The following is a 57,671-nucleotide window of genomic DNA, read 5'->3' on the forward strand; positions in this document are numbered from 1 at the left end:
AATACACTGACCTTACTCATCCACCACCCCTTTAAAAATCCCGGCAGGCATCGCGCTTCGCTGACGGCACACTGCCAGAAACCTTCAGTCACGCCGGGACTTTTCGTTCGCGGGGCGCTGCTTCAAATAGATACACCACAAACAAAAACGCCCGGCCAAAGGGCCGGGCGCTTTTCTCGGGTCATCTTACTTATCGTCAGCTTTGCCCGGAACATTAGCGGTTTCGCCACTGATACCTTCAACTTCTTCTTTCATGCGCTTGAGGCCCAGGTGACGCACGTCGGTGCCGCGCACCAGGTAAATCACCAGTTCCGAGATGTTGCGCGCATGGTCGCCGATCCGCTCCAGCGAACGCAGCACCCAGATAATGCTCAAGACCCGCGAGATAGAACGTGGGTCTTCCATCATGTAGGTGGCGAGCTCGCGCAATGCCGTCTTGTATTCGCGGTCGATGATTTTGTCGTACTGCGCCACCGACAACGCCAGGTCGGCGTCGAAACGGGCAAACGCGTCCAGTGCGTCGCGAACCATGTTGCGCACCTGGTCGCCGATGTGGCGCACTTCGACGTAACCGCGTGGCGCTTCGCCTTCTTCGCACAATTGAATGGCGCGACGGGCGATCTTGGTCGCTTCGTCACCGATGCGCTCGAGGTCGATCACCGATTTGGAGATGCTGATGATCAGGCGCAAATCCGACGCCGCCGGCTGACGACGGGCCAGGATGCGCAGGCATTCTTCGTCGATGTTGCGTTCCATCTGGTTGATCTGGTCGTCGATCTCGCGAACTTGCTGGGCCAGGCCGGAGTCGGCCTCGATCAGCGCGGTGACCGCGTCGTTGACCTGCTTTTCCACCAGCCCGCCCATGGCCAGGAGGTGGCTGCGCACTTCCTCGAGCTCGGCGTTGAACTGCGCAGAGATGTGATGGGTAAGGCCTTCTTTACTAATCATCTGTTTCGCTCCGCGAAAGTTGCAAGCTTCAAGCTGCAAGCTTCAAGCAGTTATGTATAAGTCCTGGTATCGCACACTTCTTTTCTTGCCGCTTGCAGCTTGATGCGTGCGGCTGCCCTGCTAGCCATAGCGACCGGTAATGTAGTCCTCGGTCTGCTTCTTCGCCGGATTGGTGAACAGGGTGTCGGTGTCGCCGAATTCCACCAGTTTGCCCATGTACATGAACGCCGTGTAGTCGGAAACCCGCGCGGCCTGCTGCATGTTGTGGGTCACGATAACAATGGTGAACTTCGATTTCAGTTCGTAGATCAGCTCTTCGACTTTGAGCGTGGAGATCGGGTCGAGTGCCGAGCACGGTTCGTCGAGCAGCAGCACTTCCGGTTCCACGGCGATGGTGCGCGCGATCACCAGACGTTGCTGCTGACCACCGGACAGGCCGAGTGCCGATTCGTGCAGGCGGTCTTTGACTTCGTCCCACAACGCCGCGCCTTTCAATGCCCATTCAACGGCTTCGTCGAGCACGCGTTTCTTGTTGATGCCCTGAATGCGCAACCCGTAAACCACGTTTTCATAGATGGTTTTCGGAAACGGGTTCGGCTTCTGGAACACCATGCCGACGCGACGACGCAGTTCGGCCACGTCTTCGCCCTTACGGTAGATGTTGTTGCCGTACAGGTTGATGGCGCCTTCTACCCGGCAGCCGTCGACCAGGTCGTTCATGCGGTTGAAGGTGCGCAGCAGCGTGGACTTGCCGCAACCGGACGGGCCGATGAAGGCGGTCACGCGCTGTTTCGGAATATTCATGCTGACGTCGTACAGCGCTTGTTTGTCGCCGTAGAACAGGCTCAGGCCCGGCACTTCGATGGCTACGGTTTCCTGCTCGAGGCTCAGGCTCTGCTTGTCGCGGCCCAGGGCGGACATGTTGATGCCGTGGGTATGTGCTTCGTGCTGCATGGGAGGCTCCCTGTGCTGACAAATTCGGTTCGGTTGGTCGCTGGCCTGGTGACCGGGCCGGCGGATTACCCAAAATCTGTGTCTGACGCCGGTCCCTGTGGGAACTGGCTTGCCTGCGATGGCATCACTGCGGTGTTACTGATAGACCGCGTCGTCTGCATCGCAGGCAAGCCAGCTCCCACAAGGGGCCGCGCCGACTTATAAATTTAACTATCCAATGCTTTGTATTTTTCGCGCAGGTGGTTACGGATGTAGACGGCCGACAGGTTCAACGTGGCGATCACCAGCACCAGCAGCAGCGCTGTGGCGTACACCAGCGGCCGTGCGGCTTCGACGTTCGGGCTCTGGAAGCCGACGTCATAAATATGGAAGCCCAGGTGCATGATCTTCTGATCCAGGTGCAAGTACGGGTAGTTGCCGTCCAGCGGCAGCGACGGCGCCAGTTTCACCACACCCACCAGCATCAGCGGCGCCACTTCACCCGCGGCGCGCGCCACGGCGAGGATCATGCCGGTCATCATCGCCGGGCTGGCCATCGGCAGCACGATCTTCCACAAGGTTTCGGCCTTGGTCGCACCGAGGGCCAACGAGCCTTCACGCACGGTGCGAGGAATCCGCGCAAGGCCTTCTTCGGTGGCCACGATCACCACCGGCACCGCCAGCAGTGCCAGGGTCAGCGAAGCCCAGAGCAGGCCCGGCGTACCGAAGGTCGGCGCCGGCAGTGCTTCAGGGAAGAACAACCGGTCGACCGAGCCGCCCAGCACATAAACGAAGAAGCCCAGACCGAACACACCGTAAACGATGGCCGGAACACCCGCCAGGTTGTTCACCGCGATGCGGATAATCCGGGTCAAGGCGTTCTGCTTGGCATATTCACGCAAGTAAACCGCCGCCAGCACGCCGAACGGCGTCACGATCATCGCCATGATCAGGGTCATCATCACGGTGCCGAAAATCGCCGGGAAGATCCCGCCTTCGGTGTTCGCTTCACGCGGGTCGTCGCTGAGGAATTCCCAGACCTTGCTGAAATAGAAGCCAATCTTGGTGAAGGTACCCATGGCGTTCGGCTGATAGGCATGGACCACTTTGCCGATGCCGATTTCGAGCTCTTTGCCGTTGGCATCGCGAGCCGTCAGGCTGTCGCGGTTGAACTGGGCGTGCAAGTCGGCAAGACGCGCTTCGATGTCCTGATAACGCGCGTTCAGCTCGGCGCGCTCCGACTCCATGTCCGCTTGTGCGGTGGCGTCGAGCTGGCCAGCCAGTTCCAGTTTGCGACCGTGCAGGCGGATACGTTCGAGGCCGGCGTTGATCGCGCCGATATCGGACTTCTCCAGGGTCTTGAGTTGTGCCGCGAGCTGGTTGACGCGAGCGACACGGGCCTGCAACTCAGGCCACGCGGCCTCGCCTTCCGCGATGACCTTGCCGTCCTGTTTGACGTTGACCAGGTAGCCGTAGAAGTTGCCCCACTCGCGACGTTCAACGGCCATCAGCTCCGGCGGCGTCTTCTGGTTCGTCAGCCACTCGCCGACGATCCAGGTAAAGTCGTTGCCGTTCAAGTCACGGTTGCCGACCTTGATCAGCTCGCGGGTCATGAACTCCGGGCCCTGATCGGGCACCGGCAGGCCGGCGCTTTTGAGGCGCTCACGCGGGACTTGTTCTTTCTGTACCACTTCGCCGATGACGAGGTGATTAGCCTGACCGGGCACGTCGTAACTGGCGTGGATCAGGTCCGCCGGCCAGAAGTGACCCAGGCCGCGTACGGCAATCACCGCGAGCAGGCCTATGGTCATGATGACCGCGATGGACACCGCGCCACCGCTGATCCAGACGCCAGGGGCGCCGCTCTTGAACCATCCATTCAGGGAGTTCTGTTTCACAGACTTCTACCTTTCTTAAAGCGACGAGTATTTCTTGCGCAGACGCTGACGAATCAGCTCCGCGAGGGTGTTCATGACGAAGGTGAACAGCAGCAACACCAGCGCCGAGAGGAACAGCACACGGTAGTGGCTGCCGCCGACTTCCGACTCCGGCATTTCCACTGCGACGTTGGCGGCCAGGGTGCGCAGGCCTTCGAACAGGTTCATTTCCATGACCGGGGTGTTCCCGGTGGCCATCAGCACGATCATGGTTTCACCGACCGCACGGCCCATGCCGATCATCAGCGCCGAGAAGATGCCCGGGCTGGCGGTGAGGATCACCACGCGAGTCATGGTCTGCCACGGCGTGGCGCCAAGGGCCAGGGAACCGAGGGTCAGGCCGCGAGGCACGCTGAATACGGCGTCTTCGGCGATGGAGTAGATGTTCGGGATCACCGCGAAGCCCATGGCCAGACCGACCACCAGTGCGTTGCGCTGGTCGTAGGTGATGCCCAGGTCGTGGGAGATCCACATGCGCATGTCGCCGCCGAAGAACCAGGTTTCCATGTACGGGCTCATGTACAGCGACAACCAGCCAACGAACAGGATCACCGGGATCAGAATCGCGCTTTCCCAACCGTCCGGCACTTTCAGGCGGATGGATTCAGGCAGGCGACTGAAGACGAAACCCGCCACCAGAATGCCGATCGGCAACAGCATCAGCAGGCTGAAGATGCCCGGCAGGTGCCCTTCCACATAGGGTGCGAGGAACAGGCCAGCGAAGAAACCGAGGATCACCGTCGGCATGGCTTCCATCAGCTCGATCACCGGCTTGACCTTGCGGCGCATACCCGGGGCCATGAAATACGCGGTGTAGATTGCAGCGGCAACAGCCAGTGGCGCGGCCAGCAGCATGGCGTAGAACGCTGCCTTCAATGTACCGAAGGTCAGGGGCGCCAGGCTCAACTTTGGTTCGAAATCGGTGTTCGCGGCGGTCGATTGCCAGACGTATTTAGGCTCGTCGTAGTTCTCGTACCAGACCTTGCTCCACAGCGCGCTCCAGGAAACCTCCGGGTGCGGATTCTCCAGCAGCAACGGTTGAATCTTGCCGCCTGCTTCCACGATCACCCGGTTGGCCCGTGGCGAAAGACCAAAGATCCCTTGGCCTTCGACCACCTGATCCACCAGCAACGTGCGGTGCGCAGTACTGTGGAATACCCCGAGCTTGCCGGAGGCGTCGAGGGCGATGAAGCCTTTGCGACGTTCTTCGGCGGTGATTTCAACGATCGGCGTGGTGCCCATCTGGAAGGTACGGATCTGCTTCAGACGCGATTCGCCATCAGGATCGCGCGCCATGAACCATTGGGCCAGACCGCCCTTGGAGTCACCGAGTATCAGCGAAATACCGCCCACCAGTTGGGTGCTGGCGGTGATTTCGGCATCGCCGTTTTCAAGCAGCTTGTAACGACCGTTGAGGCTCTTGTCGCGCAGGCTGAACACATCGGCTTGCGCACGACCGTTAATCACGTACAACCACTGCTGGCGCGGGTCAACGAAGATGTTCTTCACCGGCTCGGTCATCTGCGGCAGATCGATGCGCTTCTGCTCGCTGGTGATTTCGCCGGTCATCATGTTTTCTTCGCTGGTCAGCGACAACACATTGAGTTGCGAACCGCTGGAACCGACCAGCATCAAGGTCGTATCGGTGGCGTTGAGGCTGACGTGCTCCAGCGCACCGCCGGCCTCGTTCAGCGTAATCGGGGCTTCGCCATACGGGTACTCGATGGCCGGCGAGATGGTCTTCTTGCCGTCCGGGTAGCTGACTTTATAGGTGTGACGGAACACTAAAGCCTGGCCGTTGGAAAAGCCCACGGCTACCAGCGGCTGACCGGGCTGGTCTTCACCGATACTCGTCACGCTGGTACCAGCCGGGACCGGCAGCTCGACGCGCTTGAGTTCGGCGCCACTGTCGATGTCGAAGAACAGTGCCTGCCCTTTGTCGGAAACCCGCATGGCGACCTGGTTCTGTTCTTCCAGGGAGATCATCAATGGCTTGCCGGCGTCTTGCATCCAGGCAGGGGTGATGGTGTCTTTGGCGGTCAGGTCGGCGCCCTGGAACAGGGGTAGGACGACATAGCCGAGGAAGAAGAAGATCAGCGTGATCGCGCCCAGGACAGCGAGGCCGCCAACAAGGACGTACCAGCGGGTCAGGCGATCTTTGAGCGCACGAATACGGCGCTTGCGTTGCAACTCAGGCGTATTGAAGTCAATTCGCTTGGGGGGATTTGTAGTCATGGGGGAAGTGGCCAGATCATTCATTCGCACACCCTAGCGATCCTGTATGACAGAAAGATGACAGTGCAGTGACGCAACAAATCCGCCGCCTGTGGGAACCGGCAGCGGACAGAAAATTGGGGGGCGTAGGAGCTGTCGAGGGAACCGAGGCTGCGATCTTTTGATCTTGCGGTTGGAAGCCAGATCAAAAGATCGCAGCCTCAGTTCCCTCGACAGCTCCTACGCAGGCCCGGGGTTGACCCCGGACCTAGGGTTTTACTTTTTTACTACGTTGTTACCTTCCTGCAGGCCCAGGTCAGCCAGTGCTTTTGCAGCAACCTTGGCTGGCAGCGGGATGTAGCCGTCTTTCACCACAACTTCCTGACCCTGCTTGGACAGAATCAGTTTCACGAACTCGGCTTCCAGCGGGGCCAGAGGCTTGTTCGGTGCTTTGTTGACGTAAACGTAGAGGAAGCGCGACAGCGGGTATTTGCCGTTCAGGGCGTTTTCTTCGGTGTCTTCGATGAACTCAGTGCTGCCTTTCTTGGCCAGGGCCACGGTCTTCACGCTGGCGGTCTTGTAGCCGATGCCCGAGTAACCGACGCCGTTCAGCGAGGAGCTGATCGACTGCACGACCGAAGCCGAGCCTGGTTGTTCGTTAACGTTTGGCTTGTAGTCGCCTTTGCACAGGGCTTCTTCTTTGAAGTACCCGTAGGTACCGGATACCGAGTTACGACCGAACAGTTGAACCGGCTTGTTGGCCAGGTCGCCGGTCACGCCCAGGTCGCCCCAGGTTTTGACGTCGGCTTTAGCACCGCACAGACGAGTGGACGAGAAGATCGCGTCAACTTGTTCCATGGTCAGGTGCTGGATCGGGTTGTCCTTGTGCACAAACACAGCCAGGGCATCCACTGCGACCGGGATAGCGGTTGGCTTGTAGCCGTATTTGGTTTCGAAGGCTTGCAGCTCGTTGTCCTTCATTTTGCGACTCATCGGGCCCAGGTTAGCGGTGCCTTCAGTCAGCGCAGGTGGTGCGGTAGAAGAACCGGCAGCCTGAATCTGGATGTTTACGTTCGGGTATTCTTTTTTGTAGTTCTCAGCCCACAGGGTCATGAGGTTGGCCAGGGTATCGGAGCCGACGCTGGACAGGTTGCCCGATACACCAGTGGTCTTGGTGTAGCTCGGGATCGCAGGGTCAACAGCGGCGAACGCGTTGGCAGTCGCAACGCCAGCAGCGACAAAAGTCATTGCCGCCATCAAACGCTTCAGTTTCATGCCTTACTCCTAGCAGATAGGGTGTGTTAAGTCGGGGCCAAGTATCAGCAGGCCGTGTGAACACTCTATGGCTGAAATATGACAATTGGATGAAAGGCCAGCATGTAACGACAGATCATTCCCACGCTCCGCGTGGGAATGCCGCCATGGACGCTCTGCGTCCGCTTTGGGATGTGACGCGGAGCGTCACGGGATGCATTCCCACGCAGAGCGTGGGAATGATCGGTACAAAAAGTCGGCTTAGCGCCCCTTCTTCCAGAGATACCCACCCACCACAATCCCCACACCGCAAAGTACCGCCACGTAATAGGCCGGCCCCATCGGGCTTTCCTTGAGCAGCAGACTGACGATCATCGGCGTCAGGCCACCAAAGATTGCATAGGCGACGTTGTAGGAAAACGACAGGCCACTGAAGCGCACCACCGGTGGGAAGGCTTTGACCATGACGTAGGGCACGGCGCCGATGGTGCCGACCAGCAGGCCGGTCAGGGCGTACAGCGGGAACAGCCAGTCGGGATGCGCGGCCAGGCTGTGGTAGAAGGTCCAGGAACTGATCAATAGCGCCGTACAGCCGAACACGAAGACCCGGCCTGCGCCGAACCGATCCGACAGTGCGCCGGCGATGATGCAGCCGAAGCTCAGAAACACGATCGCCAGGCTATTGGCTTGCAGCGCCGTGGTCGCAGAGAAGTGGTAGACAGTCTGCAACACGGTTGGCGTCATCAGAATCAACACCACGATGGCGGCGGACAACAGCCAGGTCAGCAGCATGGAAATCAGGATCGCACCGCGATGGTCGCGCAACACCGCGCGCAGCGGCACTTCTTCAGCCAGCGCCTTGCGCAGTTGCAGCTCGGCAAACACAGGGGTCTCGTGGAGCCAGCGACGCAGATAAACCGAGAACAGGCCGAACACACCGCCCAGCAGGAACGGAATCCGCCAGGCATAATCCGCGACCTCCACCGGGGTATAAAGGCTGTTAATCGCCGTGGCGACCAATGAGCCCAGCAGAATACCCGCCGTCAGACCGCTGGTCAGCGTGCCGCAAGCGTAACCGATGTGCCGCTGGGGAACGTGTTCGGAGACGAATACCCAGGCGCCCGGCACTTCACCGCCAATCGCGGCGCCCTGAATCACCCGCATCAGCAGCAACAGGATCGGCGCCCACATGCCGATCTGCGCATAAGTGGGCAGCAAACCCATGATCAGGGTCGGCACCGCCATCATGAAAATGCTCAACGTGAACATCTTCTTGCGACCCAGCAGGTCGCCGAAGTGCGCCATGACGATGCCACCCAGCGGCCGCGCCAGGTAACCGGCGGCAAAAATGCCGAACGTCTGCATCAGGCGCAGCCATTCGGGCATGTCGGCAGGGAAAAACAGCTTGCCCACCACCGTGGCGAAGAACACGAAGATGATGAAGTCGTAGAACTCCAGCGCGCCGCCCAGGGCCGAAAGCGATAACGTCTTGTAGTCGCTGCGGGTCAACGGACGTGCCGATTGTGTGGGCTGCGCGATGTTCGAAGGCGCTGTGGTCATGGCAAGGGCTTCTCTTACTAGTCGGATCTGCAACCCCAACAACGCTGGCGGAGGCTTGGGCAGGTCCGGCACGATAGCAAATTGGTCGAAAAAGCATATAGATGTGCGTATTTGACGGTCAAAATGAGAACCAGACGGTCGTCTCGGAGTCTACCGATCGATATACTCGCAATCCTGCGACAACCTGCAAGGGTTGCTGTGCGAAAACGCCTGCCGGGGTTCATAGGCGATTTCGCAGAGTTTCCCTTTAGGCGCCTTACGAAAAACGTGACGAACGTAGTATGTTCGGGGCTGAATCGTTTTTCCTTGAGACGGCTATTCACCTTGAAGTACCAATGAGAGTTACGGGTCAGAGGCACCCCCGGCATGATAGAGCTCGAACAAGAAGATCCAATCCCGCAAGGCGACCTGGCCCTGCAAATCACCGCACTCCCCCGTGAAACCAACGGCTTTGGCGACATTTTCGGCGGCTGGCTGGTGGCGCAGATGGATTTGGCCGGCACCGCAATGGCCAGCAAGGTTGCAGGTGGTCGCGTGGCCACCGTGGCGATCGACCGCATGGCGTTTCTGGTGCCGGTAGCGGTGGGCGCTCAGCTCTCCTTCTATACCCAGGCGCTGGAAATCGGCCGCAGCTCGATCCAGATGATGGTCGAGGTCTGGAGCGACGATCCGTTGTCCAGTGAATGGCGTAAAGTGACCGAAGCGGTATTCGTGTTCGTCGCCATCGATGGCAGCGGCCGCACGCGCTCGGTTCCGCCCAGAGCTCGTTAAACAAGGCCCTGGTAAAACAGGAACCGTTAAACGCGGCGACCGTTTTGCGGTCCATAGCAGTCATTGTTCCTGATCGAGAGCCGTTCCATGACAACGCCCAACGTTGAAGCCGTGAAACTGGATGAACTGAACTGCTGGCGCATCCGCCACGGGCAGGCCGAATTGCTGGTGGCCCAGCAAGGTGCGCACATCCTCAGTTACCAATTGGCCGGCGAGCCGCCGCTGATCTGGCTCAACGACGAGGCTGTGTTCAAGACCGGCAAAAGTATCCGCGCTGGCGTGCCGGTGTGCTGGCCGTGGTTCGGTAATTTTTCGCGCAACCCGCAGAGTGTCCAGGCGATGCGCGTCAGTAGCGAACCACCGACCGCCCATGGGCTGGTCCGGGCGATGGACTGGGAGCTGGGGGGCATCGAAGCTGAAGGCGAGAGCCTGAAAGTGGAATTTCTCCTGCCCTGGCCCGAGGGTGGCTTGCCAGGCTGGCCGCACCAGGTTGATTTGAAGCTGAGCATTCGTCTGGACGAGCAACTGCACATCAGCTTGACCAGCCATAACCAAGGCACCGACAAAGTCACCATCAGCCAGGCGCTGCACAGCTATTTCGCGGTCAGCGATGTGCGCAACGTGCATGTCGAAGGCCTGGATGGCTTGAGTTATATCGAGACGCTGGACGACTGGAAAACCGTGCGTCAGACCGGTGATTTGCGTTTTGCTGGCGAGACCGATCGCATCTATCTCAATACTCCAGCGAAGCTGAGCATTGTCGATCCGGCCTGGGAACGACGCATCGAGCTGACCAGCAGCGGTTCGCGCTCCTCGGTGATCTGGAACCCGTGGATCGATCGTGCCGCGGCGTTCAGCGACATGGCCGACGATGGCTGGCAGCGCATGCTGTGCATTGAGACGGCGAATGTGATGGATGATGTGGTGACGTTGATGCCAGGGGCGAGTCATACCCTTGGTGTCAGCATCGGCAGCAAATCTCTGTAACACCGCAAAACCAAAATGTGGGAGCGAGACCGGCTTGCCGGCGAAGAGGCCATAACATCCAACATCAATGTTGACTGTTACACCGCTTTCGCCGGCAAGCCGGTCTCGCTCCCACAGTTGATCACCTACAAGTCCGATTCCTCCACCACTCTGACCTTCGCCGCATCCAGCGCATACGCCGCGTCAGCCAGGTCGTTGTTGACCTTTTCGATCTTCAGCGTGCCCGTCACCCACAACGGCGTGTAGATATCATCCAGCTTCAAGCCTTTCGGATAACGCACCAGCACCAACTGGTTAGGCGGCGGTGGTGGCACGTGGATGCAGGCGCCCGGATACGGCACCAGGAAGAACAGCGTGCTGTGACCCTTGGCGTCGGACTCCAGCGGCACCGGATAACCGCCGAGGCGGATGTTCTTGTCGTTCATCGACGGCACGGTTTTGGTCGAGTACATCACCGCCGGCAAGCCTTTGCTCTGCTTCATGCCACCCTTTTCGGTGAAGGTGCCATTGGCTTCGGGGGAGTCGTGGTCGATTTCGGGCATGGCCTCGAGGGCTTTCTGGTCCGACTTGGGCATCAGGTCGAGCCAGTCGGTTTCCGGCAGTTCGCCGGCATGGGCAAGGCCCGCACCCAGTAATAGGAAAGTCAGTAAAAGACGGCGCATGAAGGTGCTCGGCAATGGAGAGAACGGTGCAACGCCGAGCATTCTAGCCCTCCCCGCGCGTTTGGCAGAGAGGGCTTTGTCGCTTCAATCAGTTCTTTTTGATCATGCCGTAGATCACCAGCAATATCACGGCACCGACCAGCGCGCCAAGGAAGCCTGCGCCTTCACCGGCCTGGTAGAAGCCCAGGGCCTGGCCGCCATAAGTGGCCGCCAGCGAACCGCCGATACCGAGCAGGATGGTCATGATCCAGCCCATGCTGTCATCGCCCGGTTTCAGGAACCGCGCCAGCAGGCCGACAATCAAGCCGATAAAGATGGTTCCGATAATTCCCATGGCATTTCCCTCTGATTTGAATGGCTTGTGTCCTGTCTCACCAATAATGTTCCGTTTTTGACGAGTGGCTGTTGTCGTCAGGCAAGGCGCCGCGACGAGTCATAGCCAGCTATGGCGAGGAGCGGCAACGCAGCATGACGGCAACAGACGCCGTCAAAAAGGAACAGTATTGGTGAGACAGGACACCCTGCGATAGCCTAGTAAGACTTTGGCATCCTGCCATGAGAGAACGGCGGCCCCTGAATGGTTCCGCCGCTGCCACATGAAACTACTCGGCGATGAGCGCTTCGACCTTGAGGATCTGCGCAGCCAGGGTCTCGCGGTCAGCACACCGCAGGTTGGCGTGACCGACCTTGCGACCGACCTTGAACGCCTTGCCATAGTGATGCAGATGGCAATCGGCGATGGCCAGGACTTTCTCGGTGTCCGGCACTTTGCCGATGAAGTTGAGCATCGCGCTCTCGCCGACCTTGGCCGTCGAACCCAGCGGCAGCCCGGCAACGGCCCGCAGGTGGTTTTCGAACTGGCTGCACTCGGCGCCTTCGGTGGTCCAGTGCCCGGAGTTGTGCACGCGCGGGGCGATTTCGTTGGCCTTCAGGCCACCGTCGACTTCAAAGAACTCGAACGCCATCACGCCGACATAATTCAGCTGCTTGAGCACACGGCTGGAATAGTCTTCTGCCAGCGCTTGCAACGGGTGCTCGGTGCTGGCCACGGACAGTTTGAGAATGCCGCTGTCGTGAGTGTTGTGCACCAACGGATAGAACCGGGTCTCGCCATCGCGAGCACGCACGGCGATCAGCGAGACTTCACCAGTGAATGGCACGAAGCCCTCCAGCAAGCAGGCCACGCTGCCCAGTTCCGCGAAAGTGCCGACGACATCTTCAGGCTTGCGCAGGACTTTCTGGCCCTTGCCGTCGTAACCCAGGGTGCGGGTTTTCAACACGGCCGGCAAACCGATGGCAGCCACGGCGGCGTCCAGGTCCGCTTGCGACTGAATGTCGGCGAACGCCGGGGTTGGAATCCCCAGGTCCTTGAACATGCTCTTCTCGAACCAGCGATCACGCGCGATGCGCAGGGCTTCGGCGCTCGGGTAGACCGGAACGAATTGCGACAGGAAGGCCACGGTTTCGGCCGGGACGCTTTCAAATTCGAAGGTCACCAGATCGACTTCATCGGCCAGCTGACGCAGATGGTCCCGATCGCCGTAATCGGCCCGCAGGTGTTCGCCCAGCGCGGCTGCGCAGGCATCCGGCGCCGGGTCCAGGAAAGCGAAGTTCATGCCCAGCGGGGTGCCCGCCAGCGCCAACATGCGACCCAACTGGCCGCCACCGATTACACCGATCTTCATCGTCAACAACCTCAGGCGATGCGTGGGTCTGGATTTTCCAGGACGCTGTCTGTCTGCTCAGCACGGAAAGTTTTCAGCACCGCGTGAAACTGCGGGTGCTTGGCGCCCAGGATGCTCGCCGAGAGCAGGGCTGCGTTAATCGCGCCGGCCTTGCCGATGGCCAGGGTCGCGACCGGAATGCCCGCAGGCATCTGCACGATCGACAGCAGCGAGTCGACGCCCGACAGCATTGACGACTGTACCGGCACACCCAGCACCGGCAGGTGGGTCTTGGCCGCACACATGCCTGGCAAGTGGGCCGCGCCGCCAGCACCGGCAATAATCACCTCGATGCCCCGTGCCTCGGCCTCTTCGGCATACTGGAACAGCAGGTCCGGGGTGCGGTGGGCAGAGACCACTTTCACCTCGTAGGGGATGCCGAGCTTTTCCAGCATATCGGCGGTGTGGCTAAGGGTGGACCAATCGGACTTGGAGCCCATGATCACGCCAACCAGTGCGCTCATCGTCGTGCCTCTTCTCTCTGGGCGCCCGCAGGCGCGTCAAAAAACAACAAGCCACGCGGGAGATCCGGCGTGGCTTGAGTGTACGAATTAGGGCCGGGCGAACCGGCCGAAGGCCGCGCAGTATACCGTAATGAGGCAGATAAACAGCCCCCGTTGCGACCATCTGTCATTGTGCCGCAATCCGGGGATTTATTGACTCAAAGGTCAGCCGACGTGGGCGACCCAGGGAGAGCAATCCGGTTACCGAATGCACGTTCATTCACCCTTCCAAAAACCCGGAAAGTCTAAATATGTACGGTTTCCAGCGTGACGAAACAGGCTGAAATATACGTCCACTCGCCAAATCAAAACATACTGGTTAATTTAACTTTCGCCGCTTTACTTTTATTATTATCACGGCCACCAACAACATATCTCTCAAATTTAACTGGATTTTGACAACCCATTGGCAAGGATTCAAGGATGACTTTGAACAATGAAAACAAACGAAAAGAGCCTATTGATGTTATTGCCGTCATTCACAACGACTTACCAGAATCGACGAGCAAGACGATTTACGCTGATCATTTCCAACCTCTCGTAAGCGAACTGGAAAGCTTCACCGAGCGAAAAGTTAATGTCATCTTCGCGGGCGGCGAGCCCTATAGCAACTTTGATTACAAAGGCAACGACACACTAAAAACCCTGCAAAGATGGCAAGCCTTGTGCTTTAAACTCCTTGAGGAAATGAAGAATGAAGCCTTAGATATAAAGATCAATAGTGATTTGACCAAAGTCATTTTGGTCACGCGCGATATGTTGAACGATGACGCGGCAGGTGCTGCACTTATTTGGCCGCCCGCCAGGCCCGGGAAAGTCGCAATCGCATCAGTGAAAAGCTATCAAATTGTCGGACATGAAATTGGTCACTTGCTTGGGGCCAAACATGAAGACTCGGAAGTTCAGTTCACCCCCTGGTTCGCCGACACCTACATGACACCCAAGCAGGATATGTTCGCAGCCAACACGTACACCTTCAGTCCCGTCAACCGGCAAAACATCAAGAACTATCTGGCCGACAAAGATTGACGTTTCAACCTGATTATCGACAGAGGCGCGCAATAAACGCCTCTGTCTTCTTCGGTTTAAAGGTTGGCACTCGCCGCTCCACCTTCAAGTTTGCGCCACAACAACCGCACATTCGCCTTGCGCACCAGCGCGCAGCGATACAAACGAATCTCCAGCGGCACATGCCATTGCGGGCCGCCGCAGACCACCAGCTCACCGCGCGCCAGTTCGGCGCGCACGCTGAGCTGCGGCACCCAGGCGATGCCCAGCCCCTCCAGCGCCATGCTTTTCAGGCTATCGGCCATGGCCGTCTCGTAGATGGTGGTGAAACGCAACGCACGCTGACGCAGCAGCAAGTTCACTGAACGCCCGAGAAATGCCCCGGCACTGTAGGCGAGCAGCGGCACACTGCCTTCGCCTTCCAGATCAAACAGCGGTTTACCCTCCGCATCGGCCGCGCAAACCGGTAACATTTCGGTATTCCCCAAATGCAGCGACGGGAAAATTTCCGGATCCATCTGCATTGCAGCGTCCGGGTCATAGAACGCCAACATCAGGTCACATCCTCCTTCACGCAGGGCATGCACAGCGTCACCCACGTTGGTCGCCACCAGCCGCGTGGCAATGTTCAGGCCCTCGTTACGCAACTGCGCAATCCACCGCGGAAAAAATCCCAGGGCCAACGAGTGAGCGGCAGCGACTTGCATCACCTCGCCCTGCCCGCCTTCCAGATGATGCAGATGGCGTAGTACTTCGCCGAGCTGCTCGACCACGGTCCGCGCGGTCACCAGAAATAGTTGCCCCGCCGCGGTCAGCTCGATCGGCGTGCGCGAGCGATTGACCAACGTCAGTCCGAGCGCGGCTTCCAGGCTGCGGATTCGCCGACTAAAAGCGGGCTGGGTCACGAAGCGCCGTTCGGCAGCCTGGGAGAAGCTGCGGGTGGCGGCCAAGGCACTGAAGTCCTCGAGCCATTTACTTTCCAGATTCATCACGTCCTCCCGGACACGCACCAAAATAGGTCACACGCTCGCCGCATACACGGCGTCACACCGGTATTATGCCGAATATGCATAGGCCAGTGTTTAACAGCATTGGCCCAAAATGCTTCACAAGCCTAGCATTTGCAGTGTTCCGGCACAGACCGGGTCCTTATCGAGATGATTTCTATCATGTCCTCCGCTGCATCTTTCCGCACAGAAAAAGACCTGCTTGGCGTACTCGAAGTACCTGCTCAAGCGTACTACGGCATCCAGACCCTGCGAGCGGTGAATAACTTCCGTCTCTCCGGCGTTCCGATTTCGCATTACCCTAAGCTGGTTGTCGGCCTGGCAATGGTCAAACAGGCCGCCGCTGACGCCAACCGCGAGCTGGGCCATCTGAGCGAAGCCAAGCACGCTGCCATCAGCGAAGCCTGTGCCCGTTTGATCCGCGGCGATTTCCACGAAGAGTTCGTGGTGGACATGATTCAAGGCGGCGCTGGCACTTCGACCAACATGAATGCCAACGAAGTGATCGCCAACATTGCCCTGGAGGCCATGGGTCACCAGAAAGGCGAATACCAGTACCTGCACCCGAACAACGACGTGAACATGGCGCAGTCGACCAACGACGCCTACCCGACGGCAATCCGTCTGGGTCTGCTGTTGGGCCACGACGCGCTGCTGGCCAGCCTCGACAGCCTGATCCAGGCGTTCGCCGCCAAGGGTCAAGAATTCAGCCATGTTCTGAAGATGGGCCGTACCCAGCTGCAAGACGCCGTGCCGATGACCCTGGGTCAGGAATTCCGTGCCTTCGCCACCACGTTGAGCGAAGATCTGGCCCGCCTGAAGACCCTGGCACCGGAACTGCTGACCGAAGTGAACCTCGGTGGCACCGCGATCGGCACCGGCATCAACGCCGACCCGCGTTACCAGCTCCTGGCCGTTCAACGCCTGGCACTGATCAGCGGTCAACCGCTGGTGCCGGCCGCCGATTTGATCGAAGCCACTTCCGACATGGGTGCCTTCGTACTGTTTTCCGGCATGCTCAAGCGCACCGCGGTCAAGCTGTCGAAGATCTGCAACGACCTGCGCCTGCTGTCCAGCGGCCCACGCACCGGCATCAATGAGATCAACTTGCCGGCACGTCAGCCAGGCAGCTCGATCATGCCAGGCAAGGTCAACCCGGTAATCCCGGAAGCCGTGAACCAGGTGGCGTTCCAGATCATTGGCAACGACCTCGCGCTGACCATCGCGGCCGAAGGCGGCCAGCTGCAACTGAACGTGATGGAACCGCTGATCGCGTTCAAGATCTTCGACTCGATCCGCCTGTTGCAACGCGCCATGGACATGCTGCGCGAGCACTGCATCGTCGGCATCACCGCCAACGAAGAGCGTTGCCGCGAGCTGGTCGAACATTCGATCGGCCTGGTCACCGCACTGAACCCGTACATCGGCTATGAAAACGCCACCCGCATTGCCCGCATCGCCCTGGAAAGCGGCCGCGGCGTGCTGGAACTGGTGCGCGAAGAAGGCTTGCTCGACGACGCAATGCTCGCCGACATCCTGCGCCCGGAAAACATGATCGCTCCGCGTCTGGTGCCTTTGAAGGCTTGACCAAACGCCCGGCTCTCTTCTCTTTTAACGAAGAGTACGAAGGGCCACGCTCACCAGGTCGAGGGACTAGACACCTCTCACCTTTTGAGGGCTTGGGGATTTATTCCCCAGGCCCTTTTTTTTAAAAGCAAAAAGATCTTCTGATGTTGCACCACAACCGGGCAGACGGGCGCCGCACTCATCGGTATAGTGCCGCCCCTCTTCGCATGAGCGGTCGTCGGTAACGAGGCCTAAACCCATGCGAACCCCGAACTAATAACAAACCCGCAATTTGGAACCGGGACGAAATCTTCGCCTCGCCTGTTTTGCAGTGCGCAAACCGGTGTAACGCGATGTTTCCGCCCCGCCCAGCTTTTGCTCTACATAAAAAACAGCGAGGAATACTCCATGCTCGAAGTCATTAACGACTTCCTCTCAGGGAAAGTACTGATCGTGCTCATTGTCGGGCTCGGTAGCTACTTCACGATCCGCTCGCGTTTCGTACAACTGCGCCACTTCTTCCACATGTTCGCGGTGTTCCGCGACAGCCTCAAAAGCAGCGCCGGTCAACTCAGCTCCTTCCAGGCCTTAATGCTGAGCCTTGCAGGCCGCGTCGGTGCGGGCAACATTGCCGGTGTCGGCATCGCCGTGACCCTGGGCGGTCCAGGTGCAGTGTTCTGGATGTGGGTGACCGCGCTGGTCGGCATGTCCAGCAGCTTCTTCGAATGCTCCCTCGGCCAGCTCTACAAGCGCTGCGACTCCGACGGCACCTACCGTGGCGGCCCGTCCTATTACATCCAGCACGGCCTGCAGAAACGCTGGCTAGGCATGATCATGGCGTTCCTGCTGCTGATCACGTTCGGCTTCGCCTTCAACGGTCTGCAATCCCACGCTGTAACGCACTCGCTGAACAACGCCTTCGGCCTCGACACCACTTACACCGGCATCGGTCTGGCTGTGTTGCTGGGCCTGGTGTTCATTGGCGGCATCAAGCGTATCGCCAAAGTCGCCGACCTGCTGGTACCGGTGAAAACCCTGGTGTACATCGGCGTGACCATCTACGTGATCGTGCTGCAGTTCGATCAGGTGCCAGGCATGTTGATGACCATCGTCAAAAGCGCCTTCGGTCTTGACCAGGCTTTCGGTGGCCTGATCGGCAGCGCGATCGTGATGGGCGTGAAGCGCGGCGTGTTCGCCAACGAGGCAGGCCTGGGCAGTGCGCCTAACGTGGCCGCTGTGGCGTCGGTCGAGCACCCGGTGGCACAAGGCGTGGTTCAGGCGTTCAGCGTGTTCCTCGACACCTTCGTGATCTGCACCTGCACTGCCTTGCTGATCCTGCTCTCGGGCTTCTATACCCCGGGCTTCGAAGGCGACGGCATTGCCCTGACCCAGAACTCCCTGGCCGCAGTGGTCGGTGACTGGGGCCGGATGTTCATCTCGGTAGCGCTGGCGTTGTTCGTGTTCACCTCGATCCTCTACAACTACTACCTGGGCGAAAGTAACCTGCGCTTCCTGATCGGAGAAAACCGCAAAGCGTTGATCGGCTACCGCGCACTGGTACTGGTGTTGATTTTCTGGGGCGCTATCGAGAACCTCGGAACGGTGTTCGCGTTCGCTGACATCACCATGACCATGCTCGCCTTCGTGAACCTGATCGCGCTGTTCCTGCTGTTCAAAGTCGGTATGCGCATCCTGCGTGACTACGATGACCAGCGCGCTGCCGGCATCAAGACGCCGGTGTTTGACTCGAGCAAGTTCCCGGACCTGGACCTTGATCTGAAAGCCTGGCCAGCGAACCCGCCGGCTGCCGCCACTAAGGCTGAAGCCGAGCCGCAAGGCGTACCCGCAGCGCAACGCTGATCGGTTAAAGTGCGAAATCCCATGTGGGAGCGAGCCTGCTCGCGAAAGCGGTTGCCCAGTCAACATTGATGTTGAATGTGCCGGCCCTTTCGCGAGCAAGCTTGCTCCTGCACTGGAAGTCATCGTTCTCGGAGAGTCCCCATGAATTCCTCGACCTACCCTGCCGCCCAGCACGTCATGGTGCTCTACACCGGCGGCACCATCGGTATGCAAGCCAGTGCCCACGGCCTGGCCCCGGCGTCCGGTTTCGAAGCGCGGATGCGCGAATACCTGCACAGCCAGCCTGAGCTAGTGGTGCCGCAGTGGCGCTTTCGCGAGATGTCGCCGCTGATCGACAGCGCCAACATGAGCCCGGCGTACTGGCAGCAACTGCGTGAAGCGGTGGTCGACGCTGTTGATGTACAAGGCTGCGACAGCGTACTGATCCTGCATGGCACCGACACGTTGGCCTACAGCGCTGCGGCCATGAGTTTTCAGTTGCTCGGACTGCATGCCCGCGTAGTCTTCACCGGCTCGATGCTGCCGGCCGGCGTGACCGACAGCGATGCCTGGGAAAACCTCAGCGGGGCACTGGTTGCTTTGGGCCAGGGCTTGGCACCGGGTGTTCATCTGTACTTCCACGGCGAACTACTGGACCCGACCCGTTGCGCGAAGGTTCGCAGTTTCGGTCGTCACCCCTTCAAGCGACTTGAGCGTCAGGGCGGCGGTCTGAAGGCCACTCCGCTGCCAGGTGAACTGAATTACCGTCAGAACACGCAACTGGCGAAAGTCGGCGTGCTGCCGTTGGTTCCCGGTATCGGTGCCGAGCAACTTGATGGTGTGCTCAATAGCGGTATTCAAGCCCTGATATTGGAGTGTTACGGCAGCGGCACGGGGCCGAGCGACAATCCGGAGTTTCTCGCCGCCCTTTCGCGAGCACGAGACAACGGCGTGGTGGTGGTTGCAGTTACGCAGTGTCATGAAGGTGGCGTCGAGCTGGATGTGTACGAAGCCGGGAGCCGCTTGCGTGGCGTTGGCGTGCTGTCGGGAGGCGGCATGACCCGTGAGGCGGCGTTTGGCAAGTTGCATGGGTTGCTGGGCGCCGGGCTGGACACTGCTGAAGTGCGGCGACTGGTCGAGCTCGACCTCTGCGGCGAACTGAGCTGACCTTCAAACCTGACACAAAACCCTGTGGGAGCGGCGGTGCGGCGATCCGACTTGCCCGCGAAGACGGCGGCACATGCAACATTGATGTGGCTGACACACCGCTATCGCGAGCAAGCTCGCTCCTACAGGTTCCTCGCTCGGCATGTAACTTGCTGCGTTCCTGCCATCCCAAGGCTGGAACCTCCCATGCTCCATTCCCACCTCACCACCCTCAACGCCGTTTCTCTGGTGCTCAACACTTTCAACGCCGAAGGTCTGTCCAGCGAAGCACTGCTCGCGGGAAGCGGCATCAGTGCGGCGGATCTGAACCGCGCGGACACGCGCATCACCACCAACCAGGAGATGCAGGTTTGCGCCAACGCCGTCGCGCTCAAGCGTGACATCGGCCTGGAACTGGGCCGGCGGATGCACGTTTCCTCCTACGGCATGCTCGGCTATGCCCTGCTCACCAGTGCCACCTTCGGTGACGCGTTACGTCTGGCGATGCGTTATCCAGCGCTGTTGGGAACACTTTTCGAGCTGGGCCTTGAGGACGATGGCCAGCGTATCTGGTTCGTGGCCGCCGATTACCGCGAAAATCCGGCGCTGGCCGTATTCAACGCCGAGTTCTGTCTGGTGTCGTTGAAAACCATCTGCGACGACCTGCTCGGCCATCCACTGCCGTTGCTGGCTGCCCGTTTCGAACATGTCGCGCCCGACTATGAAGCCACGTATGCGGAACACTTCAACTGCCCGCTGCACTTCGAGGCCCGGGACAACGCCTTCGCTTTCGACAAAAACTGGCTTGACCGCCCCCTGCCGCTTGCCGATGTCATCACCCATCAGGCCATGGCCGAACGCTGCCGCAAACAGAACACCGAATTCACTGGCCGTCAGGCCTGGCTGGGACGGATTCGGCAGTTACTCCGGGCGCAACTGAATGCGGCGCCGGGGCTGGAGGGGTTGGCCGAGCAGATGAATTGTTCGGCGCGCACGTTGCGCCGGCATCTGAAGGACCTTGGGTGCAGTTATCAGGAATTGCTCGACGAATTACGCTTCGAACAGGCCAAGCTCATGCTTTGTGAGGACCAGGTGCCGATCTACCAGATTGCCGAGGCGCTGGGCTTCAGCGAGACCGCGAGCTTTCGTCATGCGTTTATGCGATGGAGCGGTGTGGCGCCGAGTCAGTTCAGGCCACATCGATAACTTGTGGGAGCTGGCTTGTCGGATCGCCGCATCGCTGCGATAGCGGAGTGTCAGGCGACGTTGATGTCTGCTGTGCCGACGCCTTCGCGGGCAAGTCGGATCGCCGTACCGCCGCTCCCACAGGGTTAGCATTCCAAGCCTCATAGGGGAGCACTCCCGCACAAATGTAAGGGGCGAATTTCGGTCAACTATTTTGGCCATATCGATCCCTTTTTGGCCTTTTCTGCCATTCTCTGAAACGCCCCGCACCGCAAGACTGTGTTCAACCGAATCAGCCTGCGGAGAACAAGAAATGCTGACGATCTACTCGGATGATCACCACCTGCACCATGGCCGTTGCGAATTGATCGACGGGCAACTCAAGCCGTGCTTCGAAATGCCTTCGCGTGCAGATCATGTGCTGGCACGGGTGCAAAAGCAGAACCTCGGCCCCATAGAACCGCCGAAGGATTTCGGCCTCGACCCAATCGCGCGCATCCACAGCCGCGACTATCTCGATTTCTTCAAAGGTGCCTGGGCGCGCTGGACCGAGTTCAATACCGATGGCGACTTGCTGCCCTATACCTGGCCAGCCCGCACCCTGCGCCCGATCATCCCCACCAGCCTGCACGGCCAGCTCGGCTATTACAGCTTCGACGGCGGCGCGCCGATCACTGCAGGTACCTGGCAAGCGGCGTACAGCGCAGCGCAAGTGGCCCTCACTGCCCAGGGTGAAATCCAGCGCGGCGCCCGCAGTGCCTTCGCCCTGTGCCGTCCACCTGGTCATCATGCCGCCAGTGATTTGATGGGGGGTTATTGCTACCTCAACAACGCCGCCATCGCCGCTCAGGCCTTCCTCGATCAAGGCCACAAAAAGGTCGCGATCCTCGACGTCGACTATCACCACGGCAATGGCACCCAATCGATTTTCTACGAGCGCAGCGACGTGCTCTTCACTTCGATCCACGGGCATCCGGAAGCCGAGTTTCCGTTCTTCCTCGGCTATGAAGATGAGCTGGGTGAAGGCGCGGGCGAAGGTTTCAACTTCAACTACCCTTTGCCCGCGGGCAGCGGCTGGGACAGCTGGAGCTCCGCTCTGGAGCAGGCCTGCAAGGAGATCGAAAAGTACGGTGCGGACATTGTCGTCGTTTCCCTGGGCGTCGACACCTTCAAGGACGACCCGATTTCCCAGTTCAAGCTCGACAGCCCGGATTACCTGGCGATGGGCGAGCGCATCGCACGCCTCGGCAAGCCGACGTTGTTCGTGATGGAAGGCGGTTATGCGGTAGAGGAGATCGGCATCAATGCCGTGAACGTTCTCGAAGGTTTTGAAAGCGCTCAATGAGGAATTGGAACAATGCATCAACTCAAGCGTTTTATAGCTCCCGCACTTTTCCCGGCAGTGCTATGCGCCACAGTGCTCAGTGGCGCCGTTCACGCTGAAGAGCGAACGTTGCGCGTCTACAACTGGTTCGACTACATCACGCCCAAGGCGCTGGAAGATTTCAAGACCCAGAACACCCAGACCAAGCTGGTCTACGACATCTTCGACACCAACGAAGCACTGGAAGCCAAGCTGCTGACCGGCAACTCCGGCTACGACGTGGTGGTGCCATCCAACGTGTTCCTCGCCAAGCAGATCGAAGCCGGCGTGTTCCAGCCACTGGATCGCAGCAAGCTGCCGAACTGGAACCACCTCGATCCCAAGCTGATGAAGCTGATCGAAGCCAACGACCCCGGCAATAAATTCGCCGTGCCCTACATGTACGGCACCATCCTGATCGGCTTCAACCCGGACAAGGTCAAGGCTGCCTTGGGCGCCAACGCCCCGGTGGACAGTTGGGACCTGATCTTCAACGAAGAGCACATCAGCAAGCTCAAGCAGTGCGGCGTCGCCCTGCTCGACTCGCCGTCGGAGATCCTGCCGCTGGCCCTGCAACACCTCGGCCTGGACCCCAACAGCACGAAGCCGGCGGACTACGCGAAGGCTGAAGCCTTGCTGATGAAGATTCGCCCCTACGTCACCTACTTTCACTCATCCAAATACATGGCCGACATCGCCAACGGCGACATCTGCGTCGCGGTCGGTTACTCCGGCAGTTTCTCCCAGGCCGCCAACCGCGCCAAGGAAGCCAAGAATGGCGTGATCGTCGACATGCGCCTGCCGAAAGAAGGCGCACCGATCTGGTTCGACATGCTCGCCATCCCCAAAGGCGCGAAGAACCCGCAAGACGCCTACACCTTCATCAACTATTTGCTGCAACCCCAGGTGATCGCGCCGGTCAGCGATTTCGTCGGTTATCCGAACCCGAACAAGGACGCCACGGAAATGGTCGACCCGGCGATCCGCAACAATCCGAACCTGTACCCGACCGAAACGGCGATGGGCACGCTCTACACCCTGCAACCGCTGCCCCGCGATGCCGAACGTGCGCGAACCCGGGCCTGGACCAAGATCAAATCAGGGACATAAGGCTTTGGAAACCTCCTGCTGCTGGCAGGAGGTTGGTTTTTCAAGTCAGGGACAAGTGTTGCAAGTCGCTGACCTTAAAACTGGCTTCAGTTATTCTTTTATAAGGCAACCCTTCAACCAGCCTTACATTAAATCCAGCCGAAAACTCACTATCAGTGGCCCTACAAATATTCGCCTTGCCCTGTTCCGCCGGATACTCCTGAAACGGCTCTTCTTCATTCTCAATCATATAACCAATTGTAACTTTCCCGTCGAGACTGACATCGTATTCGCCGGTCCCTAGATCGTCATCAGCGGCCACCGAGATATATCGACGGTTATTACCCTCATGAATGACCCCCACCACAATTCTTACACCAAAACTTATAAAACCGCGAATATCCTGCGCCGAAAAGGAAACGTCATCAATCAAAGCAGTAAAGTGATCTCCCCCGGCCAGCTGCCGAGTTTGACATTTTGTCGCCTCGATTGCTGCATTCAGGCATTTTTCGTGTGAATGTTTCATCTGTATATTCCTTGATGCATTCGAGCAAAAATTTCCGACCTGATTTCAGCTCATTCGCTGATCAGGCAGTGAAGGGCCAATTGTTCAATAGACTGTCTGGACAAAGAATGCAGAGTTGAACAACCCACCCTGTCCCTGATAGGTGATATGAGCACTTTATTCGTAACCCACTGAATATTTATGCCCTTGGATATACACCGTCAACGCTTAAAAATTATCTGTTTGTAAAGTTGAGCCCATTGATGGGGTTTTACGCAAGATCGATGACCCGGCGTTACGAAAGCTATTTTTTGACCTGTAGCCTGCAGTCGAAAACTGGCGTGCAACCCTGGCGGTGGTGCAAGACTCATGTGCGCCAGATTCTGTCCAGACGCCGGAGTGCTTCGATGATCGCGACTTCGGGCACCGCCGCAAAACCCAGGACCAGTCCGGCGCGCTGGTCCTCCGGTTTTTGCGAGTCCGGTAACCAGTAGCTGCTCAGGGCATTGATCTCGACATCGACGCTGGCCGCTTTTTCGATCAGCGCCTGCTCGCGGGCCGCAGACTCGACCGCGACCATCAAGTGCAGCCCTGCCGCGACACTCGGCAGGCAACCGATACCGGGAATACCCTGAGGCCAACCGGACAGCAATGTATTACGTCGGCTCAGCGCAGCACGCCGCATACGCCGAATGTGTCGCTGGAAATGCCCGGAGGCCATGAACTCGGCCATCACCGCCTGAGTGCTGACCTCGGAATGCCGTACATCCACCGCACGACGTTGGGAGAACGCGTTCACCAATGCTGGCGGCAACACCAGATAACCCAGGCGCAGCGCCGGGAAGGCAACTTTGCCGAAGGTCCCGACATACAGCACTCGCCCCTGCCGATCGAGTGCCGCCAAGGGTGCCAATGGCGCGCCGCTGTAGCGGTACTCGCCATCGTAGTCGTCCTCGACAATCCAGCCTTGGGTGCGTTCAGCCCAGGCCAGCAGTTCCAGGCGACGTGCCAGGCTCATGACCACCCCGGTCGGGTACTGATGCGACGGAGTGACATAAGCCAGACGACAATTAGCGAGCTCCGCCAATTCGGTGCAGTCGATACCCTCGCTATCTACCGCTATCCCGTGCAATCGCGCACCGGCCACTGCGAATGCATGCGCCGCGGCGCGATACCCCGGATTCTCGATCGCCACCCCATCGCCCGGCTCCACCAGCAGCTGTGCACAAAGGCTGATCCCCTGCTGCGCACCACAGGTGATCACAATTTGCTCAGCCGAGCACTGCATGCCCCGCGAGCTGCGCAAATACGCAGCAATCAGACTGCGTAATCGCTGGTCACCAGCCGGATCGCCATAACACAGCTGCTGTAAATCAGGTTTGCGCCAGAAAGCCGCGTTCAGCTTGGCCCACACCCCAAACGGAAACAGATCAAAAGCCGGAACACCGACCCGAAAAGCCCGGGGCGGACCACTCGGCGGTGTTGCCAAATGATTCCTTTCTACCCTCTCCAGGGCACCGCTGTGGATAACTTTGCTGGATGAAACCGCAGGTAATTCCAGCCCGTTTGTGGATAAGGCTGTGGGTAACCCTGTTGGCAACCCTGTGGATATTTTTGTGGATAGTTTTTTCGCCGACAGCATCGCTTGAGGCAGTTTTGCAACATAAGTGCCGTCGCCAACGCGCCCTTCGATAAAGCCCTCGGCGTAGAGCTGATCATAGGCCCGGACCACGCTGTTGCGGGAAATCGCCAATGCCGCCGCCAGATCGCGACTGGCCGGTAATCGCGTGCCACTGGCCAGTCTGCCGTCGAGCACGCGTACCCGTAACGCCTGATACAACTGACGACTCAAGCCCTGACGGCGATCAAGTTCGATACCCGCAGGATTGAACGACAAGGACAGTGATTCGCTGGTCATGGCAATGGACCTATGAAATTGGTCATTAATGGCTCTTACAACAGACCAATAGCCTGCCTAGGATGAACACATTCGCCAAGGAAAATCGCCATGTACACGCCAAGCAACTTTGCCATTAACGATTTGCATGAATTGCAGCAGCAGATACTGGGCACCCGCCTTGCCGTGCTGGTTACCCATGGGGAGCAAGGCCTGCAGGCCAGTCATCTGCCGCTGCTGCTTCGCCCCGACCAAGGCCCGAACGGCACCCTCTACGGTCACTTCGCCCGGGCCAATCCGCAATGGAAAGCATTGCAGGACGGCGCTCAAGCGCTGGTGATTTTTGCTGGCGCCGATGCTTACGTCAGCCCGGGGTTCTACCCGAGCAAAGCCGAACACGGCAAGGCCGTGCCGACCTGGAACTACGTCGCCGTGCACGCTTACGGCACGGCCGAGGTTTTCACCGATGCTGATCGCCTGCGCAATCTGGTCAGCGCTCTGACGGATCGTCATGAAGCAGGTCGCAACAATCCATGGAAGGTCGCGGACGCGCCCGCGGACTACATTGACGGAATGCTCAAGGCCATCGTCGGTTTTGCCTTGCCGATCCAGCGTCTGGAAGGTAAGCGCAAACTCAGCCAGAACCGCAGCACCGCAGATATCGCCGGCGTGCGCGAGGGGCTCGCCGCCAGCCCCGATGTGCATGACCAGGCCCTCGCCCACTTGATGCGTTAAGGAATGAACATGAGTCAGATCGAGATTCGCCAGGTCACCGCCGATGACCATGCTGCCTGGTTGCCGTTGTGGCAGGCCTATCTGCGTTTCTATAACACCGAACTGCCCGAGGCCGTCACCCAAAGCACCTGGCAGCGCATGCTCGACCCTGACGAACCGACCCACTCGGCGCTGGCCTGGGACAGTGGCAAAGCGGTAGGGATGGTGAACTTCATTTACCATCGTTCGAATTGGAGCATCGAAAACTCGTGCTACCTGCAAGACTTGCTGGTAACGCCGCAAACTCGCGGCACCGGCGTCGGCCGCAAGCTGATCGAATACGTGTACGCCACAGCCAAAGAGGACGGTTGCTGCAAGGTCCACTGGCTGACCCACGAAACCAACGCCACCGCGATCCAGCTTTACGAGCGCATCGCCGAACGGCCTGGTTTCATCCAGTTTCGCAAAGCCATTTAAGGTTCAAGGAGCACAGCATGACGACTTCACTCGCGGACTGGAAAGGCGTCCCGGCACCGACGGTTCAAACAATCGAAGGGCGCTTCATCCGCCTGGAAAAACTTGACCCGGCACGCCACGGCGACGGTTTGTGGAATGCCCTGCAAGGCCCGGGCGCCGATCCGAAGCTTTGGGACTATTTGCCTTACGGGCCCTTCCCGGAGCGCAGTGCTTTCGATGACTGGCTGAATAATCATGCGGCCAACAGCGACCCGTACTTCTTCAGTGTGATCGACCGCGCCAGCGGTGAGGTGCAAGGCATCCTCAGCCTGATGTCGATCGTCCCGTCACAGGGCCGCATCGAAATCGGCCACGTGACTTTCGGTGCACCGATGCAGCGTTCGCCAAAAAGCACCGAAACGGTTTATTTACTGGCCAAGGCATCCTTTGATCTGGGTTACCGACGCCTGGAGTGGAAATGCAACAACGACAACGCCCGCTCCAAGTACGCGGCCGAGCGGTTGGGTTTCAGTTTTGAAGGCGTGTTCCGCCAGCACATGGTGGTCAAGGGGAAGAACCGGGACACCGCTTGGTATTCGATTCTGGACTCGGAATGGCCGGCGATTGGTGCTGGGTTTGAACGGTGGCTGTCCGATGAGAACCAGACGGATTCGGGGCAGGTGAAAACGTTGGTGCAGTGCCGAGAGTAGTCAGCGGCGCCCTTTCAGGCGCCATTGTACCAAGCCTTGATCTAAGTTAGCGTCGAAATACGGCGCCGTGATTTATTGGAGCAAGGCTTGCTCACAAATGCATCCACCTATTCCGAAACAACCAATGGAGGCTATATTGGATTGGTTGCGAATACGTTGAGACTAGCTAATCGACTAACACCATTTTGTAACAGCACGAGATTTTCAGGCTCAGACATAAACCACGCAAAGGACCCCCAAGCCAAACCGGTTACTGTTTTTTTAAATCCAGCCGTTTCTCTATCCGCATAAGCAGTCACAAAAGCAACTTGAGAGCGTCTGAACCCACCTTTATCCGTGATCGCGAACAATGCGTCCTGTCTACGAGGCGTAATAGCACCATCAGTTGCGACGACCTCAACGAATACAATAAGTGGTTCGACCGGCCCCAAATCTACCAAAATCAAGTCCGGCAGATTTTTCTGAGCCTCTATATCGAGACCAATAGCCGAGGCCAGCTTGAGATCAGGATGAGCCACTTTGTTGCCTGATTCACTGAGCCAAATGACGCCTGGTTTTTCTAAAAATTTTATCGCAAAAACTTCAACGACTGCTTTTGAGATGTCAGAACTTGGTCCTGAAACCAGTCGACGAGTGTCACCATTAGGGAAGAAAACCATGACGCCTTCCTTCCCTGTTGTGCCTGCGCGCATAAGCGATACACGTGCTCTTGCACTGCGTGAGAGATGGTTTTCTTGCCACAACAAAATAGCGCCTTCCAAGTCCTCTTCTACAAGATCAGGGTCGAAAAGAGCTGCAAGGTCAGCCTTGAGTGCATAGCGAGGAGCGCCTGATGTAGTAATTACATCCGCGCGTTCGAGCACAGCCCCTACCACCAACAAACCCTCCCGTAAAGTTTCGTCGCGAATAGGCTCCCTGGTGTTATCTGCATACCAACGGGTACCAGGGACTTGAAAAGATTTCTTTCGCAAGTTTGCACGATAATTCAAACGTGCAGTCTCGCAGCCATCTCCCGCTTGCATATCCGTCATTCGATAAACGTGTACAGGCCCAAGCCAAACGTCTGCACCCTCGACTGCTCCGATGTAAAGCATCGTGAAAACCGTGCTTGCCGCCAGCTCACGTGTACAGTAAGTACGATTAGGCGTTCCTTCCGGAAAGATCAGAGGCAACCTTTCAGATATCAAAGCTCGTGAGACATAGGGTGGTAGCACTACTTCTTCCTTAAAAAAGTTTTGAGCATTCGGCTTCGATGGCATCCTTCGATCCACCAGACTCCACCAGCCTCGTTAATTCCTTCAAGGCTGTCGGCGCGGGTAACGGCAAAGACTCCAACTCATAGGCTGAAACTGCCACGGAACCACTAACACAACGAAACGCACGATCAGCTGCCCCACTATTGAGAAAAGCAGCAAGCACTGAAGCATCAATGTGTGGAGCATCCGTGGTAGGTCTGATCATATTGATGTGGTTCTCGATTACAACGCCACCATGTGATTGCAAGAACTCAATGGGTAAAGCTGTTGCAATGAGACGACGGCTTTGCTCTTTGGCCGTGGTGCGCTGTAAAAGAACACACGGCTTGGTCGTTACTAACCACTGATCAGATGGTTTCAGTTCAAAATAGGGAGCATGGTTCTTTTTTTCTGCCCGAAAAATGAAATCACCGTCGGCAGTAATAGCTTCAGCCCAGATCAACGGCAGACGATTAATGCCTGGCTGATAGGTCAATTGCGACTTATGGCGATTCCAGACTAATGGACCTGTACTGACCCCGTACCCCCAATCAGCAAGGCGGTAAGGCATATCAACAAGCTTCGCTACGAGCTCAGTCTGGGCTTGGTTCCTAGGCAATAACCATGGCAGAGTGAGATCTTTCGGAAGCGTAATCGAACCTGTTTCTTTGACGTCGATCACTCCGTCGGAAGACGTGATCTCAGAGACCGCAACCGGAACTGCCTCACCTGCTCTACGATAGGTGGTGAGTGCCATCTCCTGAAGCACATCATCAAAAACACCTTTGCGCGCAGCTACAAAATCAATTGCTATTGGAGGTGCTGCTTGGCCGATCAGTGCACGAAGATTTTTGAAATAGCCTCCCGCGAGGAATGAAGTCGGGGTGACATAGGCTATCAAGCCACCAGGCTTGGTCTGACGGATCGCAAAATCTGTAAACAGCCCATAGAGGTTGGCATGTCCATACAGTGATCGCTTGTATAGCTCTCGCGTCTCAGCATCTAGCTTCGCTCTGCCATATGGGGGATTCCCAATGACTAAATCGAAGCCATCTTTGATCGGGCTATGCCGCAATGAATCACAAACCGTGACCATAACTGGGAGCCGCAGGCCAGACGGACTACTAATTGGTAGCAGCACAGCGTCTAAGGCAACTTGACTCAGCCAGGCACCGAATGGATCAATCTCAAAGCCATGCAAACGGTTACCGATGCTTTGCAATAGAAGCTTCGGGCTGCAATGAGCAAGCGTGTTCATGATTCGCTGCGCGATCGGAGCAAGGAACGCACCACCGCCACACGCCGGATCCAGAACTCGACATTTAGCCCAATCAACATTAGCCGATGTGACCTGATCAATGAGCCGGGCGGTCAAGGTTGGTGGAGTGTAGAAAATACCGTACTCACCGCGATGCTCCACAGGAAGCATGCTCGTGTAGGTGAGACCAATTTGGTAAGCGGCCGTCTCCGCATCGGACTTGGCTGCTGCCAAGCCTATCTGCTCCGCCAGAGCGCTGGCCGAGTTAGAAAGAGTTGAAGTCTCAAAGGCAGCGATTGGCGCGCGTAGTTCTTGAGGCGCTATCTCTTGCTCGGTGAGTCCACGCCACCAAGCTTCGATAACCCGAACACCGAAGGTTCTGGCTAGGACAAGCTGATTTTCTGCGGGAAAGGTGTTCGCCATTGCTCGAGCTATCGCACGCACAGCTGACAATGACTGAACAGGAACCTCCAAAGCGAAAGGACAGTTCTGCTCATCAAATGTGATTTGCACCTCTTTTGCCATACACCCCCCATTGCGGGTCGCGATTCTACCTTGCTTTGAAGGTCCAGGCGTCCCGCCCATCGCTGTTACGCGATGTTGCGTCAAAAAAAAGATAATCAACTATTGGCAATTGCTCGGACTATACAAAATGTCCTGACATTGAAAGCACCCATACTGTATTAATATACAGTATGGGTGCCACAACGCTAGCGAATCGGCTAAGCGGTTATGCCAATAGGCCTGCCAGGTTCGTGCCGAACGGCCGGAGAGTGGGGTACGACGGGCGAACTACAGGCGAGCCCCCAAGCGAAGTAAAGCCCGGTTTCGTTATCTCGGATCGGTCCTACACCAAGTACCGAATGAAGTGACGCTCAACTATTGGGTTGGCTTCCAGACTGCCATCGCGAGCAAGCTAGCGCCTACAGGGGCTGTGTCGAATAAAAAAAGGGGAGCACATGCCCCCCCGAGGTTTAAAGCGGTGCTATCTCGGCTGTTAACTCAACCTTCAATCTCGATCAGGATTTCGCCCGGGTTCACCCGGTCGCCCTTGGCCACATGGATAGCGGTGACTTTACCGGCGATGGCCGCCTGGACTTCGGTTTCCATCTTCATCGCTTCGGTGATCAATACGGACTGACCGGCTTTGACGGTATCGCCTTCCTTGACCAGCACGTCGACGATATTGCCTGGCATGGTGGTGCTGACGTGGCCCGGGGCCGTGGCTTGCTTGCGCTTGCTGCTGCCGCCGCTGACGAACTCGTTGAGCGGTTCGAACACCACTTCTTCCGGCATGCCGTCGATGGACAGGTAGAAGTGACGCTTGCCTTCCGCCTTGACGCCGACGCCGGTGATGTCGACGCGGTAGGTTTCGCCGTGGACGTCGATGACGAACTCGGTAGGCACGCCTTCGCCACCGGCGGAGGTCACGCCGCCCGCTTCCGGAATCGGCAACAGCACTTCAGGTGTCAGGGTGCCGGCTGCACGTTCTTCGAGGAATTTGCGGCCGATGTCCGGGAACATGGCGTAGGTCAGCACGTCTTCTTCAGACTTGGCCACGGCGCCGATTTCGGCACGCAGCTTGGTCATTTCCGGCTTGAGCAGGTCAGCTGGACGGACGTCGATCACCTCTTCGCTGCCGATCGCCTGGCGACGCAGTTTTTCGTTAACGGTGCCCGGCGCCTTGCCGTAGCCGCCTTGCAGGTAAAGTTTCACTTCGTTGGTGATGGTCTTGTAGCGCTCGCCGGCCAGCACGTTGAAGAACGCCTGGGTGCCGACGATTTGCGAGGTCGGGGTCACCAGCGGCGGGAAGCCGAGATCTTCGCGAACCCGCGGGATCTCCGCCAGCACTTCGCTCATGCGGTTCAGAGCGCCCTGCTCTTTCAACTGGTTGGCCAGGTTGGAAATCATCCCGCCCGGTACCTGGTTGACTTGCACGCGGGTGTCGACAGCGGTGAATTCGCTTTCGAACTGGTGGTACTTCTTGCGCACGGCGTAGAAGTACAGGCCGATTTCCTGCAGCAGTTCCAGGTTCAGGCCGGTGTCGTATTCGGTGCCTTTAAGGGCGGCAACCATTGATTCGGTGCCTGGGTGGCTGGTGCCCGAGGCGAAGCTGGAGATCGCGGTGTCGATGTGGTCGGCACCGTTTTCGATCGCCTTGAGCTGACACATAGCCGCGAGACCAGCGGTGTCGTGCGAGTGAATGAACACTGGCAGCGACTGCTCGGATTTCAACGCCCGGACCAGTTCGCCAGTAGCGTACGGAGTCAGCAGACCGGCCATGTCCTTGATCGCCACAGAGTCGCAACCCATGGCCTCCATCTGCTTGGCTTGTGCCACGAAGGCGCCGATGGTGTGCACCGGGCTAGTGGTATAGGCGATGGTGCCCTGAGCGTGTTTGCCTGCCGCTTTTACCGCTTCGATGGCCGTACGCAGGTTACGTACGTCGTTCATGGCATCGAAGATGCGGAACACGTCGATGCCGTTGACCGCCGCCTTGGCGACAAAGGCTTTGACCACGTCGTCGCTGTAGTGGCGGTAGCCCAGCAGGTTCTGGCCACGCAGGAGCATCTGCAGGCGAGTGTTAGGCAATGCGGCACGCAGTTGGCGCAGGCGCTCCCACGGATCTTCCTTGAGGAAGCGCACGCAGGCGTCGAACGTCGCACCGCCCCAGCACTCAAGCGACCAATAGCCGACTTTGTCGAGCTTGTCGCAGATCGGCAGCATGTCTTCGGTGCGCATGCGGGTGGCGAGCAGCGATTGGTGGGCGTCGCGCAGGATTGTGTCGGTAACGTAGATTTTCTTTGTCATTGGAATATTCCTCACAGGCCTGCGTGGGCGGCGATGGCGGCGGCGATGGCCAGGGCCAGCTCTTCGGGTTTGCGCTTGATCGAGTAGTTGGTCAGTTCAGGGTGGCTTTCAACGAAGCTGGTGTTGAACTGGCCGCTACGGAATTCCGGGTTGCGCAGGATTTCCTGGTAATACGCGGCAGTGGTCTTGACCCCTTGCAGACGCATGTCGTCGAGGGCGCGCAAGCCACGGTCCATCGCTTCTTCCCAGGTCAGCGCCCAGACCACCAGTTTCAGGCACATGGAGTCGTAGTACGGCGGAATGGTGTAGCCGGTGTAGATCGCCGTGTCAGTGCGCACACCGGGGCCGCCGGGGGCGTAGTAACGGGTGATCTTGCCGAAGCTCGGCAGGAAGTTGTTTTTTGGGTCTTCGGCGTTGATCCGGAATTGCAGCGCGAAACCGCGGTGCTGGATGTCTTCCTGTTTCACCGAAAGCGGCAAGCCGGACGCGATGCGAATCTGCTCGCGGACGATGTCGATGCCGGTGATTTCCTCGGTGATGGTGTGTTCCACCTGCACCCGGGTGTTCATCTCCATGAAGTACACCTCGCCCTCGGCGAGCAGGAACTCCACGGTACCGGCGTTCTCGTAGCCCACGGCCTTGGCCGCACGCACCGACAGGTCGCCGATGTAGGCACGCTGTTCCGGGGTCAGTTGCGGGCTCGGGGCGATTTCGATGAGCTTCTGGTTGCGGCGCTGGATCGAGCAGTCACGTTCGAACAGATGTACCACGTTGCCAAAGCTGTCGCCGAGGATCTGCGCTTCGATGTGTTTCGGATTGACGATGCATTTTTCCAGGAACACTTCCGCCGAACCGAACGCCTTGGTGGCTTCGGAGATCACGCGGGGGAACGCCTGTTCGAGTTCTTCGCGGCTGTTGCAGCGACGAATGCCGCGGCCGCCACCACCGGAAGTGGCCTTGAGCATCACCGGGTAACCGATGCGGTTACCTTCAGTGAGTGCTTCTTCGATACCCGAAACGTTGCCCTCAGTGCCTGGCGTGACCGGCACACCGGCCTTGATCATGCTGCGGCGCGCTTCGGTCTTGTCGCCCATGCGGCGAATGACTTCCGCCGACGGGCCAATGAATTTGATTCCACGCTCGGCGCAGATCTCCGCCAGCTCGGCATTTTCCGAAAGGAAACCGTAGCCTGGATGCAAGGCATCGCAGCCGGTTTCCACAGCCAGGTTCACCAGCTTGCGCGGGTTCAGGTAGCCGGCCAGCGGATCGGCACCGATGCTGTGAGCCTCATCCGCACGCTTCACATGCAATGCATGACGGTCGGCATCGGAATAGACCGCGACCGAGCGAATGCCCATTTCGGCGCAGGCACGCACGATTCGTACGGCAATCTCACCACGGTTGGCGATCAGGATCTTTTTTATCACTTGGAGGTTCCCTTGAGCCGGTGGTACCCACGACCTGCTAGACCAGGTCGACGCGTGACCAAATGTTTCGATTTAGTCGCAGCCCCACACTAGCCCCCACAAGGGATTAACAAAAATGATTAATTATTGGGTCAGGCATAAGTAAAGACTTATAGTTGACGTACCAGCCTGCGGACAGAGACCTTGAATTATGCGTAAGTCCTTGATGCGTATGACATTGCGTCAATTGCAGATCTTCAACGAGGTCTGTGATCTAAGGTCCTACAGCCGCGCGGCCGAAGAAATGTCGCTCACACAACCTGCCGTCAGCCTGCAGATCCGTCAACTCGAGGAGCTGATCGGTCAACCCTTGTTCGATTACGTCGGCAAAAAACTCTACATGACCGAAGCCGCTGAAGCGCTTCAGCGCGCCAGCCGGGACATTTTCGGGCGCCTGGAAAACCTCGATATGCAGCTCTCGGACATGCAAGGCTCGCTGCAGGGCCAACTGAAACTGGCGGTAGAATCCAGCGCCAAGTATTTCGTGCCACATCTGTTTGCTGCGTTCAAACGCCAGCATCCGGAGGTCAACCTGCAACTGACAGTGGTCAACCGTGGGCAGGTGATTCGACGTCTTTCCGATAATCGCGATGACCTGGTGATCATGTCCATGGTGCCGCAGGATATGGGACTGGAATTCCTGCCGTTCCTCAACAACCCGATCGTCGCCGTGGCGCCACCGGATCATCCGTTGTGTCACATGGGCCCTCTGCGCTTGCAGGATCTCGAGCCTTACACACTATTGCTACGCGAGACCGGCTCCGGGACGCGGCTGGCCTGCGAAGAGTATTTCAAGGAGAAACGTGTGCACTTCAACCAGACCCAGGAGGTCTCGTCAGCCGAAGCACAACGGGAATGTGTGTTGGCGGGTCTGGGCCTGGCGCTGTTGACGCGCCACGCCCTGAACCTTGAGTTGGCGACCGGCGGCCTGATCGAGTTGCCGGTCGAAGAGCTGCCGCTGTATCGCAGCTGGTGCCTGGTACAGGCCAAGGCCAAACGGCTGTCACCGGTGGCGCACGCATTCCTTGCGTTTATTCGCAGCGAACGGATGCAGATCAGCGCCCTGGTTGAGCGTTTCGACGGGAAGCTACGGGAGCTGCCTGCCAGAAGTTGAGTTCCAGTTCGTCAGGCAAGTCGCCAATCTCGGCCAACAGCTGACGGCGTTCGCAGCGATCTTCGATGGCGCGGCGAAATTCCATGCGGCGCTGGTCTTCCTGCTGGCGACGGGTTCTGACGGCGCTGTTGCGTTCTTCGTAGGGCTGGGCCATTTCGAGTCTCCCAAGGCGATGACGGGAGTTACAGGATGGGCACGGGGGATGACGGTTTGGCGGCTTGTGCGTTACAGGGATGTGAATTTGCAGCGCTTTCCAGGATGCCATCGCGAGCAAGCTCGCTCCCACATTTGATCAGCCGTGTTGCACAAATTGTGCATACACCACAGAACCTGTGGGAGCGAGCTTGCTCGCGATTAAGGTCGGAACGACCTTACGACGACGTCAGTCGTCCAGCGCTTTCACCGACTTGGGCGACAGTCGCAAACTGCGCAGGCTGCGCTTGACGCTCTTGAGGTGGTTGACCAGGCTCGGCCCACGCGCCATGGCCACACCCATCGCCAATACGTCGATCACCACAAGGTGGGCAATGCGCGAAGTCAGCGGGGTATAAATTTCGGTGTCTTCATGCACGTCGATCGCCAGATTGACGGTCGACAGCTCGGCCAACGGCGTCTGGCTCGGGCACAAAGTGATCAGCGAAGCGCCGCTTTCGCGCACCAGATTCGCGGTGATCAACAGGTCCTTGGAGCGCCCGGACTGGGAAATGCAGATCGCTACGTCGGTCGGCTTCAGGGTCACGGCCGACATCGCCTGCATGTGCGGGTCGGAGTACGCCGCAGCGGTCAGCAGCAAGCGGAAAAACTTGTGCTGGGCATCCGCCGCCACCGCACCCGACGCCCCAAAGCCGTAGAACTCCACACGCTGGGCCTGGGACATCAGCGACACGGCCCGCTGCAACTCCACCGGATCAAGTCGCTCGCGAACCTCCATCAGAGTGTGCAGGGTGGTGTCAAAGATCTTCAGGCTGTAGTCAGCGACCGAATCGTCTTCATGGATCGCGAACTGCCCGAAGCTCGCACCCGCCGCAAGACTCTGCGCCAGCTTCAGCTTCAGATCCTGAAACCCGGAGCACCCGATGGCGCGGCAAAACCGAACGATGGTCGGCTCACTGATGCCCACGCTATGGGCCAGGTCGGCCATGGAACTGTGCATCACTGCCGCAGGGTCAAGCAGCACGTGGTCGGCGACCTTGAGCTCCGACTTGCGTAACAGGTGGCGTGACTGGGCAATATGTTGCAGCAGATTCAAAGGGGTCGACTCTTTGTTATTGGCAGGTGCCGGGGATGTAGCAAGCTTGTAGTTATACTACAAGAATCGGCTTTTTGCCTGCTCAATGCGTAACTCGATGTCCCCATTTCACGCCCTGTGCGCTCCATGTAGCCCTTACAAAGGCTTCGCGTCCGCACGCAGCAGTTGCAACAGGCCATCGGCCTCGACTGGCCGACTGACCAGATAGCCCTGCACTTCATCACAGCGCTCGGCCTTCAAAAACTCAAGCTGCTCCGGCCGCTCGACCCCTTCAGCCACTACTTTCAACGACAGTCCATGAGCCATGGCAATAATTGCCCGGGTAATCGCCGCATCCACAGTGCCCTCCCCCAGACCACGGATAAACGCTTGATCGATCTTCACGTAATCCACCGGGATGCGTTTGAGGTAGCTCAGGGATGAATAACCGGTACCAAAATCGTCAATCGCCAGTTTTACCCCAAGATTTCGCAGCTGCTGGAAGGTGGCGATGATGTGCTCGACGCTGTCCAGCAAATGACTTTCGGTGAGCTCCAGCTCCAGGTTATGCGGCGCCAGGCCGGTTTCTTCCAGCACCTGACGCACCAGGCTGACCAATTTGCCCTGACGCAGTTGATGCACCGACAGGTTGACCGACACCCGAATCGGCGCAAGCCCCTGACGTTGCCACTCGCAGGCTTGCCAGCAGGCCTGTCGCAACACAAATTCGCCAATAGGGCCAATCAGACCCGCCTCCTCGGCCAGGCCAATGAAATCCCCTGGCGGAACGCTACCCATGGTCGGATGATCCCAGCGCACCAGCGCCTCGGCAGCGTTCAACCGGCCCGTGGCGAGGCACAGCTTGGGTTGGTAAAACACCTTCAATTGCTTTTCTTCGATGGCCTTGCGCAGTTGATTTTCCAACTGCAAGCGCTCCAGCGTACTGGCTTGCAGACTGTCGGTGTAGAACTGGAAATTATTGCCGCCCAAGTGTTTGGCATGCTGCATGGCGATGTTCGACTGACTGACCAGCGCGGAAATTTCCCTGGCATTGTCCGGCAACATACTGATGCCCATTGAAGCGCTCACCACCAATTCATGCCCTTCGACGGTCAACGGCAAACGCAACTTGGTCGACAAGCGCGTCGCCACCCGCGCCAGGCTCGAGAGGTTGCCGTAGGTATTGAACAACACGGCGAACTCATCGCCGGACAAGCGCGCGATGGTGTCCGCCTCGGGCAGCGCGTTGACCAGGCGCCGGGCCATTTTTTGTAATAACTGATCGGCGATTTCATGGCCAAGGCTGTCGTTGAGCAGTTTGAAACGGTCCAGGTTGATGTGCAGCAACGCCAGACTACGGTAGCCGCCTTGGCGCACTCGCTGGTGAGCTTCGCTCAGTCGCTCGCGAAATAGCGAGCGGTTGGCCAGGCCGGTGAGTTCGTCATGATGGGTCAGGTAGCGCATGCGTTCTTCAGATTCCCGTCGCGCTGATAAATCGGCGAAGAAGCCCACTATATGGCTCACGTTTCCCCGAGCATCGCGTACGGCATTCAGTTGCAACCATTGCGGATACAGCTCACCATTCTTGCGGGTTTCCACCAGCTCGCCTTGCCAGGTCCCGTGTTGCTCCAGCGCCTGATGGATCGTCGCATAGTGCCGGCGGGCATCACGACTGCAGGGCAAGTCGACTACGTTGCGCCCGAGCATGTCCTCGATGGCATAGCCGGTGAATCGACTGAACGCCTGATTGACCGCGATCAGCGCGTAATTCGGGTCGAAAATCACGATGCCTTCGCTGGCCGCCTCGAACACGGTCGCTGCCAGTTGCCGCTGAACTTCCAGGCTTTTACTGACGCTGATGTCGCGGCGGGTGCCGACCATACGGATTACCCGACCGTTGTCACTGCGCTCGACCGCTCGACCACGGTCCTCGATCCACACCCAATGACCGTCGCCATGGCGCACGCGGTACTCAACCTGATAATCCTCGCTGCGGCCTTTCAAATGCTCGACCAGCGCGCGCTTGAGCGACGGCAAGTCATCGGGGTGCAGACGCGGCTTGAGGTGGCGAAGCATCGCCGTGACACACTCCGGCTCCAGGCCGAACAGTTCCTGGAGGTGGGTGTGGTGGACTTCATCGGTTTGCAGGTTCCAGTCCCACAAGCCCAGCTCACTGGCCTTCAACGCCAGCGCCAGTCGCGCTTCACTCTTGCTCAAAGCCTGGTTGGCGGCGTCCAGCTCCAGACTGCGCTGGGCGATGCGGCTTTCCAGCCCGATTTGAATCGCACGCAGTTCGTCTTCGGCACGACGGCGCTGGTCGATTTCCTTGGCCAGCGTGTGATTGAGTCGGTCGCTGCCGCTTTGAGCCTGCTGCAAGTGCTCGATCAGTGCCTGATTCTGGAAGCGCCGCAACAGCCCGCTATCGATCAGCCGATTGACCTGCCAGGCGACCACGCTCAACGCGCCCAGCAGAATCAGCCCGAACCAGCCCCAACCCTGCCCCTGCTCATCGCCGCCCCAGAACAGATAGGCGATGGCCGGCAACAGGCAGGGCAAGGTAAAGGACAGGAAGGCGGGCAGGCTGACCGCGTAGGCCACGCTGGCCGAGAGCGCAGCCGCGCCGATCAGACCGAACACCCAGGCTTGCTGTATGAAGTTGTCGGCGGGGACCAGCGCAATGCCAGCACCGGCCAGGGTCAGGCCGGTCAGGGCCGAACCCAGCAAAAACATGCGGCGCCAGATCGGATGGGCCTGGCGGTTGGGAATCGCTGAATCGAAGGCCGCGACCTGAATCACTCGCAACGCCACCAACGACAACAACCACACCAGCCAGACGCTGACCAGGACATAGCGCTGCGGGCTCCAGAGCAACCAGGCGCAGACCAGGCCATTGATCAGCATGAACAGCGTGGGCAGCAATGAGCCTTGATACAGCAGGCGCATGCGTTCGACCGCCATTTCCATGGCGTACTGTTTACGGATAACCCGAGGCTCCACCGCGGGGCCCGACAGGTCGGAGCTGAGGGTCATAGGTAAAGTTCTTGTTTTTATAATGATGAGCATGAGCCCGAAACGTGAACGGAGCATACACAAGCAACTGCCCGGACCACACTGCCCCGGGTCATAAAACGGATAAAAATATCCGCTGCTTTCCCCGCCGTAAAAGCGTGCAGGCGAGTCCCGCCAACGCTTGCAGCCGATGACCGACCTGTCGTCCTGCGCATGACTTTCATCGCCTAAAGCAAAGCGGGGTTTGCCCGGGGTGGCGCCGCCCCCTAGAATGCCCCAATGCGCGATGACCTCTCCCTTCTGCTGAACTCCCTCAACGATGCCCAACGCCAGGCCGTAGCTGCCTCCGTGGGTCGTCAGTTGGTCCTGGCCGGTGCTGGTTCCGGTAAAACCCGAGTGCTGGTGCACCGTATCGCCTGGTTGATCCAGGTCGAAAACGCCTCGCCCCACTCGATCCTGTCGGTGACCTTCACCAACAAGGCCGCTGCCGAGATGCGCCATCGCATCGAGCAGCTGATGGGTATCAACCCGGCCGGCATGTGGGTGGGCACCTTCCACGGCCTGGCGCACCGCTTGCTGCGGGCGCATTGGCAGGAAGCCGGCCTGAGCCAGACGTTCCAGATTCTCGACAGCGACGACCAGCAGCGGCTGGTCAAGCGGGTGATCCGCGAACTGGGCCTGGACGAGCAACGCTGGCCGGCCCGTCAGGCCCAGTGGTTCATCAACGGACAGAAAGACGAAGGTCTGCGTCCGCAACACATTCAGGCCAGCGGCGACTTGTTCCTGGCCACCATGCGCAGCATTTATGAAGCCTATGAGGCCGCGTGCCTGCGCGCTGGCGTCATAGACTTCTCCGAACTGCTGCTACGCGCCCTCGACCTGTGGCGCGATCACCCGGGCTTGCTCGCGCATTATCAAAAGCGTTTCCGGCACATTCTGGTGGATGAGTTCCAGGACACCAACGCCGTGCAGTACGCCTGGTTGCGTCTGCTGGCCAAGGGCGGCGACAGCCTGATGGTGGTCGGTGATGACGATCAGTCCATCTACGGCTGGCGCGGCGCGAAAATCGAAAACATTTATCAGTATTCGGACGATTTTCCGGATGCCGAGACCATACGCCTGGAGCAGAACTACCGCTCCACTGCGGGGATTCTCAAGGCTGCCAACGCCCTGATCGCCAACAATGCTGGCCGCATGGGCAAAGAGCTGTGGACCGATGGCGGCGAAGGCGAAGCGATCAATCTGTATGCCGCGTTCAACGAGCATGATGAAGCGCGCTATGTGGTGGAAACCATCGAAAGCGCGCTGAAAACCGGCTTGGCACGTAGCGATATCGCGATTCTGTACCGCTCCAACGCCCAATCGCGCGTTTTGGAAGAAGCCTTGTTACGCGAGCGTATTCCGTACCGCATCTATGGCGGTCAACGCTTCTTCGAACGGGCTGAAATCAAAAATGCTATGGCCTACCTGCGTTTGCTGGAAGGTCGCGGCAACGATGCGGCGCTGGAGCGGGTGATCAACGTTCCGGCCCGTGGCATCGGCGAAAAAACCGTCGAAGCGATCCGCGACCATGCACGCCACAGCGATGTATCGATGTGGGAAGCCATGCGACTGCTGGTCGCCAATAAAGGCCTGACCGGGCGTGCTGCGGGCGCTCTCGGGGCATTTATCGAGCTGATCGAGAACCTCGCCGCCAAATGCATGGAAATGCCCCTGCACCTGATGACCCAGACCGTCATCGAGCAATCTGGGCTGATCGCCTACCACGAAGCGGAAAAAGGCGAGAAAGGCCAGGCCCGCGTAGAAAACCTTGAGGAACTGGTCAGCGCCGCGCGCAACTTTGAAAATGCGGAAGAAGACGAAGACTTGTCGCCATTGGCAGCGTTCCTCGGTCATGCGTCGCTGGAGGCGGGCGATACCCAGGCCGACGAGCACGAAGACAGCATTCAATTGATGACCCTGCACAGCGCCAAAGGCCTGGAATTCCCTTATGTGTTCCTGGTGGGCATGGAAGAAGGCCTCTTCCCGCACAAGATGAGCCTGGAAGAACCCGGCCGTCTCGAGGAGGAGCGCCGCCTGGCCTACGTCGGCATCACCCGGGCGATGCAGAACCTGGTGATGACCTATGCCGAAACCCGACGCCTGTACGGCAGCGAGACCTACAACAAGGTGTCGCGTTTCGTACGCGAAATACCGAAAGGCCTGATCCAGGAAGTGCGCCTGTCCAACAGCGTCAGCCGTCCGTTCGGCGGCGGTCAGCAGCAGAGCTCCAGCAGTCTGTTTGGCGGCAGCGAGATCCCGGACACCGGTTTCAGTCTGGGCCAGACAGTACGGCATTCGGTGTTCGGCGACGGCGTGATCCTGAACTTCGAAGGTGCCGGGGCTCAGGCCCGGGTCCAGGTGAACTTCAACGAAGGCAGCAAGTGGCTGATGCTCGGCTACGCCAAGCTGGAAGCGATCTGACGCCCGCCAGTGATCCAATGTGGGAGCGAGCCTGCTCGCGAAAAACGATAACGCGGTATTTCTGAAAAACCGCGGTGCGGCCTTCGCGAGCAGGCTCGCTCCCACAGGGGCCAATTCCTACAGAACTTATCCACTCACCCTACAGACCAAAGTTAACAGGCCTTATTGCGCTGACTGAAGCTGAACAAAACCTGTCAGGCAAAAGCCCGAAACACTCTGCCGCTAGCCAGCAACACTTCACCTGTGCAACATGGCGCGCGTGCCTTCCACAAATGGGAATTCCCTTTATGAAACGTTTTCTTAGCATCGCCATGGCGTTGTGCATCGGCCTGACGATGAGCCTAGACGCCAACGCCAAGCGCTTTGGTGGCGGCAAGAGCTCCGGCGCTGCGCCGACTCACCAGACCAGCCAAATGGCTCCTTCTTCTGCCGCAGGCGGTGCTGCCGCCACTGCGGGTGCCGCCGGTGCCGCTGGCGCTGCCGCCAAGGCCGGCGGTGCTTCGCGCTGGCTCGGTCCTCTGGCCGGCATCGCTGCCGGTGGCCTGCTGGCCTCCATGTTCATGGGTGGCGGCTTCGAAGGCATGCAGATCTTCGACATCCTGATCATGGCGGTCATCGCCTTCCTGGTCTTCCGTTTCATCGCCGCCCGTCGCCGCAAGCAGCAGGAGCACCTGGCTCCGGCTGGCGCGCCGATGCAGCGTGAAGTGTTCGAACAGAAGCCATCAGCCATGGGTTCGGTCTTCGGCGGTTCGGCAGCACCTGTAGCCGCTCGTCCGGTGATCAATGCCCCGGCCTGGTTCAATGAAAAGAACTTCATTGAAGCGGCCCGCAACCACTTCCAGTCCCTGCAACAGCACTGGGACGCCAACGAAATGGACAAGATCTCCGAGTTCGTGACGCCGCAACTGCTTGAGTTCCTCAAGCGTGAACGTGCGGAACTGGGCGAAGGCTTCCAGTCCACCTACATCGATAACCTCAACGTCCAGCTGGATGGCGTGGATGATCGCGCCGACAAGACCATCGCCACCCTGACCTTCAGCGGCGTGTCGAAGACCTCGCGCTTCGACCAAGGCGAAGTGTTCAGCGAAAGCTGGAACATGGAACGTCCGCAGGGCGAGAACCAGCCTTGGCTGGTCGCAGGTATCCGCCAGAACGGCTGAACCGACTCGCGTTAAACCTGTCGCATTGCTATCCCTATAAAAAAGCCCCGGCCTCGGCCGGGGTTTTCTATTTCGCGGTTGCATCTATAGCGAGCTACTGTATAAACCGCCCCATATAAACCGCGCCATCAGCAAGAGGATCCCGGACGTGGAAGAAATCATCGAACAACTGCGTGAAGCCAACGAACCGGTACCGGTCCCCTTGGAGTTACCCGACGAAGATCAAGTGGTGGAAATCGAGGAACAACTGTTCATCGACATTCCGTTTGTCTTCAGAGAATTTTTGCTGACCGTCAGCGACGTGGTCTACGGCAGCCTGGAGCCGGTGACCATCACCGACCCGCAATCCCACACCTACCTGCCGGACGTTGCGGCGAACGCCTGGGATGCCGGCGTCGATCGCAGCATGATTCCGATCTGCCAGGACGGCGACAACTACTACCTGGTCGAAGAAGACGGCACTGTGGTGCTGTGGCTGGCCGAGGAAGAGCTGATTGCCGAAGAAACCTGGGAATCGGTATGGCACTGGGCGCGGGACGTCTGGCTGGAAAGCTGAGCCGTCTGACGCCCCTCCGGTGGTCAATGCCCCGGCGAATCCTTGTGGTTGTCCAGGGTTTCCAGCAAGGCCACCTGCATCCGCGTATGCACGTGGATGAACCAGCGCCACAGTAGCGCCGCCACGGCGGCCGCGACGACGACAATCAGTACCAGCAACTTGTTGGTCGGCAAAATGCTGGCCGACAAGGCTGCCAACAACAGGAAGATCACCAGCAGCGAGAGAATCGGGATCACTTCGGCGATCACCCGACGCACTCGCTGTGTGTGGCGCCCGGCCATTTCCGGCTTCACCCCCATCTCCGCCAATAGCATCGACAGCGCCTTGAGCTTGCGATAGGCGGCGATCAGAAACGGCAGCGACAACAGCAGCGCCCCACCCCAGATCAACGCTTTTTGCCAGCTCGGGTCACTGATCCAGTCTTGCAGGTAAGCGGACATGCGCTCGGCGAAGTACGCGCCCGAGAAGAAGATCGCAATCACCAGCGCCAGATTGACCCCCACCTGCAACAGGATCCGTCGAATCATCGACGCCAGCAGCGCGCCCTCGCCCTGGGGCTGAATGCTGCGCAACCATTCGCCGTACATGCCCAACACCCGACTCAGGCGTTGTGGCATCACCGCCGCCAGCTTGATCGACAATGGGTCAGCCGCGCGAATCAAGTACGGCGTCATCAGCGTAGTGAGCACCGAAACCGCCACAGCCACCGGATAGAGGAAGTTGCTGGTGACCTGCAAGGTCATACCCAGCGACGCGATGATGAAGGAGAATTCGCCAATCTGCGAAAGCCCCATCCCGACCCGCAGTGAGGTACGTCCGTCATTGCCGGCGATAAAGGCGCCAAGGCCGCAGGACAACATCTTGCCCAGTACCACGGCGACCGTGATGACCGCGATGGGCCAGGCGTACTGCATCAGGATCATCGGATCCAGCATCAAGCCGATCGCGACAAAGAAGATTGCACTGAACAGGTCACGCACAGGCTCGATCAAGCGTTCGATCTTCAGCAATTGCCGGGATTCAGCCATGATCGCGCCGATCAGGAATGCCCCGAGCACCATGCTGTATTCGAGTTTGACCACCAGCAGGCAGAAGCCGAAACACAGACCCAGCACGGTGATCAGCAGCATTTCGTTGCTGTCGAATTTGGCCACATAGGCCAGCAGTCGCGGGACCAGAAGGATGCCGATAACCAGCGCGACGATCATGAACAGCGAAAGCTTGCCGACCGTGGAAAAGACTTCACTGGAGCTGACCGTGCCGCTGACGGCGATGCTCGACAACAAAGCGATGATGCCGATGCCGAGGATATCTTCGACGATCAATACGCCGAAGATCAGCTGGGCAAAGCGCTCGTTCTTCATCTTTAGGTCATTCAGGGCCTTGACGATAATGGTGGTCGAGGAAATCGCCAGGATCGCGCCGAGGAACAGCGAGTCCATAGTGTTCCAGTCGAACCAGCGGCCTATCTCGTAGCCGATCCAGATCATCAGCACGATTTCCAGGAATGCCGCGATGAACGCCGTCGCGCCCACTTTGAACAGCTTGCGCAGGCTGAACTCCAGGCCCAGGCAGAACATCAGGAAAATCACCCCGAGTTCGGCGAGCGTCTTGATGGTTTCTTCGTCGTGGATCAGGCCGAACGGCGGCGTGTGCGGGCCGATAATGAAGCCGGCGACGATATAGCCGAGGACCACGGGCTGTTTGAAGCGATGGAACAGCACAGTCACCACACCCGCGACCAACATGATCACTGCCAGGTCCTGAATAAAACTGATGGCGTGCATGGTGTGGGCTCCTTGGGTAACGATTGCTCAAGCACCAACCCGGGAAAGGTCTGATCGAGCAGAGTAAAAATCCGATTTAGATGTAGGAATTGCCTTCGGGGTGGGCATTTGAAGGGTAACACCGCGACTTCCGGCAGAAAGTCGGTGCAATATATGGAAACAGATCGTTGAGGCGTGACGGCGATCATCCGCCCGGCGTCCCGATAACTGTGGTTTGAAAAAACCGACCACGCACCCGCAGAGGTGCGCCCTTCCGAAAACCTGCCTTGACCCGTGAGAACGCTATGGAACCCGGAAACGCCCAGCTGTCGATGACGGTATTGATGACCCCCGACATGGCCAATTTTTCTGGCAATGTTCATGGCGGTACCCTGCTCAAGTACCTCGATGAAGTGGCCTACGCCTGCGCCAGCCGATATGCCGGCCGCTATGTGGTGACTTTGTCGGTGGATCAGGTGATTTTTCGCGAGCCGATTCATGTCGGCGAACTGGTGACCTTCCTGGCCTCGGTCAATTACACCGGCAACACCTCGATGGAGGTGGGTATCAAGGTGGTGACCGAGAACATCCGCGAGCGCTCTGTGCGCCACACCAATAGCTGCTTCTTCACCATGGTCGCGGTGGATGACCAGCGCAAACCGGCCGCAGTCCCGCCGCTGCAACCGCAGAATAGCGAAGACAAGCGTCGTTTCATGCAGGCCCAGCAGCGTCGGCAGATTCGGCAGGAACTGGAAAAGCGTTATCAGGAAATCAAGGACGACGCCTGAAGTCTGTTATCAGCTTCAGCTAGCTTTCGCGAGCAGGCTCGCTCCCACATGGATCTCCAGCGGACACGGAACAGGTGAACGACGTAGATCCCTTGTGGGAGCGAGCCTGCTCGCGAATGGGTTCAACGCCAAATTCAGAGACTGATCGCCGTCGCCTCAAACCGCACCCGCGGATGAGCAATGCGGTCTTGCGCCCGCACCAGCTCCAGCTCATAGCTGGCACAGGCCTGCGTTTCCAGCAGCACTTCATGCACGGCCGACGCAGCGAATTCAAAAGCCGCCACCAGGCTATCGCCCAACAGGACGCGAGCCAGAAACAGCCCGGAGGTAAGGTCGCCAACACCCACTGGCTGACGGGGAAATGCCAGCATTGGACGACGCAGGTGCCAGCTACCCTCTCCCGTCACCAGTAGCATCTCGAAAACGTCTGCCGGCTTGCCGGGATAGGCCAGATGCTTGACCAATACCGCTTTCGGACCACGCGCCAGCAGCGCTCGCGCCATGGCCAGGCAATCGAACAGGGACTGCGGCCTGCGCCCCGAGAAGCTGTCCAGTTCCAGTTGGTTCGGGCACATGAAATCGGCCACGGCGGCCGCTTCTTCCAGCAGGAAATCGCTCACCTCCGCTGGCACACTGCACCCCTTCTCCGGGTGGCCCATCACCGGGTCACACAGATACAGCGCCTTGGGATTCATTGATTTGATTCGCGCCACCCCCGTCAGAATGGCCCGGCCCTGGGCCGCGCTGCCGAGGTAACCGGACAACACAGCATCGCAGTTGCCCAGTTCGCCAATCGCTGCGATCCCTTCCACCAACTCGGGAATCTGATGCGGGGCCAGCACATCACCGGTCCACTGGCCATATTGGGTGTGGTTGGAGAACTGCACGGTATTGAGCGGCCAGACATTCACCCCGACCCGCTGCATCGGGAAGACAGCGGCGCTGTTGCCAGCGTGGCCGAACACCACGTGGGACTGGATGGCGAGCAGATGGGGCGTACGTTTCATGCGGTGAGTTCCGTAAAACGATTGAAATTCGAGCCGCGCAGTATGCGACGAAACACAGCCTGTACGACAGACCGGCGACGCAGTTAAGCTGACACCATCTTGTTGGAGCACCCTTTGATGCTGACCCTCGGAAATATCTTCGTGCTGATGCTGCTCGCCACCGGTGGCGCGTGGCTATGGCACAACCATGGCTTGCGCGAACGGGCGCTGGAGCGGGTCATGCAGCATTGCAGCAAGCTCGGAATCGAGTTGCTGGACGGCAACGTGGCGTTGAAGAAAATCGCCGTCATCAAAGACGCCAACGACCGGCGGCGTCTGGCCCGTGTGTATAACTTCGAATTTACCGTGACCGGCGAAACCCGTCACAACGGTACGATCACTCAATTCGGGGCCCACAGCGCGCAGATCGAACTGGCGCCCTACCCCATGCCATTCGACGGTACGCCTGAGGTGGTCGACGTAGTGAAGCCTCGTGCCGAGGTCATCGAGTTGAGCCAATGGCGACAGGAACACACCAAGTGGCGCCCATAAATCAAAAGATCGCAGCCTCCGGCAACTCCTACATTTTGAAATGCAATCCCCTGTAGGAGCTGCCGAAGGCTGCGATCTTTTGATCTTCAACTCGAACGACAGTCCGCCAGCGTTCTCTGCAGCGAATCAACATCCTGCGGCTCACCGAAAATCAACTCGATCCGCGAATCTCGCCGCCACTCGCTGGGCCGCCATTGCAGCACCGAGTTATCCAGTGCATTGACGGATACCCAACCCTCGAGGCTGTGGACAACCAGCTTCGCCCGTCGCCAGGCAAGGCTTTCCAGCCACCTGCCAACAAGCGCCGCATCGAATCTCTGACTCGGATGCCAACGCCAGCCAATACTCCAGCCGCCCGCTTGTGCCTGACTCAGGCAAATCGGTAACGCAGGATCACTCCAGATCGCCGGCAATTGCGCCAATCCCTTCGGCACGATGAAGTTATCCACACCCGCCACTGCCTGAGTTCCAAGCCCCGGAAGCTCGCTCAACGGCAGCACGGCTTGCTGCGTCCAGTACAAAGGACGCGCCGGCAGCTGCGCGGCGATACGCTGTCGATCACCGGCGTCGAGATCTTCTGACTTGTTCAACAACAGCAACCCGGCACTGCTCAGTGCCTCCTGTTGCGTTGCCGGCAGCGGTTTGCCGACAGCGAGCGCCTGAGCATCCAGTACCAGTACACAGGGCTGAACTGCCAGCACCCCTTGCCATGGCGCTTCACCCAACTGCCTGAGCAACTGCGCCGGGTGCCCCAGCCCCGATGGCTCGATGAACAGTCGATCCGGCCGCGCCTTGCGCAGCAAGCGCCCGAGCCCGATCTGAAACGGCGCACCATTCACGCAACACACACAGCCCCCGGCCACCTCACCCAGTGCTATACCTTCGATGTCCCGGGTCAGCAGTGCAGCGTCGAGGCCGATCTGGCCGAACTCGTTGATCAGCACCGCCCAACGCTCGTTTGCCGGGCGCTGCGCCAGCAGGTGCTTGATCAGGCTGGTCTTGCCAGCGCCCAATGGGCCGGCAATGACGTGTGTCGGGATGTTCTGCAACATGCTCGGTATTTTCTAGGAGGTAAAGAATGCGGTTGATGGGATTGTCGTTGCTGTTGGCACTTACTTCAGGAGACGCTTTGGCCCAGGCGTGTGTGGTACATAGTACGGCTGTACGACTCGACGTCAAAGTCTGTCAGCAGAACCGCACCATCCCACAAAAGCTGTTCGCCGACGGATTCTGTCAACCCAACCTGCCCGGGCAGAAAGTCGAGGTGCAATACGTCGACCAATGCCCCACCGGCGCCTTCGGTGTGTGCAGCAATGCTCAAGTCGCCAATATGCCTTACCGGCAGGACATCCACTATTACGGTGTGGCCACCGACGCCGCGTATTTGCAGCCGTTTTGCGAGGCCCAGAGCCAGGGCACCTGGCTCAAGCCGTGAGCCGCTAGCTCAGCCAATCAAGGGTCAGGATCAAGCGACGCTGCCTGGACGCGAGTTGGGGCGAGCGGTGAATCAGGCCGCAGCCTTCGTTGCCATGCCACTTCTCCCCCTTGAACAGCGCCACATTACCGCTGGCGATTTGCTGAATCAGCGCCTCGTCCTGGGGTTCGGCTGCGGGTTGGCCCAATTGGCCACGATCCATAACCCCTTCCTCCAGCCACTGGCTACCGATACCAGCATAGGTGGTAATCAGCCGCACCGGCACATGATCGACGTGGAAACGCGGGCACATGGCCTTGTCCAAGGCCCTGAGGCGCAGCCCGATACGCTTGGCGCCCAGCAAACAGGCGAATGCGCTGACCAGCCAGGAAACGTCGGTAATAAAGCCCTCATAGCCTTCAAGGTCGCTGAAGCCCGAGGCCAATCCATGGAGACCGGGTTCGGCTTCTTCGTCGGCCAGTTCCAGCGACAGTGACTCGGCCAGCGGTTCGTCCAAAGACAACAGCAAGCGGGTGAAATCGGCAATGTGCGCCGGCAATTGCCGTTGCCAAACCGCGAGGTTTACCCCGTCATCGAGGATGCGTGCCAAGGCTTGCGGGGTTTCACCTTGCACCTGATGAATGATTGGCTTGAGCTTCAAAGTCGGTGCCAACATCACGCTGCCGCCTCTTCATGCCAAGGGCCGAACGGATCGGGCAGCTGCCCCCAGCCCTCGACACCCGACGCCATTTCATCATCGGTCAGCAGGCAGTCGTCGAGTTGCGCGGTGAGTAGTGCGAAGTCAATGTTCTGGCCGATGAACACCAGTTCCTGCCGGCAGTCGCCGGTGTCGGCTGTCCAGTTTTGCATAATTGCAGTCGTGCTTTCTGCGTCCTGCGGCCACTGGGTTTTCGGCACGAATCGCCACCAGCGGCCGGCGAAACCGTGGCGCATCAAGCCCCCGGCCTGGGACCAGCTACCGGCGTCCATGTGCTTGCTGGCCAGCCAGAAGAAGCCCTTGGATCGCAGCAGTTTGCCGTTCAACCAGGGCCGGTCGATGAAGCTGAAGAAACGCTGTGGATGAAAGGGCCGACGTGCTCGATAGGCGCTGGAGGCGATGCCGTACTCCTGGGTCTCCGGCACGTGTTCGCCGCGCAGCTCCTGCAACCAACCAGGCGCCTGGGCGGCCTTTTCGAAGTTGAAGCGACCGGTGTTGAGAATCTTCTCCAAGGGGACTTCACCCATCACCATCGGGATGATTTCAGCCTGGGCGTTGAGCCGCTTGAGGATCGCGATCAGCTCCTGACGCTCGCGGCTGCTGATCAGGTCGATCTTGCTGATCAGAATCACATCGGCGAATTCGATCTGCTCGATCAACAGATCAGTGATCGAGCGTTCGTCCTCATCGCCTAATGTCTCACCACGGGAAGCGAGACTTTCGGCGGCCTGGTAGTCGAGCAGAAAATTCATGCCATCGACCACCGTGACCATGGTGTCGAGCCGGGCGATGTCAGCCAGGCTCTGCCCGTCTTCGTCGCGGAAAGTGAATGTCTCCGCCACTGGCAATGGCTCGGAAATACCCGTGGATTCGATCAGCAAGTAATCAAACCGTCCCTCCTTGGCGAGTTTGCTGACCTCTTCCAACAAGTCCTCACGCAACGTGCAGCAGATGCAGCCGTTGCTCATTTCCACGAGTTTCTCTTCAGCGCGATTGAGGCTGACGTCGCGCTGGACTTCGCTGCCATCGATGTTGATTTCGCTCATGTCGTTGACGATCACGGCGACCCGCAGGTTGTCGCGGTTACGTAGCACGTAGTTGAGCAATGTACTTTTGCCGGCACCGAGAAAGCCGGACAGGACGGTGACGGGAAGACGGTTGGGCATCAGGGGATTCCTCAGAGGGCATACCCGATCAAATCGTCGGGTTTGAAAAAGGCGTGGTCGTATCTAATGTAATAACATAACATAAGAACTCGACTTCCACGATGGACCTGCTCATGAACGCGCTGACGCTGCCGGATATTGCCGCGCAGGCCTCACGCCAAGCCCTGCCACTGGAGTGGGTGGGCATGTGTGGCATTGCTCTTCCTGTTTCATTCGATGGCCAACGCCTTAGCGCAAAGGCCGATGCCGGCGTGAGCCTCGATGATGGCGAGGCGCGTGGCATTCATATGTCGCGGCTGTACCTTGCGCTGGAAATGCTCGAACAGGAAAACCTCACGCCCGGGTTGCTGCGGCAAGTCTTGCAGCGCTTTCTGAAGAGTCACGAAGGGCTCTCCACCAGCGCCTACCTGAAGATTCACACCGATCTGCTGCTGAAAAGGTCTGCGCTGGTTAGCCCGTTGTCGGGCTGGAAAAACTACCCGGTCAGCATCGAAGCCCAATTAGAAAACGCGATGTTCCACGTGGAACTAAAAATCGACGTGGCTTATTCCTCGACCTGCCCATGCTCGGCGGCGCTGTCCCGGCAGTTGATTCAGCAGCAATTCGTTGATGACTTTGCCAACAAGGCACTGCAACACGCCGATGTCTTGGCATGGCTCGGCTCCACCAAAGGCATCGTTGCGACGCCCCATAGCCAGCGCAGCTCTGCGAAATTGTGCCTTCGTCTGGATAACTATCTGGACGAGCTACCGCTGATCGCGACCATCAACGACGTGGAAGCGGCGCTCGGCACCGCCGTACAAACCGCAGTGAAGCGGGCCGACGAACAAGCCTTCGCGCTGGCCAATGGATAGAACCTGATGTTCTGTGAAGATGCCGCCCGACGCTTGAACGTGGCCTTGAAACGCTCGCCTGGCATTAGCGCATTTCACATCCAGGTCATCCACGCCGAAAGTCTGCATGCCCATGACGCAGTCGCCGAAAGCCGATGGAACTGGGGGGTCGCGTGATTCGAAAGAACCCTTCAGGTGATCTACCGCTGATCGCAGAATCCGCCTACGTGGATAAAACCGCTATATTTTCGGCAAAGCAGTGAGCGTCGAAAACGTCGGCCCCTACACTGACCTGTCACAGTTCCCGCCGGTAAGCGTCAGCGCCTCAGAATTATCCGAGGACGTGGCACCCCTACCAACGTCAACTTGGTGCGCGGTTACAAAGCCCTGCAGAACGAGTTCTGACCCTAAGAGTGCTGTTCTCCAGGGCCGGTTGAAAAAGAAAATTGCCTGGCACGACCAACGTCTTAATGACAACCACCAGGTTTGCCCCTAGGGTTTATGCGCTAGCGCATGTGATCGAAACCTTCGAGACACTGACCATGATCCAGATCACTTTGACGGATGGTTCAATGCGTGAATACGACCAGCCTCTGTCCGTGTACGAGCTTGCCGCGAGTATCGGCGTCGGGTTGGCCAAAGCGGCTGTCGCAGGGCGGGTAGACGGTGTGCTGGTGGACTGTGCATTCTTGATCAAGGCGGATGCGCGAGTCTGTATCGTCACACCGCAGGAGCCCGATGGCCTGGAGATCCTGCGCCGCTCCTGCGCGCTGATGTTGTCCATGGCGGTCAAACAGCTCTATCCGAGTGCGCAGTTGCAGACTGGAACGGCGCTGGGTGATGGCTTTTTTTATGAGTTTGCCTACGAGCGTCCTTTATCCCTGGTCGACCTGGCCATCATCGAAGCGCGCATGAAGATGCTGGCGGCGACCAATCATCCGATCCGCCGTCGCGATCCGTCATTGCAATCAACACCTGTCGAAACACTATCGCGGTACCTGCTGGGGGATTTCGAATGTGTGACTGTGGGACCGCATGTTCCCGCAACCAAGGTGTTGCAGGCGTTCGCCCTGGACCACATCAGCGGTACTTCGCCACAACGGATATACGGCACCTGCTGGTCGTGCCAACAGGAACTGGAACATTGGCGCACACCGCCGCATGTGATTGTCGTCAGCATGGATGATCGCCAATTGGATTATGCACAGTCGGTGACCGAAGCATTGCGCCGAAGTGGCGTGCGTGCCAGCGCGGATCTGCGCAACGAGAAGGTACGCCACAAGATTCGCGAGCACAGTCAGCACGTGCCGTATCTGGTGGTGATCGGCGAGAAAGAAAAGCAAGGCGGGTTTGTCAGTGTGCGCAGCCGCACCGGGGAGGATTTCGGCAGGATGGCGGTCGAGGCGGTATGTGAATGGTTGAGATCAACAGGGCTTGGGAGAGCCTGAGCGGGCTCCCACAAATCCCTGTGGGAGCGAGCCTGCTCGCGAAGCTTTTTAGGCTCTGGGTTTAACCGTTCCGCAATCCTGCCCCAACCACACGGCGCGAGTATCGAGACTACCCTTTTGCTGAATCCCGGTGGCGTTGAACGTGCCGTTGACCTTGGTGGTGAACTCACGATCACTGAGGAACGTGGCAACGCCTGCACCTTGCGCTTTCGGACAGCTGAAACGGAATTTCCACTGGTTGCCCGTGCGCTCGGTGATTTCCTGTTTGCAGCCCGATTGCGGATCCGTCAGCGGAATGTTGTCTGTCTTGACCTGCTCAGGCGTCAGGCAAGACCGAATCCCTTTTCCACCCATGGTAATGCCCTGCTTCTCCAGCTGTGCGCGCTGTTCAGGGGTGATCTGACTCTGTATCTGCCCAAGGATCAATTGCAGATCGGGCAAGTCCTGGTTATCGACTTTCATGTTACTCGAGGTTAATTCCCACAAACCCGGCTGCAGCATCTGCGCCTGAGCGGCCACAGGAAGAGCCAAACCAAAAGCCACGGCCAAACCCAGCAGACGAACGTTCATCGAGTAACTCCTGATCAGTAGTGGCCGTTAGACGTCAGCCACGGGCTTCGGTTCATGGGCCAATTAATTAGCGACATTCTGCACGGAACATGGTCTTTTAAGTATTGAATCTTCAGGAGCAAGGCTGCCCCATGGATTATTTCGGACCGCATGTTTTCGGTTACCTGATCGCCCTTCTGCACTCGTTAGGCATGATCGCCGCCATCCATGCCGTGTTGACTGTTCGGACCGCCCAAGGCTCGATCGCCTGGGCCCTGTCATTGCTGTTCATTCCCTACCTGACGCTCATCCCGTATCTGGTCTTCGGCCGCAGCACCTTCGATGGCTACATCAAGGCCCGGCGTCAGGCCAACGAGGAAATGCGCAAAGCCATCGCCGAGATGAACTGGCGACCCTGGGTCGAAGAGGCGCTGACCGCACGCGCCTCCAAAGTCTACGCGTCACTCAGGGCGATGCCGAAGCTGGGACGCATGCCCTGCCTGGCCAACAATGAAGTGCGCTTGCTGATCAACGGCCAAGTCACCTTCGATGCGATTTTTCAAGCCATCAGCCACGCCCGGCAAGCAGTGCTGATCCAGTTTTTCATCATCCACGACGACCGCCTCGGCCGACGTCTGCACACCTTGCTGCTGAAAAAAGCCGCCGAAGGCGTAGCGGTTTATCTGCTGTACGATCGAATTGGCAGCCACTCCTTGCCTCACAGCTATGTACAGCCATTGCGCGATGCCGGCGTCGAGGTCAAAGCGTTTGCGACTCGCAGTGGCTGGCTCAACCGCTTCCAGGTCAACTTCCGCAACCACCGCAAGATAGTGGTAGTAGACGGAATTCTGGGCTTCGTCGGGGGGCACAACGTCGGTGATGAATATATGGGAGAAAAACCGCCTCTGGCACCGTGGCGCGATACCCATGTGCAAGTGCGCGGCCCCGTAGTGGCCTGCATGCAGGAATCCTTCGCTGAAGACTGGTTCTGGGCGGCCCGTTTCCTGCCACCGCTGATCTTGCCCGACGTTTATCCTGACGATGGCGTGCTCTGCCAACTGCTCGCCAGCGGCCCGGCTGATGCCTACGAGACCTGTTCGTTATTCTTCGTCGAAGCTATCCATGCGGCCACGGAACGAGTCTGGATTACCAGTCCCTATTTCATCCCTGACGAGGCGGTATTCGCCGCCTTGCGTCTGGCGGTGCTGCGTGGCGTGGATGTGCGCATTCTGCTGCCGTCGCGACCGGATCACCGGATCGTCTACGCCGCCTCCAGCCTTTATGCCTTCGAAGCGGTGCGTGCCGGTGTGCGGGTGTTCCGCTACGAGCCTGGCTTCCTGCATCAGAAAGTGGTGTTGATCGACAGTGAAATCAGCGCCGTCGGCAGCGCAAATATGGACAACCGTTCCTTCCGGCTGAACTTTGAAGTGATGCTGCTGACGGTGGACAGCGCTTTTGCCCTGGAAGTGGAACACATGCTCAATGATGACTTTGCCCAGGCCCACGAAATCGCCAAAGAAGAAAGCCGGGAGACTCACCGCTTGCAACAGGTCGGCATGCGGATCGCCCGGCTGATCTCACCCATACTCTAGGGGTTGTATATGTCGTCGCGGGTCCATGGCAATTCATGGCTGCCATCGGCGTGGGCTTTCACCGCGAGGATCTGATGCAAATTGATCCAGCCCCTGGCGAACGCGTAGGCACATCCCGCGAGGTAAAGTCGCCAGATTCGCAGCGCCTGCTCAGGCACCAATTTGCCCGCGGCCTCCAGATTGTCTTCGAGACGTTCGCTCCAATGGTCGAGGGTACGCGCGTAATGCAGGCGCAGGCTCTCGACATCGACAATCTCCAGCCCTGCTTCGCTGATCTCGGCAGAAATCATCGACAAGTGCGGCAGCTCACCGTTGGGGAACACATACTTCTCAATGAAACTACCGGCACCGCGTCCTACCGGTCGGCCATCGGTGTACTTGGCGGTGATCCCGTGGTTCATCACCAGGCCGCCCTCCTTCACCGCGCCGAACAAGGTTTTGCAGTACTGAGTCAGATTGGCGTGACCGACGTGCTCGAACATGCCCACGCTGACCACTTTGTCGAAGCGCCCGTCCTGAGGCAAATCGCGGTAGTCCAGCAACTGCAACTCGACCAGATCGTCCAGGCCTTCGGCGCTCACCCGCTCACGGGCCAGGGCCAACTGCTCTTTACTGAGCGTAATCCCGAATACCTTCGCACCGAACTCCCGCGCCGCATACCGCGCCAACCCGCCCCAGCCGCAGCCGACATCCAGCAGATACTCGCCGGGTTGCAGCCGCAACTTGCGACACAAGTGGCGGAATTTGGCTTGCTGGGCTTGCTCAAGGGTTTCGCTACCGGTCTCGAAATAGGCACAGGAATACGCCATGTCGCTGTCGAGCCACAGCTGATAAAACGCATTGGAAAGGTCGTAGTGATAGGAAATCGCTTTGGCATCGGTTTCCTTGTCATGGACAAGGCGAACCGGCTGGCTGCTTTGATCACCAAGCATCGCCTGGCTCCACTCATCGCAGACGCGAATCACGTCACTGATGGAACCTTCAAGCTCCAGTTTGCCTTCGACAAACGCCGCTCCGAGCGCGTCCAGGCTGGGATGGGTGAACTGGGTAACCATTTGTGGGTCCTTGACCACAATAGTGACGCTGGGCGTCGGCCCCAGGTTGAATTCATGGCCGTCCCAGAGTCGCAGGCGTAACGGTAACTGCAGATTCTGTAAGGCCGGTGGAAGTTGCGCGAGCATGGAAAATCCCCCCTTGTTTCAGACGTCTGATGAGAGGGTAGACCATCCTGGAAAAATAGCTGGCTATCGAATTAATAGCCGATTTCTATAACTCACGGCGCTCCAACCAGCCGCCGTGAGTGCCTAAAGTGCTATGCCCTCCACCAGATGACTGCAAATCGCACGCACAGTTCTAAAAAGTTCATATCGCCGTGATTACCTGGTTTAAAGCCGTCGCCAGCCGCTGATTCAAACGTCGTCCTTCAGCTTGAGCAAGGGCTCTTGAAATCGCAGTAGCCGACCGGCATTGCCCAACACCAATAAGGTGCTGAAGTTGTGCAACAACGCGGCAATCATCGCCCCCGCCGCGCCAAGCCAGCCGAATGCAGCGAATACGACGATCGCGAGCGTCCAGCCCAGA

General features: G+C 58.6%; 50 protein-coding genes and 2 pseudogenes (2 of these 52 only partly in view). 23 read left to right on the plus strand and 29 right to left on the minus strand.

Annotated elements, in window-relative coordinates:
- The 7 genes from ACA067_RS32170 to ACA067_RS32200 all read right to left on the minus strand — a co-directional run.
- Window positions 1-20: the 5' end (the start) of a response regulator gene (locus ACA067_RS32170; protein WP_497460033.1), read on the minus strand. 901 nt of this gene lie to the left of the window's left edge; 20 of the gene's 921 nt are visible here — the first part of the coding sequence; its start codon is at window positions 18-20; the stop codon falls past the left edge of the window.
- A gap of 166 nt (window positions 21-186) precedes the next feature.
- The gene (gene phoU / locus ACA067_RS32175) at window positions 187-948 is read right to left on the minus strand and encodes a phosphate signaling complex protein PhoU (protein ID WP_154849340.1); all 762 of its coding nucleotides are present in this window, start codon (window positions 946-948) and stop codon (window positions 187-189) included.
- Between the two features lie 120 nt (window positions 949-1,068).
- Window positions 1,069-1,902: a phosphate ABC transporter ATP-binding protein PstB gene (gene pstB, locus ACA067_RS32180; protein ID WP_008064516.1), complete on the minus strand. Its 834-nt coding sequence runs from the start codon at window positions 1,900-1,902 to the stop codon at window positions 1,069-1,071.
- Window positions 1,903-2,108: 206 nt separating this feature from the next.
- Window positions 2,109-3,779 carry a phosphate ABC transporter permease PstA gene (gene pstA, locus ACA067_RS32185; RefSeq protein WP_497460034.1) on the minus strand — a complete coding sequence of 557 codons (1,671 nt, stop codon included), beginning with the start codon at window positions 3,777-3,779 and terminating at the stop codon, window positions 2,109-2,111.
- A gap of 15 nt (window positions 3,780-3,794) precedes the next feature.
- The gene (locus tag ACA067_RS32190) at window positions 3,795-6,077 is read right to left on the minus strand and encodes an ABC transporter permease subunit (RefSeq protein WP_497460035.1); all 2,283 of its coding nucleotides are present in this window, start codon (window positions 6,075-6,077) and stop codon (window positions 3,795-3,797) included.
- Between the two features lie 231 nt (window positions 6,078-6,308).
- Entirely contained in the window at window positions 6,309-7,307 is a 999-nt protein-coding gene (locus ACA067_RS32195; RefSeq protein ID WP_497460036.1) for a phosphate ABC transporter substrate-binding protein PstS, read from the minus strand.
- Window positions 7,308-7,547: 240 nt separating this feature from the next.
- Entirely contained in the window at window positions 7,548-8,846 is a 1,299-nt protein-coding gene (locus ACA067_RS32200; protein ID WP_497460037.1) for an MFS transporter, read from the minus strand.
- 366 nt (window positions 8,847-9,212) lie between these two features.
- On the opposite strand from ACA067_RS32200, the gene ACA067_RS32205 reads away from it, so the two are divergent.
- Together ACA067_RS32205 and ACA067_RS32210 are read left to right on the plus strand one after the other, a co-directional pair.
- A complete protein-coding gene (locus tag ACA067_RS32205) occupies window positions 9,213-9,617 on the plus strand; it encodes an acyl-CoA thioesterase (protein ID WP_007896491.1) in 405 nt (134 codons plus the stop codon).
- Between the two features lie 87 nt (window positions 9,618-9,704).
- Window positions 9,705-10,604 (plus strand): D-hexose-6-phosphate mutarotase, encoded by a 900-nt coding sequence (locus ACA067_RS32210; protein WP_497460038.1) that lies wholly within the window; start codon window positions 9,705-9,707, stop codon window positions 10,602-10,604.
- Between the two features lie 125 nt (window positions 10,605-10,729).
- On the opposite strand, the gene ACA067_RS32215 is transcribed toward ACA067_RS32210, so the two are convergent.
- The 4 genes from ACA067_RS32215 to purE all read right to left on the minus strand — a co-directional run bounded on the left by ACA067_RS32215 (window position 10,730) and on the right by purE (window position 13,454).
- On the minus strand, window positions 10,730-11,266 hold the full coding sequence (locus ACA067_RS32215) for a DUF3299 domain-containing protein (RefSeq protein ID WP_497462882.1): 537 nt from the start codon (window positions 11,264-11,266) through the stop codon (window positions 10,730-10,732).
- An 88-nt stretch (window positions 11,267-11,354) separates the two neighbouring features.
- A complete protein-coding gene (locus ACA067_RS32220) occupies window positions 11,355-11,600 on the minus strand; it encodes a GlsB/YeaQ/YmgE family stress response membrane protein (protein ID WP_150800010.1) in 246 nt (81 codons plus the stop codon).
- 268 nt (window positions 11,601-11,868) lie between these two features.
- Window positions 11,869-12,951 carry a 5-(carboxyamino)imidazole ribonucleotide synthase gene (locus tag ACA067_RS32225; protein ID WP_497460039.1) on the minus strand — a complete coding sequence of 361 codons (1,083 nt, stop codon included), beginning with the start codon at window positions 12,949-12,951 and terminating at the stop codon, window positions 11,869-11,871.
- Window positions 12,952-12,962: 11 nt separating this feature from the next.
- Window positions 12,963-13,454 carry a 5-(carboxyamino)imidazole ribonucleotide mutase gene (gene purE, locus ACA067_RS32230; RefSeq protein WP_017341565.1) on the minus strand — a complete coding sequence of 164 codons (492 nt, stop codon included), beginning with the start codon at window positions 13,452-13,454 and terminating at the stop codon, window positions 12,963-12,965.
- A gap of 462 nt (window positions 13,455-13,916) precedes the next feature.
- On the opposite strand from purE, the gene ACA067_RS32235 reads away from it, so the two are divergent.
- Window positions 13,917-14,522: a hypothetical protein gene (locus ACA067_RS32235; protein ID WP_497460040.1), complete on the plus strand. Its 606-nt coding sequence runs from the start codon at window positions 13,917-13,919 to the stop codon at window positions 14,520-14,522.
- 56 nt (window positions 14,523-14,578) lie between these two features.
- On the opposite strand, the gene ACA067_RS32240 is transcribed toward ACA067_RS32235, so the two are convergent.
- Window positions 14,579-15,490 (minus strand): LysR substrate-binding domain-containing protein, encoded by a 912-nt coding sequence (locus tag ACA067_RS32240; RefSeq protein ID WP_497460041.1) that lies wholly within the window; start codon window positions 15,488-15,490, stop codon window positions 14,579-14,581.
- 180 nt (window positions 15,491-15,670) lie between these two features.
- On the opposite strand from ACA067_RS32240, the gene aspA reads away from it, so the two are divergent.
- The 6 genes from aspA to ACA067_RS32270 all read left to right on the plus strand — a co-directional run bounded on the left by aspA (window position 15,671) and on the right by ACA067_RS32270 (window position 23,717).
- Window positions 15,671-17,095 carry an aspartate ammonia-lyase gene (aspA, locus tag ACA067_RS32245; RefSeq protein ID WP_154997665.1) on the plus strand — a complete coding sequence of 475 codons (1,425 nt, stop codon included), beginning with the start codon at window positions 15,671-15,673 and terminating at the stop codon, window positions 17,093-17,095.
- Between the two features lie 387 nt (window positions 17,096-17,482).
- Window positions 17,483-18,934 (plus strand): alanine/glycine:cation symporter family protein, encoded by a 1,452-nt coding sequence (locus tag ACA067_RS32250; RefSeq protein ID WP_497460042.1) that lies wholly within the window; start codon window positions 17,483-17,485, stop codon window positions 18,932-18,934.
- Window positions 18,935-19,075: 141 nt separating this feature from the next.
- Window positions 19,076-20,080 carry an asparaginase gene (locus ACA067_RS32255; protein WP_497460043.1) on the plus strand — a complete coding sequence of 335 codons (1,005 nt, stop codon included), beginning with the start codon at window positions 19,076-19,078 and terminating at the stop codon, window positions 20,078-20,080.
- 186 nt (window positions 20,081-20,266) lie between these two features.
- Window positions 20,267-21,265 (plus strand): AraC family transcriptional regulator, encoded by a 999-nt coding sequence (locus ACA067_RS32260; RefSeq protein WP_497460044.1) that lies wholly within the window; start codon window positions 20,267-20,269, stop codon window positions 21,263-21,265.
- A 292-nt stretch (window positions 21,266-21,557) separates the two neighbouring features.
- Window positions 21,558-22,589 carry a histone deacetylase family protein gene (locus ACA067_RS32265; RefSeq protein ID WP_497460045.1) on the plus strand — a complete coding sequence of 344 codons (1,032 nt, stop codon included), beginning with the start codon at window positions 21,558-21,560 and terminating at the stop codon, window positions 22,587-22,589.
- Window positions 22,590-22,601: 12 nt separating this feature from the next.
- Window positions 22,602-23,717, plus strand: a complete 1,116-nt coding sequence (locus tag ACA067_RS32270; protein WP_497460046.1) for a polyamine ABC transporter substrate-binding protein — start codon at window positions 22,602-22,604, stop codon at window positions 23,715-23,717.
- A gap of 40 nt (window positions 23,718-23,757) precedes the next feature.
- Here the strand turns inward: ACA067_RS32270 and ACA067_RS32275 are convergent, their stop codons facing one another.
- Window positions 23,758-24,222, minus strand: coding sequence for a hypothetical protein (locus tag ACA067_RS32275; RefSeq protein WP_497460047.1), 465 nt, complete (start codon window positions 24,220-24,222; stop codon window positions 23,758-23,760).
- A 346-nt stretch (window positions 24,223-24,568) separates the two neighbouring features.
- Window positions 24,569-26,119, minus strand: coding sequence for a MocR-like pyridoxine biosynthesis transcription factor PdxR (gene pdxR, locus ACA067_RS32280; protein WP_497460048.1), 1,551 nt, complete (start codon window positions 26,117-26,119; stop codon window positions 24,569-24,571).
- A 90-nt stretch (window positions 26,120-26,209) separates the two neighbouring features.
- On the opposite strand from pdxR, the gene ACA067_RS32285 reads away from it, so the two are divergent.
- The 3 genes from ACA067_RS32285 to ACA067_RS32295 are packed head-to-tail and all read left to right on the plus strand — an operon-like array spanning window position 26,210 to window position 27,978.
- Window positions 26,210-26,833, plus strand: a complete 624-nt coding sequence (locus tag ACA067_RS32285) for an FMN-binding negative transcriptional regulator (protein ID WP_497460049.1) — start codon at window positions 26,210-26,212, stop codon at window positions 26,831-26,833.
- A gap of 9 nt (window positions 26,834-26,842) precedes the next feature.
- The gene (locus ACA067_RS32290; RefSeq protein WP_497460050.1) at window positions 26,843-27,289 is read left to right on the plus strand and encodes a GNAT family N-acetyltransferase; all 447 of its coding nucleotides are present in this window, start codon (window positions 26,843-26,845) and stop codon (window positions 27,287-27,289) included.
- A gap of 17 nt (window positions 27,290-27,306) precedes the next feature.
- Complete coding sequence (locus ACA067_RS32295) at window positions 27,307-27,978, plus strand: GNAT family N-acetyltransferase (protein WP_497460051.1); 672 nt, start codon at window positions 27,307-27,309, stop codon at window positions 27,976-27,978.
- A gap of 131 nt (window positions 27,979-28,109) precedes the next feature.
- On the opposite strand, the gene ACA067_RS32300 is transcribed toward ACA067_RS32295, so the two are convergent.
- The 4 genes from ACA067_RS32300 to ACA067_RS32315 form a co-directional block, all read right to left on the minus strand.
- Window positions 28,110-29,237 (minus strand): BsuBI/PstI family type II restriction endonuclease, encoded by a 1,128-nt coding sequence (locus ACA067_RS32300; protein WP_497460052.1) that lies wholly within the window; start codon window positions 29,235-29,237, stop codon window positions 28,110-28,112.
- Complete coding sequence (locus ACA067_RS32305; RefSeq protein ID WP_497460053.1) at window positions 29,203-30,996, minus strand: HsdM family class I SAM-dependent methyltransferase; 1,794 nt, start codon at window positions 30,994-30,996, stop codon at window positions 29,203-29,205. Before ACA067_RS32305 ends, ACA067_RS32300 begins: the two co-directional genes overlap by 35 nt.
- Window positions 30,997-31,473: 477 nt before the next feature.
- A complete protein-coding gene (oadA, locus tag ACA067_RS32310; RefSeq protein ID WP_497460054.1) occupies window positions 31,474-33,282 on the minus strand; it encodes a sodium-extruding oxaloacetate decarboxylase subunit alpha in 1,809 nt (602 codons plus the stop codon).
- Window positions 33,283-33,293: 11 nt separating this feature from the next.
- The gene (locus ACA067_RS32315; protein WP_497460055.1) at window positions 33,294-34,709 is read right to left on the minus strand and encodes an acetyl-CoA carboxylase biotin carboxylase subunit; all 1,416 of its coding nucleotides are present in this window, start codon (window positions 34,707-34,709) and stop codon (window positions 33,294-33,296) included.
- A gap of 190 nt (window positions 34,710-34,899) precedes the next feature.
- Here ACA067_RS32315 and ACA067_RS32320 point away from each other — a divergent pair, with 190 nt between their 5' ends.
- Window positions 34,900-35,862: a LysR family transcriptional regulator gene (locus tag ACA067_RS32320; protein ID WP_497460056.1), complete on the plus strand. Its 963-nt coding sequence runs from the start codon at window positions 34,900-34,902 to the stop codon at window positions 35,860-35,862.
- Here ACA067_RS32320 and ACA067_RS32325 read toward each other — a convergent pair.
- The 3 genes from ACA067_RS32325 to ACA067_RS32335 all read right to left on the minus strand — a co-directional run bounded on the left by ACA067_RS32325 (window position 35,804) and on the right by ACA067_RS32335 (window position 40,120).
- A complete protein-coding gene (locus ACA067_RS32325; protein WP_497460057.1) occupies window positions 35,804-36,016 on the minus strand; it encodes a PA3496 family putative envelope integrity protein in 213 nt (70 codons plus the stop codon). The two genes, ACA067_RS32320 and ACA067_RS32325, sit on opposite strands and share 59 nt — an antisense overlap.
- 228 nt (window positions 36,017-36,244) lie before the next feature.
- Window positions 36,245-37,111, minus strand: coding sequence for a transcriptional regulator HexR (gene hexR / locus ACA067_RS32330; protein WP_064680491.1), 867 nt, complete (start codon window positions 37,109-37,111; stop codon window positions 36,245-36,247).
- Window positions 37,112-37,246: 135 nt separating this feature from the next.
- A complete protein-coding gene (locus ACA067_RS32335; protein ID WP_497460058.1) occupies window positions 37,247-40,120 on the minus strand; it encodes an EAL domain-containing protein in 2,874 nt (957 codons plus the stop codon).
- Window positions 40,121-40,378: 258 nt separating this feature from the next.
- Here ACA067_RS32335 and uvrD point away from each other — a divergent pair, with 258 nt between their 5' ends.
- From uvrD to ACA067_RS32350, 3 genes are all read left to right on the plus strand, one after another.
- Complete coding sequence (gene uvrD, locus ACA067_RS32340; RefSeq protein WP_064680493.1) at window positions 40,379-42,562, plus strand: DNA helicase II; 2,184 nt, start codon at window positions 40,379-40,381, stop codon at window positions 42,560-42,562.
- A gap of 287 nt (window positions 42,563-42,849) precedes the next feature.
- Window positions 42,850-43,722, plus strand: a complete 873-nt coding sequence (locus ACA067_RS32345; RefSeq protein WP_497460059.1) for a Tim44 domain-containing protein — start codon at window positions 42,850-42,852, stop codon at window positions 43,720-43,722.
- 148 nt (window positions 43,723-43,870) lie between these two features.
- Window positions 43,871-44,278 (plus strand): SMI1/KNR4 family protein, encoded by a 408-nt coding sequence (locus tag ACA067_RS32350; RefSeq protein WP_497460060.1) that lies wholly within the window; start codon window positions 43,871-43,873, stop codon window positions 44,276-44,278.
- Window positions 44,279-44,301: 23 nt separating this feature from the next.
- Here the strand turns inward: ACA067_RS32350 and ACA067_RS32355 are convergent, their stop codons facing one another.
- Window positions 44,302-46,065: a cation:proton antiporter gene (locus tag ACA067_RS32355; protein WP_497460061.1), complete on the minus strand. Its 1,764-nt coding sequence runs from the start codon at window positions 46,063-46,065 to the stop codon at window positions 44,302-44,304.
- 284 nt (window positions 46,066-46,349) lie between these two features.
- Between ACA067_RS32355 and ACA067_RS32360 the strand changes: the two genes are divergently transcribed.
- Window positions 46,350-46,832, plus strand: coding sequence for an acyl-CoA thioesterase (locus ACA067_RS32360; protein ID WP_128874549.1), 483 nt, complete (start codon window positions 46,350-46,352; stop codon window positions 46,830-46,832).
- A 134-nt stretch (window positions 46,833-46,966) separates the two neighbouring features.
- Here the strand turns inward: ACA067_RS32360 and pdxY are convergent, their stop codons facing one another.
- Window positions 46,967-47,839: a pyridoxal kinase PdxY gene (pdxY, locus tag ACA067_RS32365; protein ID WP_497460062.1), complete on the minus strand. Its 873-nt coding sequence runs from the start codon at window positions 47,837-47,839 to the stop codon at window positions 46,967-46,969.
- A 117-nt stretch (window positions 47,840-47,956) separates the two neighbouring features.
- Between pdxY and ACA067_RS32370 the strand changes: the two genes are divergently transcribed.
- Window positions 47,957-48,370, plus strand: coding sequence for a DUF3301 domain-containing protein (locus tag ACA067_RS32370; protein WP_497460063.1), 414 nt, complete (start codon window positions 47,957-47,959; stop codon window positions 48,368-48,370).
- Between the two features lie 86 nt (window positions 48,371-48,456).
- Here the strand turns inward: ACA067_RS32370 and ACA067_RS32375 are convergent, their stop codons facing one another.
- Window positions 48,457-49,422, minus strand: a complete 966-nt coding sequence (locus tag ACA067_RS32375) for a CobW family GTP-binding protein (RefSeq protein ID WP_497460064.1) — start codon at window positions 49,420-49,422, stop codon at window positions 48,457-48,459.
- 26 nt (window positions 49,423-49,448) lie between these two features.
- On the opposite strand from ACA067_RS32375, the gene ACA067_RS32380 reads away from it, so the two are divergent.
- On the plus strand, window positions 49,449-49,805 hold the full coding sequence (locus ACA067_RS32380; protein ID WP_497460065.1) for an NADH:ubiquinone oxidoreductase: 357 nt from the start codon (window positions 49,449-49,451) through the stop codon (window positions 49,803-49,805).
- Between the two features lie 4 nt (window positions 49,806-49,809).
- Here the strand turns inward: ACA067_RS32380 and ACA067_RS32385 are convergent, their stop codons facing one another.
- Together ACA067_RS32385 and zigA are read right to left on the minus strand one after the other, a co-directional pair.
- Window positions 49,810-50,460 (minus strand): DUF1826 domain-containing protein, encoded by a 651-nt coding sequence (locus ACA067_RS32385; protein WP_497460066.1) that lies wholly within the window; start codon window positions 50,458-50,460, stop codon window positions 49,810-49,812.
- Complete coding sequence (zigA, locus tag ACA067_RS32390) at window positions 50,460-51,668, minus strand: zinc metallochaperone GTPase ZigA (RefSeq protein WP_497460067.1); 1,209 nt, start codon at window positions 51,666-51,668, stop codon at window positions 50,460-50,462. The genes ACA067_RS32385 and zigA overlap by 1 nt, the downstream gene beginning before the upstream one ends.
- Before the next feature lie 113 nt (window positions 51,669-51,781).
- Here zigA and folE2 point away from each other — a divergent pair.
- The 3 genes and pseudogenes from folE2 to ACA067_RS32405 all read left to right on the plus strand — a co-directional run bounded on the left by folE2 (window position 51,782) and on the right by ACA067_RS32405 (window position 53,949).
- Window positions 51,782-52,678, plus strand: a pseudogene (gene folE2, locus ACA067_RS32395) (GTP cyclohydrolase FolE2).
- A gap of 100 nt (window positions 52,679-52,778) precedes the next feature.
- Window positions 52,779-52,906, plus strand: a pseudogene (locus tag ACA067_RS32400) (carbonate dehydratase); the annotation flags it as partial.
- Between the two features lie 137 nt (window positions 52,907-53,043).
- A complete protein-coding gene (locus ACA067_RS32405; protein ID WP_497460068.1) occupies window positions 53,044-53,949 on the plus strand; it encodes a His/Gly/Thr/Pro-type tRNA ligase C-terminal domain-containing protein in 906 nt (301 codons plus the stop codon).
- A gap of 48 nt (window positions 53,950-53,997) precedes the next feature.
- Here the strand turns inward: ACA067_RS32405 and ACA067_RS32410 are convergent, their stop codons facing one another.
- On the minus strand, window positions 53,998-54,519 hold the full coding sequence (locus tag ACA067_RS32410; protein WP_497460069.1) for a DUF3617 domain-containing protein: 522 nt from the start codon (window positions 54,517-54,519) through the stop codon (window positions 53,998-54,000).
- 131 nt (window positions 54,520-54,650) lie between these two features.
- Here ACA067_RS32410 and cls point away from each other — a divergent pair, with 131 nt between their 5' ends.
- Window positions 54,651-56,090, plus strand: coding sequence for a cardiolipin synthase (gene cls / locus ACA067_RS32415; protein WP_497460070.1), 1,440 nt, complete (start codon window positions 54,651-54,653; stop codon window positions 56,088-56,090).
- Here cls and cfaB read toward each other — a convergent pair.
- Both cfaB and ACA067_RS32425 read right to left on the minus strand, forming a co-directional pair.
- Window positions 56,087-57,271 carry a C17 cyclopropane fatty acid synthase CfaB gene (gene cfaB, locus ACA067_RS32420; protein ID WP_497460071.1) on the minus strand — a complete coding sequence of 395 codons (1,185 nt, stop codon included), beginning with the start codon at window positions 57,269-57,271 and terminating at the stop codon, window positions 56,087-56,089. The two genes, cls and cfaB, sit on opposite strands and share 4 nt — an antisense overlap.
- Before the next feature lie 228 nt (window positions 57,272-57,499).
- Window positions 57,500-57,671, minus strand: partial view of a heavy metal translocating P-type ATPase gene (locus tag ACA067_RS32425; RefSeq protein ID WP_497460072.1) — the 3' end only. 1,739 nt of this gene lie beyond the right edge of the window; only the last 172 of its 1,911 coding nucleotides appear in the window; its start codon lies beyond the right edge, outside the window — the gene reads right to left on this strand; its stop codon occupies window positions 57,500-57,502.

This window comes from Pseudomonas sp. LBUM1674 (assembly GCF_059695635.1).

Coding starts and splice junctions, on each gene's coding strand:
- ACA067_RS32270 (WP_497460046.1), top strand. CDS start 22,602: ATGCATCAACTCAAGCGTTTTATAGCTCCCGCACTTTTCCCGGCAGTG.
- ACA067_RS32295 (WP_497460051.1), top strand. CDS start 27,307: ATGACGACTTCACTCGCGGACTGGAAAGGCGTCCCGGCACCGACGGTT.
- ACA067_RS32220 (WP_150800010.1), bottom strand. CDS start 11,600: ATGGGAATTATCGGAACCATCTTTATCGGCTTGATTGTCGGCCTGCTG.
- ACA067_RS32275 (WP_497460047.1), bottom strand. CDS start 24,222: ATGAAACATTCACACGAAAAATGCCTGAATGCAGCAATCGAGGCGACA.
- zigA (WP_497460067.1), bottom strand. CDS start 51,668: ATGCCCAACCGTCTTCCCGTCACCGTCCTGTCCGGCTTTCTCGGTGCC.
- ACA067_RS32320 (WP_497460056.1), top strand. CDS start 34,900: ATGCGTAAGTCCTTGATGCGTATGACATTGCGTCAATTGCAGATCTTC.
- ACA067_RS32345 (WP_497460059.1), top strand. CDS start 42,850: ATGAAACGTTTTCTTAGCATCGCCATGGCGTTGTGCATCGGCCTGACG.
- ACA067_RS32265 (WP_497460045.1), top strand. CDS start 21,558: ATGCTGACGATCTACTCGGATGATCACCACCTGCACCATGGCCGTTGC.
- uvrD (WP_064680493.1), top strand. CDS start 40,379: ATGCGCGATGACCTCTCCCTTCTGCTGAACTCCCTCAACGATGCCCAA.
- ACA067_RS32335 (WP_497460058.1), bottom strand. CDS start 40,120: ATGACCCTCAGCTCCGACCTGTCGGGCCCCGCGGTGGAGCCTCGGGTT.
- aspA (WP_154997665.1), top strand. CDS start 15,671: ATGTCCTCCGCTGCATCTTTCCGCACAGAAAAAGACCTGCTTGGCGTA.
- purE (WP_017341565.1), bottom strand. CDS start 13,454: ATGAGCGCACTGGTTGGCGTGATCATGGGCTCCAAGTCCGATTGGTCC.
- ACA067_RS32370 (WP_497460063.1), top strand. CDS start 47,957: ATGCTGACCCTCGGAAATATCTTCGTGCTGATGCTGCTCGCCACCGGT.
- ACA067_RS32290 (WP_497460050.1), top strand. CDS start 26,843: ATGAGTCAGATCGAGATTCGCCAGGTCACCGCCGATGACCATGCTGCC.
- ACA067_RS32225 (WP_497460039.1), bottom strand. CDS start 12,951: ATGAAGATCGGTGTAATCGGTGGCGGCCAGTTGGGTCGCATGTTGGCG.
- pstB (WP_008064516.1), bottom strand. CDS start 1,902: ATGCAGCACGAAGCACATACCCACGGCATCAACATGTCCGCCCTGGGC.
- ACA067_RS32250 (WP_497460042.1), top strand. CDS start 17,483: ATGCTCGAAGTCATTAACGACTTCCTCTCAGGGAAAGTACTGATCGTG.
- phoU (WP_154849340.1), bottom strand. CDS start 948: ATGATTAGTAAAGAAGGCCTTACCCATCACATCTCTGCGCAGTTCAAC.
- cfaB (WP_497460071.1), bottom strand. CDS start 57,271: ATGCTCGCGCAACTTCCACCGGCCTTACAGAATCTGCAGTTACCGTTA.
- ACA067_RS32285 (WP_497460049.1), top strand. CDS start 26,210: ATGTACACGCCAAGCAACTTTGCCATTAACGATTTGCATGAATTGCAG.
- cls (WP_497460070.1), top strand. CDS start 54,651: ATGGATTATTTCGGACCGCATGTTTTCGGTTACCTGATCGCCCTTCTG.
- ACA067_RS32375 (WP_497460064.1), bottom strand. CDS start 49,422: ATGTTGCAGAACATCCCGACACACGTCATTGCCGGCCCATTGGGCGCT.
- ACA067_RS32325 (WP_497460057.1), bottom strand. CDS start 36,016: ATGGCCCAGCCCTACGAAGAACGCAACAGCGCCGTCAGAACCCGTCGC.
- ACA067_RS32380 (WP_497460065.1), top strand. CDS start 49,449: ATGCGGTTGATGGGATTGTCGTTGCTGTTGGCACTTACTTCAGGAGAC.
- ACA067_RS32385 (WP_497460066.1), bottom strand. CDS start 50,460: ATGTTGGCACCGACTTTGAAGCTCAAGCCAATCATTCATCAGGTGCAA.
- ACA067_RS32240 (WP_497460041.1), bottom strand. CDS start 15,490: ATGAATCTGGAAAGTAAATGGCTCGAGGACTTCAGTGCCTTGGCCGCC.
- oadA (WP_497460054.1), bottom strand. CDS start 33,282: ATGACAAAGAAAATCTACGTTACCGACACAATCCTGCGCGACGCCCAC.
- ACA067_RS32200 (WP_497460037.1), bottom strand. CDS start 8,846: ATGACCACAGCGCCTTCGAACATCGCGCAGCCCACACAATCGGCACGT.
- ACA067_RS32360 (WP_128874549.1), top strand. CDS start 46,350: ATGGAACCCGGAAACGCCCAGCTGTCGATGACGGTATTGATGACCCCC.
- pdxY (WP_497460062.1), bottom strand. CDS start 47,839: ATGAAACGTACGCCCCATCTGCTCGCCATCCAGTCCCACGTGGTGTTC.
- ACA067_RS32190 (WP_497460035.1), bottom strand. CDS start 6,077: ATGAATGATCTGGCCACTTCCCCCATGACTACAAATCCCCCCAAGCGA.
- ACA067_RS32235 (WP_497460040.1), top strand. CDS start 13,917: ATGACTTTGAACAATGAAAACAAACGAAAAGAGCCTATTGATGTTATT.
- ACA067_RS32260 (WP_497460044.1), top strand. CDS start 20,267: ATGCTCCATTCCCACCTCACCACCCTCAACGCCGTTTCTCTGGTGCTC.
- ACA067_RS32300 (WP_497460052.1), bottom strand. CDS start 29,237: ATGCCATCGAAGCCGAATGCTCAAAACTTTTTTAAGGAAGAAGTAGTG.
- ACA067_RS32205 (WP_007896491.1), top strand. CDS start 9,213: ATGATAGAGCTCGAACAAGAAGATCCAATCCCGCAAGGCGACCTGGCC.
- ACA067_RS32305 (WP_497460053.1), bottom strand. CDS start 30,996: ATGGCAAAAGAGGTGCAAATCACATTTGATGAGCAGAACTGTCCTTTC.
- pdxR (WP_497460048.1), bottom strand. CDS start 26,119: ATGACCAGCGAATCACTGTCCTTGTCGTTCAATCCTGCGGGTATCGAA.
- ACA067_RS32255 (WP_497460043.1), top strand. CDS start 19,076: ATGAATTCCTCGACCTACCCTGCCGCCCAGCACGTCATGGTGCTCTAC.
- ACA067_RS32405 (WP_497460068.1), top strand. CDS start 53,044: ATGATCCAGATCACTTTGACGGATGGTTCAATGCGTGAATACGACCAG.
- ACA067_RS32215 (WP_497462882.1), bottom strand. CDS start 11,266: ATGCGCCGTCTTTTACTGACTTTCCTATTACTGGGTGCGGGCCTTGCC.
- ACA067_RS32410 (WP_497460069.1), bottom strand. CDS start 54,519: ATGAACGTTCGTCTGCTGGGTTTGGCCGTGGCTTTTGGTTTGGCTCTT.
- ACA067_RS32195 (WP_497460036.1), bottom strand. CDS start 7,307: ATGAAACTGAAGCGTTTGATGGCGGCAATGACTTTTGTCGCTGCTGGC.
- ACA067_RS32210 (WP_497460038.1), top strand. CDS start 9,705: ATGACAACGCCCAACGTTGAAGCCGTGAAACTGGATGAACTGAACTGC.
- ACA067_RS32355 (WP_497460061.1), bottom strand. CDS start 46,065: ATGCACGCCATCAGTTTTATTCAGGACCTGGCAGTGATCATGTTGGTC.